The organism is Streptomyces sp. NPDC002476, from assembly GCF_042889785.1.
Classification (GTDB): Bacteria; Actinomycetota; Actinomycetes; order Streptomycetales; family Streptomycetaceae; genus Streptomyces.
Genome location: NZ_JBIARH010000021.1, coordinates 1 through 57671, shown reverse-complemented (window position 1 = coordinate 57671; position 57671 = coordinate 1). Strand labels below are relative to the sequence as shown.

Annotated in this window: 49 protein-coding genes and 1 pseudogene (1 of these 50 running past the window's edge); 36 read left to right on the top strand and 14 right to left on the bottom strand. The window is 71.9% G+C overall.

The window, feature by feature from the left end; genetic code table 11:
• The 5 genes from ACFYXM_RS23130 to ACFYXM_RS23110 all read left to right on the top strand — a co-directional run.
• On the top strand, positions 1–386 hold the 3' portion of the coding sequence (locus ACFYXM_RS23130) for a tryptophan halogenase family protein (RefSeq protein WP_389291941.1). The gene continues 1240 nt to the left of window position 1, outside the view; 386 of the gene's 1626 nt are visible here — the last part of the coding sequence; its start codon lies off the left edge, out of view; its stop codon occupies positions 384–386.
• 80 nt (positions 387–466) lie between these two features.
• Positions 467–961, top strand: a complete 495-nt coding sequence (locus ACFYXM_RS23125) for a flavin reductase family protein (protein WP_389291939.1) — start codon at positions 467–469, stop codon at positions 959–961.
• Entirely contained in the window at positions 958–2754 is a 1797-nt protein-coding gene (locus ACFYXM_RS23120) for a non-ribosomal peptide synthetase (protein ID WP_389291937.1), read from the top strand. The genes ACFYXM_RS23125 and ACFYXM_RS23120 overlap by 4 nt, the downstream gene beginning before the upstream one ends.
• Positions 2754–3533 (top strand): thioesterase II family protein, encoded by a 780-nt coding sequence (locus ACFYXM_RS23115; protein ID WP_389291936.1) that lies wholly within the window; start codon positions 2754–2756, stop codon positions 3531–3533. Before ACFYXM_RS23120 ends, ACFYXM_RS23115 begins: the two co-directional genes overlap by 1 nt.
• A 1-nt stretch (position 3534) precedes the next feature.
• Positions 3535–4725 (top strand): cytochrome P450, encoded by a 1191-nt coding sequence (locus ACFYXM_RS23110; protein ID WP_389291934.1) that lies wholly within the window; start codon positions 3535–3537, stop codon positions 4723–4725.
• Between the two features lie 46 nt (positions 4726–4771).
• Here ACFYXM_RS23110 and ACFYXM_RS23105 read toward each other — a convergent pair whose 3' ends face one another.
• Together ACFYXM_RS23105 and ACFYXM_RS23100 are read right to left on the bottom strand one after the other, a co-directional pair.
• Positions 4772–5374 carry an LmbU family transcriptional regulator gene (locus ACFYXM_RS23105; RefSeq protein WP_389291932.1) on the bottom strand — a complete coding sequence of 201 codons (603 nt, stop codon included), beginning with the start codon at positions 5372–5374 and terminating at the stop codon, positions 4772–4774.
• 48 nt (positions 5375–5422) lie between these two features.
• Positions 5423–6232, bottom strand: coding sequence for a BTAD domain-containing putative transcriptional regulator (locus tag ACFYXM_RS23100; RefSeq protein ID WP_389291930.1), 810 nt, complete (start codon positions 6230–6232; stop codon positions 5423–5425).
• Between the two features lie 618 nt (positions 6233–6850).
• On the opposite strand from ACFYXM_RS23100, the gene ACFYXM_RS23095 reads away from it, so the two are divergent.
• The 9 genes from ACFYXM_RS23095 to ACFYXM_RS23055 all read left to right on the top strand — a co-directional run bounded on the left by ACFYXM_RS23095 (position 6851) and on the right by ACFYXM_RS23055 (position 20037).
• Entirely contained in the window at positions 6851–7174 is a 324-nt protein-coding gene (locus ACFYXM_RS23095; RefSeq protein WP_389291929.1) for a hypothetical protein, read from the top strand.
• A 77-nt stretch (positions 7175–7251) separates the two neighbouring features.
• Positions 7252–8907 carry an NAD-dependent malic enzyme gene (locus ACFYXM_RS23090; protein ID WP_389291927.1) on the top strand — a complete coding sequence of 552 codons (1656 nt, stop codon included), beginning with the start codon at positions 7252–7254 and terminating at the stop codon, positions 8905–8907.
• Positions 8904–10364 (top strand): class II fumarate hydratase, encoded by a 1461-nt coding sequence (gene fumC / locus ACFYXM_RS23085; protein WP_389291925.1) that lies wholly within the window; start codon positions 8904–8906, stop codon positions 10362–10364. Before ACFYXM_RS23090 ends, fumC begins: the two co-directional genes overlap by 4 nt.
• A gap of 264 nt (positions 10365–10628) precedes the next feature.
• On the top strand, positions 10629–12143 hold the full coding sequence (locus ACFYXM_RS23080; RefSeq protein WP_389291924.1) for an MFS transporter: 1515 nt from the start codon (positions 10629–10631) through the stop codon (positions 12141–12143).
• Positions 12144–12159: 16 nt separating this feature from the next.
• Positions 12160–13221, top strand: coding sequence for a glutathione S-transferase family protein (locus ACFYXM_RS23075; RefSeq protein ID WP_389291922.1), 1062 nt, complete (start codon positions 12160–12162; stop codon positions 13219–13221).
• Between the two features lie 127 nt (positions 13222–13348).
• Positions 13349–15571: an NADP-dependent isocitrate dehydrogenase gene (locus tag ACFYXM_RS23070; RefSeq protein WP_389291920.1), complete on the top strand. Its 2223-nt coding sequence runs from the start codon at positions 13349–13351 to the stop codon at positions 15569–15571.
• A 216-nt stretch (positions 15572–15787) separates the two neighbouring features.
• Complete coding sequence (locus tag ACFYXM_RS23065; RefSeq protein WP_389291918.1) at positions 15788–16525, top strand: glucose 1-dehydrogenase; 738 nt, start codon at positions 15788–15790, stop codon at positions 16523–16525.
• Positions 16526–16781: 256 nt separating this feature from the next.
• Positions 16782–18506, top strand: a complete 1725-nt coding sequence (gene ctaD, locus ACFYXM_RS23060; RefSeq protein WP_389291916.1) for a cytochrome c oxidase subunit I — start codon at positions 16782–16784, stop codon at positions 18504–18506.
• A gap of 169 nt (positions 18507–18675) precedes the next feature.
• Positions 18676–20037, top strand: a complete 1362-nt coding sequence (locus ACFYXM_RS23055) for an NAD(P)/FAD-dependent oxidoreductase (RefSeq protein WP_389291914.1) — start codon at positions 18676–18678, stop codon at positions 20035–20037.
• A gap of 81 nt (positions 20038–20118) precedes the next feature.
• On the opposite strand, the gene rho is transcribed toward ACFYXM_RS23055, so the two are convergent.
• Positions 20119–21261 carry a transcription termination factor Rho gene (rho, locus tag ACFYXM_RS23050; protein ID WP_389291913.1) on the bottom strand — a complete coding sequence of 381 codons (1143 nt, stop codon included), beginning with the start codon at positions 21259–21261 and terminating at the stop codon, positions 20119–20121.
• A 440-nt stretch (positions 21262–21701) separates the two neighbouring features.
• Between rho and ACFYXM_RS23045 the strand changes: the two genes are divergently transcribed.
• From ACFYXM_RS23045 to ACFYXM_RS23020, 6 genes are all read left to right on the top strand, one after another.
• A complete protein-coding gene (locus ACFYXM_RS23045; protein ID WP_389291912.1) occupies positions 21702–22097 on the top strand; it encodes a molybdopterin-binding protein in 396 nt (131 codons plus the stop codon).
• A gap of 49 nt (positions 22098–22146) precedes the next feature.
• Complete coding sequence (gene modA / locus ACFYXM_RS23040; RefSeq protein ID WP_389291910.1) at positions 22147–22938, top strand: molybdate ABC transporter substrate-binding protein; 792 nt, start codon at positions 22147–22149, stop codon at positions 22936–22938.
• 96 nt (positions 22939–23034) lie between these two features.
• Positions 23035–25005: an ABC transporter permease gene (locus tag ACFYXM_RS23035; RefSeq protein ID WP_389291908.1), complete on the top strand. Its 1971-nt coding sequence runs from the start codon at positions 23035–23037 to the stop codon at positions 25003–25005.
• A gap of 163 nt (positions 25006–25168) precedes the next feature.
• Complete coding sequence (locus ACFYXM_RS23030; protein ID WP_389291906.1) at positions 25169–25966, top strand: tyrosine-protein phosphatase; 798 nt, start codon at positions 25169–25171, stop codon at positions 25964–25966.
• A gap of 265 nt (positions 25967–26231) precedes the next feature.
• Positions 26232–26636: a DUF1992 domain-containing protein gene (locus ACFYXM_RS23025; RefSeq protein ID WP_389291905.1), complete on the top strand. Its 405-nt coding sequence runs from the start codon at positions 26232–26234 to the stop codon at positions 26634–26636.
• 87 nt (positions 26637–26723) lie between these two features.
• A complete protein-coding gene (locus ACFYXM_RS23020; protein ID WP_389291903.1) occupies positions 26724–27209 on the top strand; it encodes a GNAT family N-acetyltransferase in 486 nt (161 codons plus the stop codon).
• A 327-nt stretch (positions 27210–27536) separates the two neighbouring features.
• Here ACFYXM_RS23020 and ACFYXM_RS23015 read toward each other — a convergent pair whose 3' ends face one another.
• A complete protein-coding gene (locus tag ACFYXM_RS23015) occupies positions 27537–27926 on the bottom strand; it encodes a VOC family protein (RefSeq protein ID WP_389291901.1) in 390 nt (129 codons plus the stop codon).
• Positions 27927–28158: 232 nt separating this feature from the next.
• Here ACFYXM_RS23015 and ACFYXM_RS23010 point away from each other — a divergent pair, with 232 nt between their 5' ends.
• Positions 28159–28671, top strand: coding sequence for a DUF6328 family protein (locus tag ACFYXM_RS23010; protein ID WP_389291899.1), 513 nt, complete (start codon positions 28159–28161; stop codon positions 28669–28671).
• A gap of 24 nt (positions 28672–28695) precedes the next feature.
• Here the strand turns inward: ACFYXM_RS23010 and ACFYXM_RS23005 are convergent, their stop codons facing one another.
• Both ACFYXM_RS23005 and ACFYXM_RS23000 read right to left on the bottom strand, forming a co-directional pair.
• A complete protein-coding gene (locus ACFYXM_RS23005) occupies positions 28696–29511 on the bottom strand; it encodes a VOC family protein (RefSeq protein WP_389291897.1) in 816 nt (271 codons plus the stop codon).
• Between the two features lie 161 nt (positions 29512–29672).
• Entirely contained in the window at positions 29673–30005 is a 333-nt protein-coding gene (locus ACFYXM_RS23000; protein ID WP_389291895.1) for a DUF6479 family protein, read from the bottom strand.
• Between the two features lie 272 nt (positions 30006–30277).
• On the opposite strand from ACFYXM_RS23000, the gene ACFYXM_RS22995 reads away from it, so the two are divergent.
• From ACFYXM_RS22995 to ACFYXM_RS22965, 7 genes are all read left to right on the top strand, one after another.
• Positions 30278–30694 (top strand): hypothetical protein, encoded by a 417-nt coding sequence (locus ACFYXM_RS22995; RefSeq protein ID WP_389291893.1) that lies wholly within the window; start codon positions 30278–30280, stop codon positions 30692–30694.
• A gap of 262 nt (positions 30695–30956) precedes the next feature.
• Complete coding sequence (locus tag ACFYXM_RS22990) at positions 30957–31532, top strand: 2Fe-2S iron-sulfur cluster-binding protein (protein WP_389291891.1); 576 nt, start codon at positions 30957–30959, stop codon at positions 31530–31532.
• Complete coding sequence (locus tag ACFYXM_RS22985; RefSeq protein WP_389291890.1) at positions 31529–32515, top strand: FAD binding domain-containing protein; 987 nt, start codon at positions 31529–31531, stop codon at positions 32513–32515. Before ACFYXM_RS22990 ends, ACFYXM_RS22985 begins: the two co-directional genes overlap by 4 nt.
• A gap of 49 nt (positions 32516–32564) precedes the next feature.
• A complete protein-coding gene (locus ACFYXM_RS22980) occupies positions 32565–34664 on the top strand; it encodes a xanthine dehydrogenase family protein molybdopterin-binding subunit (protein WP_389291888.1) in 2100 nt (699 codons plus the stop codon).
• 173 nt (positions 34665–34837) lie between these two features.
• Positions 34838–35347 carry an ATP-binding protein gene (locus tag ACFYXM_RS22975; RefSeq protein WP_389291886.1) on the top strand — a complete coding sequence of 170 codons (510 nt, stop codon included), beginning with the start codon at positions 34838–34840 and terminating at the stop codon, positions 35345–35347.
• Positions 35348–35507: 160 nt separating this feature from the next.
• Positions 35508–36932, top strand: coding sequence for an NADP-dependent succinic semialdehyde dehydrogenase (locus ACFYXM_RS22970; RefSeq protein WP_389291884.1), 1425 nt, complete (start codon positions 35508–35510; stop codon positions 36930–36932).
• Positions 36933–37017: 85 nt separating this feature from the next.
• Positions 37018–39405 carry a phosphoketolase gene (locus ACFYXM_RS22965; protein WP_389291882.1) on the top strand — a complete coding sequence of 796 codons (2388 nt, stop codon included), beginning with the start codon at positions 37018–37020 and terminating at the stop codon, positions 39403–39405.
• 136 nt (positions 39406–39541) lie between these two features.
• On the opposite strand, the gene ACFYXM_RS22960 is transcribed toward ACFYXM_RS22965, so the two are convergent.
• Positions 39542–39865, bottom strand: a complete 324-nt coding sequence (locus tag ACFYXM_RS22960) for a plasmid stabilization protein (protein ID WP_389291881.1) — start codon at positions 39863–39865, stop codon at positions 39542–39544.
• 258 nt (positions 39866–40123) lie between these two features.
• Complete coding sequence (locus tag ACFYXM_RS22955; protein WP_389291879.1) at positions 40124–40945, bottom strand: endonuclease I family protein; 822 nt, start codon at positions 40943–40945, stop codon at positions 40124–40126.
• 261 nt (positions 40946–41206) lie between these two features.
• On the opposite strand from ACFYXM_RS22955, the gene ACFYXM_RS22950 reads away from it, so the two are divergent.
• The 5 genes and pseudogenes from ACFYXM_RS22950 (at position 41207) to ACFYXM_RS22930 (ending at position 47580) form a co-directional block, all read left to right on the top strand.
• Positions 41207–41407 (top strand): hypothetical protein, encoded by a 201-nt coding sequence (locus ACFYXM_RS22950; protein WP_389291877.1) that lies wholly within the window; start codon positions 41207–41209, stop codon positions 41405–41407.
• A gap of 90 nt (positions 41408–41497) precedes the next feature.
• Entirely contained in the window at positions 41498–42655 is a 1158-nt protein-coding gene (locus ACFYXM_RS22945) for a methyltransferase (RefSeq protein ID WP_389291876.1), read from the top strand.
• A gap of 133 nt (positions 42656–42788) precedes the next feature.
• Positions 42789–43967 (top strand): acyl-CoA dehydrogenase family protein, encoded by a 1179-nt coding sequence (locus tag ACFYXM_RS22940; RefSeq protein ID WP_389291874.1) that lies wholly within the window; start codon positions 42789–42791, stop codon positions 43965–43967.
• Positions 43968–44870: 903 nt separating this feature from the next.
• A pseudogene (locus ACFYXM_RS22935) lies at positions 44871–45053 on the top strand (helix-turn-helix domain-containing protein); the annotation flags it as partial.
• Complete coding sequence (locus tag ACFYXM_RS22930) at positions 45040–47580, top strand: IS630 family transposase (RefSeq protein ID WP_389291872.1); 2541 nt, start codon at positions 45040–45042, stop codon at positions 47578–47580. The pseudogene ACFYXM_RS22935 and the gene ACFYXM_RS22930, both read left to right, overlap by 14 nt.
• Positions 47581–47680: 100 nt before the next feature.
• On the opposite strand, the gene ACFYXM_RS22925 is transcribed toward ACFYXM_RS22930, so the two are convergent.
• The 4 genes from ACFYXM_RS22925 to ACFYXM_RS22910 all read right to left on the bottom strand — a co-directional run bounded on the left by ACFYXM_RS22925 (position 47681) and on the right by ACFYXM_RS22910 (position 50714).
• Positions 47681–48397, bottom strand: coding sequence for a response regulator (locus tag ACFYXM_RS22925; protein ID WP_389291871.1), 717 nt, complete (start codon positions 48395–48397; stop codon positions 47681–47683).
• Between the two features lie 178 nt (positions 48398–48575).
• Positions 48576–49325: a helix-turn-helix domain-containing protein gene (locus ACFYXM_RS22920; protein ID WP_389291869.1), complete on the bottom strand. Its 750-nt coding sequence runs from the start codon at positions 49323–49325 to the stop codon at positions 48576–48578.
• Positions 49326–49328: 3 nt separating this feature from the next.
• Entirely contained in the window at positions 49329–49463 is a 135-nt protein-coding gene (locus tag ACFYXM_RS22915; protein ID WP_389291867.1) for a hypothetical protein, read from the bottom strand.
• Positions 49464–50060: 597 nt separating this feature from the next.
• Complete coding sequence (locus tag ACFYXM_RS22910; RefSeq protein WP_389291866.1) at positions 50061–50714, bottom strand: CBS domain-containing protein; 654 nt, start codon at positions 50712–50714, stop codon at positions 50061–50063.
• A gap of 677 nt (positions 50715–51391) precedes the next feature.
• Here ACFYXM_RS22910 and ACFYXM_RS22905 point away from each other — a divergent pair.
• Together ACFYXM_RS22905 and ACFYXM_RS22900 are read left to right on the top strand one after the other, a co-directional pair.
• Positions 51392–52903: an ATP-binding protein gene (locus ACFYXM_RS22905; RefSeq protein WP_389291864.1), complete on the top strand. Its 1512-nt coding sequence runs from the start codon at positions 51392–51394 to the stop codon at positions 52901–52903.
• Positions 52904–53396: 493 nt separating this feature from the next.
• Positions 53397–53849: an Hsp20/alpha crystallin family protein gene (locus ACFYXM_RS22900; RefSeq protein ID WP_389291862.1), complete on the top strand. Its 453-nt coding sequence runs from the start codon at positions 53397–53399 to the stop codon at positions 53847–53849.
• Between the two features lie 236 nt (positions 53850–54085).
• Here ACFYXM_RS22900 and ACFYXM_RS22895 read toward each other — a convergent pair whose 3' ends face one another.
• Positions 54086–54961 carry a universal stress protein gene (locus ACFYXM_RS22895; RefSeq protein ID WP_389291861.1) on the bottom strand — a complete coding sequence of 292 codons (876 nt, stop codon included), beginning with the start codon at positions 54959–54961 and terminating at the stop codon, positions 54086–54088.
• Between the two features lie 672 nt (positions 54962–55633).
• Between ACFYXM_RS22895 and ACFYXM_RS22890 the strand changes: the two genes are divergently transcribed.
• Positions 55634–56536, top strand: a complete 903-nt coding sequence (locus ACFYXM_RS22890) for a universal stress protein (RefSeq protein WP_389291859.1) — start codon at positions 55634–55636, stop codon at positions 56534–56536.
• 306 nt (positions 56537–56842) lie between these two features.
• Here ACFYXM_RS22890 and ACFYXM_RS22885 read toward each other — a convergent pair whose 3' ends face one another.
• Complete coding sequence (locus ACFYXM_RS22885; protein ID WP_389291857.1) at positions 56843–57466, bottom strand: CBS domain-containing protein; 624 nt, start codon at positions 57464–57466, stop codon at positions 56843–56845.
• Positions 57467–57671 lie beyond the last annotated feature (205 nt).

Here is a 57671-nt window from a genome sequence, read left to right as displayed (position 1 = left end):
TCCAGGCCCACTTCTACTTCTCGCCCCGCACGGACACACCGTTCTGGCAGGCCAACAAGGAACTCCGGCTCGCCGAGGGCATCCAGGCGAAGGTCGCCGCCTACCGGTCCGGTCTGCCGGTCAACCCGCCGATCACCGACGAGAGCAACTACTACGGCAACTTCGAGGCCGAGTTCCGCAACTTCTGGACGAACGGCAGCTACTACTGCATCTTCGCCGGGATGGGCCTCGTGCCCGACCGTCCCCTGCCCGCGCTCTCCTACAAGCCGGACTCGATCGAAGCCGCGGGTCCCCTGTTCGAGGCGGTGAAACGGCAGCAGAGGGAGCTGGCCGAGAAACTGCCGTCCAACTACGACTACCTCCGACGGCTCCACGGCAAGCCATGACCGGGGTGGACACGTCCGGGGCCGCCGGACTGCGACCGGGATCCGTGCGGGGGGCGTCGCGGGAGGAGTACCGGGACCTGATGTGTTCCTTCCCGACCGGGGTCACCGTCATCACCTCCCTCGACGCGGCCGGCCGGCCGTGCGGGATGACCTGTACGTCGATGACCAGCGTGACGCTGCGGCCGCCCACCCTGCTCGTCTGCCTGCGCGTCGGCAGCGCCACGCTCGAAGCGGTACGGAGCCGGGGCGCGTTCGCGGTCAACCTGCTGCACCACCGGGCACGGCGCACCGCGGAACTCTTCTCCTCGCCGGTCGCCGACCGGTTCGAGCGGGTGCTGTGGAAGCGCTCCGGGACCGGACTGCCCTGGCTGACCGGGGACGCGTTCGCGCTGGCGGACTGCCGGGTGACCGAGGACCGGGAGATGGGCGACCACGCGATGGTCCTCGGCCGCGTCCAGCAGGTGACGCGGGCCGTCGACACCCCTCTGCTGTACGGGCTCAGGCGGTTCTCCACCTGGGACCCCGCAGGACACGACCCGGCGCAAGCCGCCCGTCAGGCCGAGGAGAACCGATGACCGGCACGGTACGCACACCGCACGAGGACAAGGAGAGGACGGGGACGGGGGCCCTCTTCGAGGCCGTCGAACGCTGGGCCGCGCGGACGCCCGGGGCGTGCGCCGTCTCGGCCCCGGACGGGACCCTCACCTTCGCGGAACTGACCGAACGGACCCGGGCCCTGGCCGGGGCGCTGGCCGCGGAGGGCGTCGGGCCGGGCGTCCCCGTCGGGCTGTGCCTGGGCAGGTCCCGGCTCTCCGTACCCGGCCTGCTCGCGGTGTGGCTGCTGGGGGCGACCGCCGTGCCGCTCGACGAACGGCACCCCGCCGAGCGGCTCAGCTTCGTGCTGCGCGACTCGGGGACGCGCCTGCTGCTCGGGGACCGGCTGCCGGCCGGGGCCGCCCCGAGCCGGGCGCGCCGGATCCCGCCCGACGGTCCGGCCGCCCGGACGGCGGGCGGGTACCCGGACCGCCCGGCCGCCCCGCACCCCGAGGAATGCGCCTACGTCGTCCACACCTCGGGCACCACCGGCTGGCCCAAGGGCGTCGAGGTGACCTACCGCGGTCTCGGCGCCTTCCTGTCCGCCCTGGGGGAGCTGCGTCTTCCCCCGGGCGGCATGGGGATCAACGCGGTGTCGCCCGCCTTCGACGGCTGGCTCTGGTGCACTCTGCTCTACCTCCTGCACGGGCAGGGCGTCGGGATCATCGACCTGGAGGCGGAGGACGAAGCGGGCCCCGACCTGGCGGCACGCGTCGCCGCGGCGGCCCCGCGCACGGTCTGCCTCACCCCCTCGCTCCTGACGGCCTGCGCCGACGACATCAGCACGGCCGAGGTGCTGGTGGTCGCCGGTGAGCCGTTCCCGCGCGCGCTCGCCGAACGGCTCGGCGACCGGCACCGGCTCCTCAACGTGTACGGACCCACCGAGGCCACCATCGCGGCCACCTGGGCCGACAGCGCACGCGGCGACGACGTGCTGACCATCGGCGCGGCCCTGCCCGGGTACGCGGTGTACGTCGTGGACGAGGACTACCGCCCCGTCCCGGACGGCACGGCCGGTGAGCTGTGCGTGGGCGGACCCGCCGTCGCCCGCGGCTACCGCAACCGGCCCGGGCTGACGGCCGAACGGTTCGTGCCCGACCCGTTCGCCGCACCCGGTTCCCGGATGTACCGCACCGGGGACCTCGTCCGGACCGGCCCCGGCGGACGGCTCGACTACCTGGGCCGCGGCGACGGACAGGTGAAGGTCCGCGGCTTCCGGATCGAGCTGCGCGAGGTCGAGGAGGCGGCCGAGGGCTTGCCGGGGGTGGCGGCGGCCGCGGCCTTCGTCACCGTCGACGGGGACGTGCTCGGGCTGGCCGTGGTGGCCGCGGCCGGGGCCGCTGCCGAGAAGTGCGTCGCCCAGGTGCGCGAGCGCTGCGCCCGTCAGCTCCCGGACTTCATGGTCCCGGCCCTGGTGGACCTGGTCGACGCGCTGCCCACCTCGCCGTCGGGGAAGGTGGACCGGGCCGCGCTGGCCGAGACGGCCGGGTCCGCCGCGGTGCCGGCCGGGCGGTCGCCGCGGACCCCGAGGGAACGCCAGATATGCGAGGTCTGGAGCACCCTGCTGCCCCGGCCCGTGACCGACGCCGAGGCCGACTTCTTCGAGATGGGCGGTCACTCGCTGCTGGCCGCCCGCGCGGTCGCCGCACTGCGCAGGGCCACCGGGATCCGCCTCACCGTACGGCATCTGCTCGCCAACCCCACGGCGGCGGACCTGGCACGGGAAGTGGACCGGCTTGCCGGACAGGCCGTGCGGACGGCGGGTGACGACTGATGGGCGGCACCTGGGTGGTCCCCTGGCAGCCCCCGGAACGGGGCCGGACGGCACTGCTCTGCCTGGCACCGGCCGGGGCCGGATGCGGACAGTTCCGGCCCTGGCAGTCCGCGCTCGGCCCCGAGGTGTCGGTCATGGGCGTGCAACTGCCGGGCAGGGAACGCCGGTGGGCCGAACCACCGGCCGGCTCGGTCGACGAGGTCGTCGCCGCGGTGGTGGACGAACTGTCCGGCCTGGTCCCGGCGGCCTGCCCGCTCATGGTGTTCGGCCACAGCTTCGGCGGACTCCTGGGCTACGAGATCACCCGCAGGCTGGGCGAGGTCCGCGGACGCTGGCCCGCCACCCTGGTCGTGGCCGCCTGCCGGCCGCCGCAGATGTGGGTCGGCGCGGGCCGGGGCCTGGTGGACGACGACGAGGAACTGGTGCGGCTGCTCGACGTACGGGGTCTGGGGGACGACGAACTCGACGAGGACAGCCGGGAGCTGATGCTGGAGGTGCTGCGCGAGGACGCCCGTCTCTCGATGACCTACACCGACGCCGGAGCCCCGCGCGTCCACGCGTCGGTCGAGGCATGGGGCGGTGAGGGGGACGGGACCGTCACCGCGGATCACCTGGCCGGCTGGCGCCACCGGACGGCGGCGGACTTCCGCCGCCGCCAGTTCCCCGGCGGCCACTACTTCACGGCGGAACGGGCCGGACTCGTCGTACCCGCGTTGCGGGAGCTGGCCGCGCACGGCGTGGCCGGGGTACGGCGGCTGCGGCGGACGAGCGGAGGCTGATGTGAAGGTCGACCTGCTGGACCCCTCGCTCTTCGAACGGGGCGAATTCTGGCCGGTTCTGGCGTGGCTCCGGGCGAACGATCCGGTGCACCGCCACGCCGAGCCCGACGGGCCCGGGTTCTGGGTCGTCAGCCGGTACGAGGACATCGTCGGCGTGTACGGCGACCAGGAGAACTTCAGTTCGCGGTACGGCATGCGGCTCGACAGCGATGCCGAGGCGGTGTCGGCGGTCGCGCAGCGCATGCTGATCGTCTCGGACCCTCCCGACCACACCCACCTCAAGCGCGTCCTCGGGAAGATGTTCGCCCAGGCGGAGCTGGAGAGGATCGGGCATCTGGTGCGGCGTGTGGTGCACGACGTGCTGACCGAGGCGGTCGAGGCAGGCGAGCTCGACTTCCTCGACGCGGCCAGGAAGATCCCGAACCATGTGGTGTGTTCGCTGATGGACATCCCGCGCGCCGACTGGGAATGGGTCGGCGACATCACCACGGAGGCGTTCGAGGGTGCCGACGAGGAGACCCGCCAGGCGGCGCACGGCGAGATCTTCCTGTACTTCACCGAACTGCTGGCCGACCGCCGGAAGAACCCGGGGACCGACTTCGTCAGCCGCGTCGCGCACGACCGCAGGGCGACGGGCGTGACGGGGGAGGAGAGGCCGCTCACCGACGAGGAGATCGTGTTCAACTGCAACGGGGTGCTGGCGGGCGCGAACGAGACCACACGCTACTCGTCGGCGGGCGGCGTGCTCGCGCTGATCGAGAACCCCGACCAGTGGACGGTGTTGCGCGCGGGGGGCCCCGCCGCGGTCCCGGCGGCCGTCGAGGAGGTCCTGCGGTGGACCGTGCCCGGGGTACACGCGATGCGCACGGCGTTGCGGCCCACCACGATCGGCGGTGTCAGGATCGGCGTCGGCGACCGGGTGACGCTGTGGAACGTGTCGGCCAACCGCGACGAGACCGTGTTCCCGCGCGCCGACCGCTTCGACGTGACCCGCTCGCCCAACCGGCACATCAGCTTCGGCGCGGGCCGCCACCTGTGCCTGGGCGCGCGGCTGGCCCGGATGGAGCTGAACGCGTTCCTCACCGGACTGACCGCCCTCGTCGACCGGATGGAACTGCTCGGCGAGCCGAGGTACAACGCGTCCAACTTCACCTGGGGCATCTCCTCCCTGCCCCTGAGACTGGTCCCGTGACGCACGTCCGGGGCGGCCGACGGCCGCCCCGGACGTGTCCGACGCGCTACTGCATCACGGAGAGGTCCCCGCTGCCCTCGACCTGCGCCGCCTCGTCGAGCGTGAGGGCGATCCACTCCAGGAGGTCGCACTGGCGCCGGTTGGCGGCGCCCTGCCAGAGCCGCTGCCTCTCGGGCGCCACGGTCATCTGGATGCCGACCGGCGCGGCCCCCCGGTGCGCGGCCGGCAGCGCACGCGCGCTCCGTATCGCGCTCCGCAGCTGATTGCGGGACCAGTGCTGCTCCTCCGCCCTGCCGAGCCAGAAGTCCTGCTCGTTCTCGGGCAGTGCGACGACTTCGGCGTGGTGCTGAAAACTCAGCCCGGCACGCCGCCGGCCGGGGCGGATATTGCGGGCGACCCACGCGTAATTGCGCAGGGTCTGGTAATCCAGGGATGTTTCCCGGACGGCCCGCCTGTAACGGTCGGGAAAGGCCTCCTGCCCGTACACGAGCCAGTCGCCCAGCCACCAGGCCGACGAATCGGTGATGAGGAAGATCTGCTGGCCCAGGCGCTTCCACTCCTCGAGCGGCATGCGCGCGGGCAGAATCAGCGATGTACGTCTCGTCGTGGCAGCGTGGGAGATGTTGAGCCGTTGCGGTTCTTGCCGCACGCGCAGAGCCCCCGTTCGTGAGGAGTCACATGGTCACCGCGGTCGCGTTCAAGTATCGGCAGTGCTTCTGGACGCGCTCTGGACGTTCTCTACATGTCCGGCGTGGGCCGCGCAGACGACGTCCGGCGGGGCGAGTTCGCCGCGGAGGATCTGCTGGTAGCAGCGATGCAGCCGGGATCCGGGCTCGACGCCGAGCTCCTCGCGCAGCGTGCGGCGGACCCGCAGGAACACGTCGAGCGCCTCGGCCTGGCGCGCGCAGCCGTACAGAGCGGCCATCAGGAGTTCGCTCAGGTGCTCGCGCAGCGGGTTCTCGCCCACCAGAATGCGGAGTTCCGCGACGGCGTCCTCGTTGCGGCCCATCATCAGCAGGATCTCTATCCGGAGTTCGGCGGCCGCGACCCGGTGCTCCTCCAGGCTGGCGCGCCAGATCTGCGGGACGGGCCCGGGAGCCCCGCCGACCGCGTTGCCCCGCCACAGGCGCTGCGCCTCGGCGAGCGCCCGCAGCGCCTGGTCGAGCCTGCCGTCGGCCCGCAGCTGCTGCGCCTGTTCCACGCGCCGGGCGAACAGGCTGGCGTCGAGCACGCCGTCCCCCAGGCACAGCCGGTAGGTGGACGGGGCCCCCGAGACGAGGAGGCTGCCGCCGCCGCGCGGCCGGCGCCCCGGTTCCAGGGTCTGCCGGAGCGCCGCCACGTATTTATGGACGCTGCTGTCGGCGGTGCGCGGCGCGTCGTTCCCCCAGACGGCCTCGACCAGTTCCTCGCGTTCGACGGCCATCCCGGCTTTCATGACGAGAACAGTGAACAGCGCCTTTTGCTTCGGCGGCCCTAAAGGGAGTTCACGCCAATTTCGCCACGCCATCACTGGGCCGAGAACTCCCACATGGAGTTTTGTGGCGTCGGCATCCGATTTCGGCGGTATCACGATCCGGCCCCCGGGCATCTAGGCAGACCTTTTGTGATCCCCGAATATCCGACGAGGTCGATGGCCTGTCCCATGTATCCCCCTGATCGTTTTTGGCTACGACTACGGGGGATCGTGCCAGATCGGGCCTGAGTCAGGCAATGCGCTCGTTACAAACGTTCCTTTTTGATTTTGGCCTGAAGTCGAGGCTGCGGCAGGACGCGGCGCGGCGGATCCTCGTCGCAGGCGTCGGCGACCACGCCGAGCACGGCACCGGTGTCCCGTTGCGGTGGTCTGCTCGGTGGCGCCCCGATCGACTTCGCTCTCCGTCCAGGTCAGGTGCCGATCCGCGACACCGAGGTTCCCCGCGGTTCCTCTTCGCCGCGGGCGCAGTGTCCCACCGTTACAGTCCCCGCGCCCATGAACTCCGTGTGCCCGACCAACGAGGAGACACATCGCCGTCGGTACTGATTGTCAACTCGTGCCACGCTCTTCCACTGCCGGGCGGAGCCGGTTGCGAGCCGGTTGCGAGTCGGTAAGAAGCGGGAGACGCTGGGGGTGTCGGGAGCCCCGGCGGTGACGGAACCCAAAGGCCTCCGAGGCAGCGGCTACCGGGATCCTGAAGATCGCGTGGGTCGGCCGAACGAGGGGAAGCAGTACAGCATATCGAATTTCTTCACTGAAGAAGGTTCTCATGACCGGCGCGGCTCTGGATTCGGCTTCGAAGCTGCGATGCGCCCGGCTCAAAAGGGATTCGATGTGATTGCTGCCGTCGAAATCTACGCCCAGGTGCAGACGCTGAAATGGCAGGCGACCGCGTCCAAGCACGCGGTCGAGGCGATCGCCGAGACATGTCGGAACGCGTACACGAGGGAGCCGGAGACGCTGGTTTCGAGTTGACGGCGTCTCGCCACGCCGTACCACGCTCAGGCGAAGGCGCTCACGCATAACGCCCGCAACCCGCCGGAGGGGTACCCATGCCTGTCAAACCGACCGCGCTGCAGGATCGTTATCGAAACCGTGGCACCGCGTACACGCTGGAGGAGCGGGCGAAGCTCGGAATCACCGGACGGCTGCCGGCCGCCGTCGAGACCTTGGACGAGCAGGCCGCCCGCGCCCATGCGCAGCTTGAAGGCCAACCTTCCGACCTGCACAAGTACATCTACCTCAACGAGATCCACGACCGCAACCAGGTGCTTTATTTCAAGCTGTTGGCAGACCACCTCGACGAACTCCTGCCGATCGTGTACGACCCGACCGTGGGTGATGCGATCGAACAATGGTCCGTCGACTATCGCGACTCCCGAGCCGTATACCTGTCGATCGACCGCCCGGGTGACGTAAGGGCCTCATTCGAGTCGCTCGGACTTGGCGTGGACGACGTCGATCTGATCGTTGTCTCCGACGCCCAAGAGATCCTGGGTATCGGGGACTGGGGTGTCAACGGGACTGACATCTCCATCGGCAAGCTCGCCGTCTACACGGCAGCGGCCGGCATCGATCCGAACCGGGTGATCGCCGTGAACCTCGATGTCGGGACGGACAACGAGCAGCTGCTCAACAGCCCCTTGTACCTGGGAAATCGGCACGCGCGAGTGACTGGCAAGAGGTACGACGAGTTCATCGCTCTGTACCTTCGAACCGCTTCCGAAATGTTTTCCCATGCACTTCTGCATTTCGAGGACTTCGGACCGTCCAATGCCCGCCGGATCCTTGTGGAGAACGCCGACAAGTATCGGATCTTCAACGACGACATGCAGGGAACGGGCGCGATTGTGATGGCGTCGGTGTTCTCAGCGCTCAAGGTGACCGGGGGACGCTGGGCCGACCAGCGGCTCGTGGTTTTCGGAGCGGGCACTGCCGGCACCGGGATGGCCGATCAGATCCACGCGGCCATGCTGCGCGACGGCGCGACGCCGGAACAGGCGAAGAGCAACATCTGGCTCGTGGACATCCACGGCCTCGTGACGGACGACATGCAAGACCTGCCCGACTACCAGAGGGTGTACGCGCGGCCGAAGTCCGAGACCAGGACATGGGCTGACGGCGGGGCGGATCTTCTCGCCACGATCAAGCACGTGAAACCCACCATTCTCATCGGCACTTCGACCGCCCACAACGCGTTCTCCGAAGAGGTGGTGCGTGCCCTGGCAGAGGGTGTCGAACGCCCTGTCCTCCTGCCTCTGTCCAACCCGACGAGCCGTATCGAGGTCATGCCCTCCGACGCCGTGGCCTGGTCGGACGGCCGGGCGCTGATCGCCACAGGTATCCCGGCCGCTCCGGTGGATTACAACGGGATCTCGTACGAGATCGGAGAAGCCAACAACGCGCTTCTGTATCCGGGGCTGGGCCTTGGAGCGATCGTTTCCGGCGCCCGCCACGTGACGGACGACATGCTCCTTGCCGCGGCAGAAGCTGTCGCCAGTCAGGTCGACGTCTCGAGGCCCGGTGCGTCCCTGCTGCCTCCCGTGGCGAACCTGAGGGCGTCGTCGGCAACGGTCGCGGTCGCGGTCGCCCGCGCCGCCGCAGAGGACGGGGTCGCGACGAAGTCTCACGACAACCTCATTCAGGCAGTCCATGACGCCATGTGGCAGCCGGTCTATCCCACGGGCGGTGGGGAGGAGCTGAAATGAGCACTGGCAGCGAGCCGGCCCCGGAGATGAAAGACGTTCCGATCGGGATTCATGGCAGCGGCAACCGTGCAGAATTCGACAGCATGGGCTCGATCGAGGTGCCGGCGGAACGGTACTGGGGAGCGCAGACACAGCGGTCCCTGATTCACTTCTCCATCGGTGGCGACCGGATGCCGAAGGCGGTCTACCACGCCTACGGGTACGTGAAGAAAGCCGCGGCCCTCGTCAACGCCGCTTCCGGCCGTCTGCCCGAGTGGAAGAAGCGGGCAATCGTACGCGCCGCGGAGGAAGCCATCGCGGGGAAGCTCGATGACCACTTTCCCCTCTTTGTGTGGCAGACGGGATCCGGCACGCAGAGCAATATGAACGTCAACGAGGTGATCGCCAACCGGGCATCGCAGTTGCTTGGCGGCACGCTCGGCACCCAGAAACCGGTAGGACCGAACGACGACGTCAACATGGGGCAGTCCAGCAACGACAGCTTCCCCACCGCGATGCACATCGCCTCAGTGCAGGAGATCGACGACCGCCTCCTGCCGGAGGCCCGGAAGCTTGCCGGTTCCATCGAGGGCAAGGCCGAGGAGTGGGACGGGATCGTCAAGATCGGCCGCACCCACCTCGAGGACGCAGTGCCACTCACCGTCGGGCAGGAGTGGTCGGGTTACGCAGCACAACTGCGCGCGTGCATCGAGGAGATCGAGCACAGCCGTGAGGGTCTACTCGCACTGGCTCTGGGGGGGACCGCCGTGGGAACGGGCCTGAACGCGCCGAAGAATTTCAGTCGCGACGTTGCCATACGGATCGCCGAGTTGACGGGTAAGCCGTTCGTGACGGCCGAGAACAAGTTCATGGCGCAGGGATCATTGGATCCCATGGTGCGGGCGCATTCTGCGCTGCGGGGTCTGGCCGTTGCCTTGATGAAGATCGCCAACGACATGCGTTGGCTGGCGTCCGGCCCACGAACCGGCTTCGCGGAGCTACGGCTGCCCCAGAACGAACCCGGTTCCTCGATCATGCCCGGGAAGGTCAATCCGACCCAGTGCGAGGCCATCGTGATGATCGCCATTCAAGTACTCGGCGACGATTCCGCGATAGCCTTCGCCGGCAGTCAGGGAAATTTCGAACTGAACGCCATGCGTCCTGTGATCATCAACAACTTCCTGCACTCCGCGGTCATCCTTGCCGATGGTATGGAAAAGTTCCGGAAATTCTCCATCGACGGCACGGAGCTCAACCGCGTGAAAATCGCGAAATACGTGGACGAGAGTCTGATGCTGGTCACGGCGCTGAGCCCGACCATCGGCTACCAGAATGCCGCGCACATCGCCGAATCTGCCCTGGTCAACGACCAGACCCTGAAAGAAGCGGCCCTCGCGAGCGGCGTCGTCGACGAAAAGACATTCGATTCCATTGTCGACCCCCTCTCCATGGTCGGACGGGGCACTGCCGGAGCCTGATCGTTACGGCGCTGCAGGGCCGGTGGTGGGCCCGACCCTGGGCGTCGAGTTCTCGCCGTTGTACGCGGCACCGCCCACGACGCACGCCAACGCGGCGGGCGCGTGACGACGGCCGCGACACCCCACCGCGCCGCCGGGACGCCCGCACGACCGCGCCGCCGTACACGTCCGGTAGGTGCGCGCCCCTCCGCCCCGCGACGCACCGCGTCCGACGCCGCGCGCTGATCCACCACGGATCACGGGACAGCGCTTAGGGTGCGAGCCATGGCAGAGAGCGCTGCTCACCGGGGTGCCGCGGGGCGGGGCACGCGCTGCGCCCAGACCTCCGGGACCCCCGACCCGCGCCGCTGGCGGGCGCTGGCGGTGTGCCTGATCGCGGGGTTCATGACCCTGCTGGACGTGTCCATCGTCAATGTCGCCCTGCCGTCGATCCGGTCCGGGCTGCGCACCCCGGAGTCCGACCTCCAGTGGGTTCTCTCCGGCTACGCGCTCGCCTTCGGACTGTTCCTGATCCCCGCCGGACGCCTCGGTGACGCGCGGGGGCGCCGAACCGTGTTCATGGCCGGTCTGGCCCTGTTCACGCTCGCCTCGGCGGCCTGCGGCGCCGCCCAGTCCAGCCGCTGGCTGGTGGTCGCCCGTCTGGTCCAGGGCCTCGCCGGCGGCATGATCTCGCCACAGATCTCCGCGCTGATCCAGCAGATGTTCTCCGGCCAGGAGCGCGGCCGGGCCTTCGGCATGTTCGGCACGGTGGTGGGCGTCTCCACCGCCGTCGGCCCGCTGGCGGGCGGGCTGCTGATCCAGGCGGCCGGCGCCCACGAGGGCTGGCGCTGGGTGTTCTACGTCAACCTGCCGCTCGGCGCGCTCTGCCTGCTGCTCGCCAGGCGCCTGCTCCCGGACACCCCGACGGCGGGCCCGGTGCGCCTGCGCGACCTCGACCCGCTCGGGGTCCTGCTGCTCGGCACCGGCGTACTGGCCCTGCTGCTGCCCTTCGTCCAGGCCCAGCAGTGGCCGGGGGACCGCAAGTGGCTGCTGCTGGTGCCGGCCGTGGCGCTGCTCGCGGCCTTCGTCGGGTGGGAGTCCCGGTGCGCCACACGGGCCACGCGGCCGGTCATCGACCTGTCGCTCTTCCGGGTCCGCTCGTACTGGCTCGGCTGTCTGCTGGCCCTGGTGTACTTCGGCGGATTCACCTCGATCTTCTTCGTCACCACGCTCTACCTGCAGAACGGACTGCACTACAGCGCCCTGCAGGCGGGGCTCGCCATCACGCCGTTCGCGCTGGGCTCGGCCGTCGCGGCGAGCCCGGGCGGCCGGCTCGTCCACCGATTCGGACGCCCCCTCGTGGTCGCCGGGCTCACCGCGGTGGTCGTCGGACTGGCGGGCGCCGCGCTCGCCGTGCACCTGGTGCCGGGGCGGGGCGCGGGATGGGCGATGGCCGCCCCGCTGCTCCTGGCCGGTCTGGGCAGCGGTCTGGTCGTCGCCCCCAACCAGACGCTGACCCTCTCCGAGGTGCCGGTGGCCATGGCGGGCAGCGCGGGCGGCGCCCTCCAGACCGGGCAGCGGGTCGGATCGGCGGTCGGGATCGCCGCGGTCGGCTCGGTGTTCTTCGCCCAGCTGGGCGAGGCCGGCTGGGCCACCGCGTACGACCACGGCCTGGTCGTGGCGGTCGCCTACGTCGTGGTCGCCCTGCTCGTCGGTCTGGCGGACGTGCGCGGAGAACGCCGCGGACGGGGCCGCACCCCTCGAACCGTCACCCGCACCCACGCAGACAGAACGCCATGAACGCAGGGAGAACGCGTTGAGCGACAACAGGACGAAGGGCCCCGAGGGCACCGGGGACACCGGCCCGGCGGTCGTCGGGAACGAGGCGTACGGGCACAAGCCTTTCAAACGGTCCCGGAGCCACTTCGCCGACCGCATCGCCGCCGACGGCCGGGACGACTGGCCCGTCGAGGCCGGCCGCTACCGGCTCGTCGTCAGCCGTGCCTGCCCGTGGGCGAGCCGCGCACTGATCTCCCGGCGGCTCCTCGGTCTGGAGCGGGTCCTGTCGCTGGCCGTCGTCGACCCCCTCCAGGATGACCGCAGCTGGCGCTTCACGCTGGACGAGGGCGGCCGGGACCCGGTGCTCGGCATCGCGTACCTGAGCGAGGCGTACCGGGCACGGGAGCCCGGCTACTCCGGCGGGGTCAGCGTGCCCGCGATCGTCGACGTGCCCAGCGGCCGGCTCGTCACGAACGACTTCCAGCAGATCACCCTGGACCTCGCGACCGAGTGGACCACACTGCACCGCCCGGGCGCCCCCGACCTGTACCCCGAGGGCCTGCGCGAGGAGATCGACGAGGTCATGGAGGGCATCTACCGCGACGTGAACAACGGCGTCTACCGCGCCGGGTTCGCGTCCGGACAGTCCGAGTACGAGGACGCCTACCGGGACGTCTTCCGCCGCCTCGACCTGGTCTCCGAGCGCCTCGCGGACCGGCGCTACCTCGTCGGCGACTTCATCACGGAGGCGGACATCAGGCTGTTCACCACCCTGGTCCGCTTCGACGCCGTCTACCACGGCCACTTCAAGTGCAACCGGTCGAAGCTGGCCGAGGACCCGGTGCTGTGGGCGTACGCCAGGGACCTGTACCAGACGCCCGGCTTCGGCGACACCGTCGACTTCGACCACATCAAGCAGCACTACCACCGGGTGCACACCGGCATCAACCCCACCGGCATCGTGCCCGCCGGACCCGATCTGTCGGGCTGGCTGACCCCGCACCACCGCGGACAGCTGGGCGGGAGCCCGTTCGGGTACGGCACCGCGCCGGGTCCCGTACCGGCCGGTGAGGAGGTCCCGGCCGCGGGGCGCCCCTGACCGGGAGCCCGCGCACGGGACGGGGGACGGGTCCTGCCGGAGCGGGGGGCAGGGCCCTGTCGAGTCGGCTGCCGTCACGAGATATCTTGATGTCAAGCAATGTTGCAGACGTGGAGCGGAGCAGAGGGTGACTGACTCGACCATCATCTATACACACACCGACGAGGCCCCGGCCCTGGCGACGTATTCGTTCCTGCCCATCGTCCAGGCGTACGCCTCGACGGCCGGGGTCGACGTCGAGAGCCGGGACATCTCCCTGGCCGGGCGCATCATCGCCTCCTTCCCCGAGCGTCTGAAGGAGGAGCAGCGCATCGCCGACGCGCTCGCCGAGCTGGGCGCGCTGGCCAAGAAGCCCGAGGCCAACATCATCAAGCTGCCGAACATCTCGGCCTCGATCCCGCAGCTGAAGGCCGCCGTCGCCGAGCTCCAGGCGCAGGGCTACGCGCTCCCGGACTACCCGGACGACCCGCAGACCGACGAGGACAAGGACGTCCGCGCCCGCTACGACAAGGTCAAGGGCAGCGCGGTGAACCCCGTGCTGCGCGAGGGCAACTCCGACCGCCGTGCCCCCGCCTCGGTGAAGAACTACGCCAAGGCGCACCCGCACCGCATGGGCGCCTGGTCGTCCGACTCGAAGACGAACGTCGCCACCATGGGCGTCGACGACTTCCGCTCCACCGAGAAGTCCACCGTCATCACGGAGGACGGCGCCCTGCGCATCGAGCTCGTGGGCGACGACGGCAGCACGACGGTGCTGCGCGAGTCGGTTCCGGTGCTCGCGGGCGAGGTCGTCGACGCGGCGGTCATGCGCGTCGCAGCCCTGCGCGAGTTCCTCGCCGCGCAGGTCGCCCGGGCCAAGGAGGAGGGCGTGCTCTTCTCCGTCCACCTCAAGGCCACCATGATGAAGGTCTCCGACCCGATCATCTTCGGCCACGTGGTCCGCGCCTTCTTCCCGAACACCTTCGCCAAGTACGGCCAGGCGCTCGTCGCCGCCGGGCTCTCCCCGAACGACGGCCTGGGCGCCATCCTGAACGGCCTGGACTCCGTGCCGCACCTCGGCGCCGAGATCAAGGCGTCCTTCGAGGCCGAGCTCGCCGAGGGTCCCGCCCTGGCCATGGTCGACTCGGACAAGGGCATCACCAACCTCCACGTGCCGAGCGACGTCATCGTCGACGCCTCCATGCCGGCCATGATCCGCACCTCCGGCCACATGTGGGGCCCGGACGGCCAGGAGGCCGACACCCTCGCGGTGCTCCCCGACAGCAGCTACGCGGGCGTCTACCAGGTCGTCATCGACGACTGCCGCGCCCACGGCGCCTTCGACCCGTCGACCATGGGCTCGGTGCCCAACGTCGGCCTGATGGCGCAGAAGGCCGAGGAGTACGGCAGCCACGACAAGACCTTCGAGATCCCCACCACCGGCACGGTGCGGGTCGTCGACGGCAAGGGCGACGTCGTGCTGGAGCAGGCGGTCGGCGCGGGCGACATCTTCCGCATGTGCCAGGCCAAGGACCTGCCGATCCAGGACTGGGTCAAGCTCGCCGTCACCCGGGCCCGCGCCACCGGTGCCCCTGCCGTGTTCTGGCTCGACGAGGACCGCGCCCACGACGCGCAGCTGATCGCCAAGGTCAGGAAGTACCTCGCCGACCACGACACCGACGGTCTGCGGATCGAGATCATGTCGCCCGAGAAGGCGACCGCGTTCTCGCTGGAGCGCATCCGCCGCGGCGAGGACACCATCTCCGTCACCGGCAACGTGCTGCGCGACTACCTGACGGACCTGTTCCCGATCCTGGAGCTGGGCACGAGCGCGAAGATGCTCTCCGTCGTCCCGCTCATGAACGGCGGCGGCCTCTTCGAGACCGGCGCCGGCGGTTCCGCGCCGAAGCACGTCCAGCAGCTCGTCAAGGAGAACTACCTGCGCTGGGACAGCCTGGGCGAGTTCTTCGCGCTCGCGGCCAGCTTCGAGCACCTGGCGACGACCACCGGTAACACCCGCGCGCAGGTCCTCGCGGACACCCTCGACCGCGCGACCGGCACCTTCCTCAACGAGGACAAGTCGCCGAGCCGCAGGCTCGGCGGCATCGACAACCGCGGCAGCCACTTCTACCTGGCCCTGTACTGGGCCCAGGAGCTGGCGCGGCAGACCGACGACGCGCACCTCGCGCAGGCGTTCTCCGGTCTGGCGAAGACGCTGGCCGAGCAGGAGCGGACCATCGTCGACGAGCTGATCGCGGTGCAGGGTTCGCCGGCCGACATCGGCGGCTACTACCAGCCCGACCCGGCCAAGGCGTCGGCCGTGATGCGCCCCTCGGCGACGTTCACGCAGGCCATCGCCTCCCTCGGCTGACGGAGCAGCGGCGGTCGGGGCGCCCCTTCCCGGCGCCCCGCCCCTCCCGCCCCGGCCGGCATCACGCCCGGCCGGGGCGGTTCCGTGTCCGGCCGCGGTGCCGCGCCCACCGCGACGTGCCCGGCCGGACGTTCTTCGCGCAACCGCGCACGGCCGGGCCGCTCCCCCGATAGGTTCGGGTACCCGGGACCGACCGGGCCCGGAGAAGGAGGGACCGTGCTGACAGGCAGGAACGCGGTGGTCACCGGAGGATCGCGGGGCATCGGCCGCGCGATCGTCGAGCGGCTGTGCCGCGACGGCGCACACGTCGTCTTCAACTACGCCACCAGCGACGACGCGGCCGCCGACGTCGTCCGCACCGTGCGGGACGGCGGCGGCACGGTCCACGCCGTCCGGGCCGATCTCGCCGACCCCGACGGACCCGGGAAGCTGATGGAGACGGCGGAGGAGAAGCTGGGCACCCTGGACGTCCTGGTGAACAATGCCGCCCTGTGCCCCGCCCCGTCCTTCATCGCCGACACCGACCCGGACGTGTTCGACCATGCGATGGCCGTCAACACCAGAGCGGTCTTCATGACGATCCGTCACGCCGCCCGGAGGATGCGAGACGGCGGCCGGATCGTGAACATCTCCACCGCGAACACCGTGCGCCCGGGCCCCGGCATCGCCGCGTACGCCGCGAGCAAGGGCGCCGTCGAACAACTCACCGCCGTGGCGGCCCACGAGCTCGGGGCACGGGGCATCACGGTCAACACCGTCTCGCCCGGCGCCACCGACACCGTGATGCTGCGCACCGCCAACCGGCCGGAGGCCCTCGAGACGGTGGTCGCCATGACCCCGCTCGGCCGGCTGGGCGCACCCGCGGACGTGGCCGACGTGGTCGCCTTCCTGGCCGGCCCCGACGCCCGGTGGGTCACGGGTCAGAACCTGCGTGCGACGGGCGGGCTGGCCTGAACCGTCGTCCATGACGCCCGGGCCGGCCGCCGGTCCGGGCGTCCGCCGTGCGCACCGGCGTGTCCGCGGCCGCCCTGACGGGTGAAAGTCGTGCCATGGCGGGTGCCGGGCCACCCCCGGCGGCCCCGTGGCTGGTTTGCTGCATCCGGGATCCGGTGTGACGCACGTGGGAGCGGTCCGGCGGCCGGCCCGGTGGAGAAGGCGCCCCGGCCGGGCGCGCGGTCCACCCGCGAACGACGACCGAAGGAGGGGCCCAGTGACGACGACGGGCACATCGGGGGCGGCCGACGAGGAGGGGGCGTACGCGGACGAGCTTCCGGTCCGGGCGAAGGAGCCCGGGAACGTCGTCATCAGATGGCTGACCACCACCGACCACAAGACGATCGGCACGCTCTACCTCGTCACATCGTTCGCGTTCTTCCTCGTCGGCGGGGTGCTGGCCCTGGTCATGCGCGCCGAACTGGCCCGGCCGGGCATCCAGATCCTCTCGCCCGAGCAGTTCAACCAGGCGTTCACGATCCACGGCACGATCATGCTGCTGATGTTCGCGACCCCGCTGTTCGCCGGATTCACGAACTGGATCATGCCGTTGCAGATCGGCGCCCCCGACGTGGCGTTCCCGCGGCTGAACATGTTCGCCTACTGGGCGTACCTCTTCGGCTCGCTGATCGTGGTCGGCGGCTTCCTCACCCCGCAGGGCGCGGCCGACTTCGGCTGGTTCGCCTACTCCCCGCTCTCCGACGCGGTCCGTTCGCCAGGAGTCGGCGCCGACATGTGGATCATGGGCCTGGCGCTCTCCGGGTTCGGTACGATCCTCGGCTCGGTCAACTTCATCACCACGATCATCTGCATGCGCGCACCCGGCATGACGATGTTCCGCATGCCGATCTTCGTGTGGAACGTCCTGCTGACGGCGGTGCTGGTCCTGCTGGCCTTTCCGGTCCTCGCAGCGTCCCTGCTGGTGCTGGAGGCGGACCGGAAGTTCGGCGCGCACGTCTTCGACGCGGCCAATGGCGGGGCACTGCTCTGGCAGCACCTCTTCTGGTTCTTCGGCCATCCGGAGGTGTACATCATCGCCCTGCCGTTCTTCGGGATCGTCACCGAGATCATCCCGGTGTTCAGCCGCAAACCGATCTTCGGCTACATCGGCCTGATCAGCGCCACCATCGCCATCGCCGGGCTGTCGGCGACCGTGTGGGCGCACCACATGTTCGTGACCGGCGGTGTGCTGCTGCCGTTCTTCTCGTTCATGACGTTCCTCATCGCGGTACCCACCGGGGTGAAGTTCTTCAACTGGATCGGCACGATGTGGAAGGGGTCGTTGTCCTTCGAGACCCCGATGCTCTGGTCCGTCGGATTCCTGGTCACCTTCCTCTTCGGTGGTCTGACCGGTGTGATCCTGGCGTCGCCCCCGCTGGACTTCCACGTCTCGGACACCTACTTCGTCGTCGCGCACTTCCACTACGTCGTGTTCGGCACCGTGGTCTTCGCGATGTTCGCCGGATTCCACTTCTGGTGGCCGAAGTTCACCGGCAAGATGCTGGACGAGCGGCTGGGCAGGATCACGTTCTGGACGCTGTTCGTGGGCTTCCACGGCACGTTCCTGGTGCAGCACTGGCTCGGTGCCGAGGGCATGCCGCGTCGCTACGCGGACTACCTCGCCGCCGACGGCTTCACCGTGCTGAACACGGTCTCGACCATCGCCTCGTTCCTGCTCGGCCTGTCGATGCTGCCGTTTTTCCACAACGTATGGAAGACCGCCAGGTACGGCAGGAACGTGGGTGTCGACGACCCGTGGGGCTACGGCCGTTCCCTGGAGTGGGCGACCTCCTGCCCGCCACCCCGGCACAACTTCCACACGATGCCGCGGATCCGCTCCGAGTCCCCGGCCTTCGACCTGCACCACCCCTCGCTCCGCGCCCTCGACGAAGCCCTGAACCTTCCAGGGACGCTCCCGATGCCTCCGGGGGACCGGTCGTGAACGCGGCCCCGGCACGGTGAGCGGCCCGGCCCGGCGGAGCGACCGCATCGGCCCCACGTCGTCCCCGACAGGCGAATTCGCACGCGGCTCGTGAAGATGGGAGAGGACGGGCGCGTGCGACGGGGCCGGCGAACGGACGACCGCGCATGCCCGAGGAGGGACGAACACTGTGGCACGACCCAGGATTCTCGTTGTCGGCGCCGGATTCGCCGGCGTGGAGTGCGTGCGCCGCCTGGAGCGCAGACTCATCCCGGGGGAGGCGGAGATCGTGCTCGTCACTCCGTTCTCGTACCAGCTCTACCTCCCCCTCCTGCCCCATGTGGCGGCCGGTGTGCTCACTCCGCAGTCCGTCGCGGTGTCGCTGCGCCGCAGCCGCAAGCACCGCACCCGGATCATCCCCGGAGGCGGCATCGGCGTGGACCCCAAGGCGAAGATCTGCGTCATCCGCAAGATCACCGACGAGATCGTCTACGAGCCCTACGACTACATCGTCCTGTGTCCCGGAAGCATCACCCGCACCTTCGACATCCCCGGCCTCCTCGATCACGCCCGGGGCATGAAGTCGCTCGCCGAGGCCGCGTACGTCCGGGACCATGTGATCGCCCAGCTCGATCTCGCGGACGCCAGCCTCGACGAGGACGAGCGGGCCTCGCGCCTCCAGTTCGTGGTGGTCGGCGGCGGATACGCGGGCACCGAGACGGCGGCCTGCCTCCAGCGCCTGACCACCAACGCGGTCAGGTACTACCCCCGGCTCGACCCGGGACTCATCAAGTGGCACCTCATCGACATCGCCCCGAAGCTCATGCCCGAACTGGGGGACAAGCTCGGCCGCAGCGCCCTGGAGATGCTGCGCGCACGCGGTATAGAGGTCTCGCTCGGCGTCTCGATCGCCGAGGCCGGTCCCGAGCACGTGACCTTCACCGACGGCCGGGTCGTGCCCTGCCGGACGCTGATCTGGACGGCGGGGGTCGCCGCGAGCCCGTTGGTGTCCACCTTCGGGGCGGAGACGGTGCGCGGCCGGCTGGCGGTGACCCCCGAGATGCGCCTGCCGGGCTTCGACGGCGTCTTCGCGCTCGGCGACGCCGCGGCCGTACCGGACCTGAGCAAGGGCGACGGGGCGGTGTGCCCGCCCACCGCCCAGCACGCCTCGCGCCAGGGCCGCACGCTCGCCGACAACCTCATCGCCACGCTGCGGCACCAGCCGCTGAAGCCGTACGTGCACCGGGACCTCGGCCTGGTCGTGGACCTCGGCGGCAAGGACGCGGTCTCCAAGCCTCTCGGCGTCGAACTGCACGGCGTCACCGCGCAGGCCGTCGCACGCGGTTACCACTGGGCGGCGCTGCGGACCAATGTCGCCAAGGTGCGTGTGATGACGAACTGGATGCTGAACGCCGTCGCGGGCGACGACTTCGTCCGCACCGGCTTCCAGTCCCGCAACCCGGCCAGGCTGCGCGACTTCGAGTACACGAACGCGTACCTGACACCGGCTCAGGTGCGTGAGTACACCGCCTCGTTGCACACCGCCACCTGAACCCCTCGCGCGACGCCTCCGTTCGAGGGTCCGGCCGGTCGCACCACCGGCCGGACCGGTGTGCCGGAAGGGGAACGGGGCTCAGGCATCCGGAACGGTGAGGTGGATGGTGCGGAGGAACGCGGCGTTGTCGGGGGTGCGCCGCAGCCGGTCGAGCAGCGTTTCGAGCGCCGCCCGCGGGTCCTTCCTGGTGAGCAGTGCGCGCCGAAGCCGGCGCATGGCCCGCAACTCCACGTCCGGCACGAGGAGTTCCTCACGGCGGGTGCCGGACGCCTGGAGGTCGACGGCCGGATGGACGCGCCGGTCGGCCAGCGCCCGGTCCAGCCGGAGTTCCATGTTGCCGGTGCCCTTCAGCTCCTCGAAGAAGTAGTCGTCGGCGCGCGAGCCGGTCTCCACCAGCGCGGTGGCCAGAATGGTGAGGGAACCGCCCTCCTCGGTGAGGCGGGCCGCACCGAAGAGCCGCTTGGGGCCGAGCGGGGCAGCAGCGTCGACGCCGCCGCTGAGAGTGCGTCCGCCCGCCGCGGACGCATTGTTGTGGGCGCGGCACAGCCGGGTCAGGGAGTCCAGCAGGACGACGACGTCCTCGCCCCGCTCGACCAGGCGTTTGGCGCGCTCGATCGCGAGGTCGGCGAGCGCGATGTGTTCCCGCGAGGGCCGGTCGAAGGTCGAGGCGAGCACCTCGCCCCGCACGGACCTGCGCGTGTCCGTCACTTCTTCGGGGCGTTCGTCGATCAGTACCACCATCAGACGGCATTCGGGATGGTTCGTGGCGACGGCCTCGGCCAACTGCCGCAGCAGCACCGTCTTGCCGGCCCTGGGCGGCGCCACCACGAGACCGCGCTGCCCCTTGCCGACGGGTGAGACGAGATCGACGAGCCGGGTCGCCGGACCGCCCGAGGGCGTCTCCAGGCGCAGCCGCCGCCGCGGGTGGATCGGTGTGAGATCACGGAAGTGGGGCCGCTCCCGCAGCGCTTCGGGGGAGCGGCCGTCGACGCACACCACGTCGGACAGGACGCGGGGCCGGTCGCAGACGCCCTCCACCAGGTCGCCCCGGCGCAGGGCGTGACGGCGGATCAGGTCGGCGGGGACCTGTACGTCGCCGGGGGAGGAACGGTCGGCCCGGGTGCGCAGAGTGCCGCGACCCTGGTGCGTGATGTCCAGGATGCCGATGGCCCCGCTGGGCAACTCCCCTTGGGAGAGGGGGAGTTCGAGGGTGCTCGTCATGTGGGTGGTCCTTTCGCGGGCAGGACGGATGAAAGGGCCCGGACGACATCGGGGGCGGACGGGATCACGCCCCGGTCGACGGGCGGAGAAGTCCGGTACGGGGAAACCCGAACCGGGCTGGAGAAAATGGTGCGGGAGAGCTGGACCGCCGACCGGAGAGGGGCGGGAGCGGCAGCCTGAAGAAGAGGGGGTCGGCACAGGGGGCCTCTGAATAAGGCATGACACATGCGCCGAACGCACCGTACCACGGCATGTGCGGTCGGTGCCACGCCATGCACGGCCCGTCACCGGTCGCCGGTCGGCGCCCCGGCCGTCGGCGCGGTTGCCCGCTGCCTGGTCGCCCCGCCCTCTCGCCGCCTCGCTTGGGCCGACTGACATCTGCGCCGTGAATCAGCCGTACGGATTGTAGATGCGAGGTAAATGCGAATATCTTGGCGCACATGCAGTCCTACACGATCGGGCAGGCGGCGCGCCTGCTGGGGGTGAGTCCCGACACGGCCCGCCGCTGGGCGGACGCCGGAAGGGTCGCGACCCACCGCGACGAGAACGGCCGACGGCTCATCGCGGGCCGCGATCTGGCCGTGCTCGCCGTCGAGACCGGCCAGAGCGGCGGGGGCGACGACGAGCCCTCGTACACGACGGCGCGCAACGCCTTCCCCGGCATCGTCACCGCGGTGAAACTCGGCGACGTCGCCGCCCAGGTCGAGATCCAGGCCGGTCCGCACCGGCTGGTGTCCCTGCTCACCCGCGAAGCCGTCGAGGAACTCGGACTGGAGGTCGGCATGCGGGCCACCGCCCGCGTGAAGTCCACCAATGTGCACATCGACCGTGTCTGACCGCGCCTCGTCCGCGACGCGCACGACTCCCGAGGAGCCCGGCCCCATCATGACGATCCCCTTCACCCGGCGCCGCGCCGCCGCCGCGCTCGTGACCGCGGCGCTGCTGGTCCCGCTCGCCGCCTGCGGCGCCGACGACGAGAAGGACGCCGCCGGTACGCCGGCGAAGGCCCCCGGCGCCCGGCTGACGGTCCTCGCCGCGGCGTCGCTCACCGACGTGTTCAAGACCGCGGGCGCCGCGTACGAGAAGGCGCACCCCGGTACGAAGGTGACGTTCTCCTTCGCCGGATCCCAGGAACTCGCCGCCCAGGTGCGGCAGGGCGCCCCCGCCGACGCCCTGGTCACCGCCGACACCAAGACGATGGAAGGGCTGAAGTCCGACACCGGCACCCCCGCCGTCATCGCGAAGAACCGCCTCGTCATCGCCACGGCGGAGGGCAACCCGGAGAAGATCACCGGACTGAAGGACCTGACCAGGAAGGACCTCAAGGTGGTCCTGGCCGCTCCCGAGGTCCCGGTCGGCCGCTACGGCAAGCAGGTCCTCGACGCCCAGAAACTCCACGTCCGGCCGGTCTCCCAGGAACCCAACGTCCGTGCCGTGCTCAGCAAGGTCGAACTCGGCGAGGCGGACGCGGGCATCGTCTACAAGACGGACGCCGAGTCGGCCGCCGACACGGTCGACGCCGTCGATATCCCCGACGCGCAGAACGCCGTCGCCTCCTACCCGGCCGCCACGCTGCGCCAGTCCGCGCACGCCGACGCCGCCGCGGCGTTCGTGAAGTGGCTCGGCGGACCGGAGGCGCAGAAGATCCTCGGGGCCGCGGGCTTCCAGCAGCCGTAGCCCGTACGGAACGCCGTTCGCACCCGCGGGAGCGCGCCCGCCCCCGAGTCGGGGGACCGGGCGGCGTCCGTGCCGACATCGCCCCGGGAACCCTCGATGAGAGCCCTCCGCAGCCGCCTTTCCGGCGCGCGCACCCCCGTCGCCCTGGCGCTGCCCGCGCTGCTCGCCGTCGCGTTCCTGATGGTCCCGCTGATCGGCATCCTGGCCCGCACCTCCTGGGCCGATCTCGGCACCCATCTCACCTCCCCGGGCGTCACCCAGGCACTCGGGCTGTCCCTGCTCGTCTCGTTCTGGGCCCTGGGCCTGTCGCTGCTGCTCGGGGTGCCGCTGGCCTGGCTGCTGGCCCGGGTGGACTTCCCCGGCAAAGGGTTCGTGCGCTCGCTGGTCCTGCTGCCGATGGTGCTGCCGCCCACGGTCGGAGGCGTGGCGCTCCTCCTCGGCTTCGGCCGCCGGGGTGTGCTGGGGCCCTGGCTGGAGGACACGTTCGGTGTCACCCTGCCGTTCCACACCTCGGGCGCGGTGGTCGCGGCGACCTTCGTCGCCATGCCGTTCCTCGTCATCAGCCTCGAAGGGGCACTGGCCGGTCTGCGGCCCGCGTACGAGGAGACCGCCGCCTCCCTGGGGGCCTCACCGATCCGGGTGTTCCTGACCGTCACGCTCCCGATGGTCGCCCCCGGGCTCGCCGCCGGGGCCGCGCTCACCTGGGCGCGGGCGCTGGGCGAGTTCGGCGCGACCATCACGTTCGCGGGCAACCTGCCCGGCACCACGCAGACCCTGCCCCTCCAGGTGTACCTGCTGCTCCAGGACTCCCCGGAGGCCGCCACCTCCGTCTCGCTCCTGCTCCTCGCCATCGCCATGGCCGTCCTCGTCGCCCTGCGCGGGCGCTGGACCGGAACGCCCCGCGACCGCCGGCGTGCCCCGGCGCCCGTGCCGGACGACGTGAGCGGTGCGGAGGCACCGGGCACCTCGCCCGGCGCCCCGGGTCTACGGGAGGACCCGGCCCCGGCCCCGCCCCGGGCCCCGCGGGAGGACTGCCCGTTGCACGCCGACGTCACCGGCTTCAACCGGCTCACCCTCGACGCCGGTCCCGGCACGACGATCGCCGTCGTCGGGCCCAACGGCGCGGGCAAGACGACGCTGCTGCGCGCGCTCCTCGGCCTGACCCGCCGCTCGCGGGCCGTGCTGCGCCTCGGAGCCGCCGACGTCACCGCGCAGCCGCCGCACCGCCGTGAGGTCGCCTGGGTGCCGCAGGACGGCGCCCTCTTCCCGCACCTGTCCGCGCTGTCGAACACGGCGTATGGGCTCCGCGCCCGCGGCGTCCCCCGGGGCGACGCCCGCCGCGAGGCCCAGCAGTGGCTCGACCGCCTGGGCGTCGGCCGGCTCGCCCACCGCAGACCCGCCCAGCTCTCCGGAGGACAGGCCCAGCGCGTGGCACTGGCCCGCGCCCTGGCCGCCCGCCCCCGGCTGCTGCTGCTCGACGAACCGCTCGCGGCGCTCGACCAGACCACCCGGGCCCATGTCCGTCACACCCTGCGCACCCATCTCGCCGGGTTCGGCGGCGTCTGTCTGATCGTCACCCACGACCCCGTCGAGGCGGTGTCGCTCGCCGACCGGGTGCTCGTGCTCGAGGAGGGCCGCACCCTCCAGGACGCGCCCCCGGCCGAGGTGACCCGGCATCCGCGTTCGCCCTGGGTCGCCCGGATGCTCGGCCGCAACGCCTGGCCGGGGACCGCGGCGGCCGACGGCACGCTCGGCCTCGCGGGCGGCGGCCGACTGGTCGTCGCGGACCCGCTCCCCGAGGGGACGGCGGCCCTCGCTGTCATCGCGCCGGAGGCGGTGTCCGTGCACCGCGTCAGGCCCGGGGGAAGCCCCCGGAACGTCTGGCCCGGAACAGTGCGCGAGCTCACCGCCACGGGGAGCCGGATCCGGCTGGTGGTCGATTCGGGCGAGGTGCCCGACCTCGTCGCGGAGATCACCCCCGAGGCGGCGAGCGAGCTGGGGCTGGGCGAGGGGACGTCCGTGTGGACCGTCGTCAAGGCGACCGAGGTCACCGTCGTCCCCCTGTGAGGCGTCCACCGCACGGGCAGCCGGCCTCCGCCGTTCCCCGATCGGCGCCCCTGCGGCGTTTTCCTTTGTCGAATCCCCCGACCGCGTGCGACGTTGGAAACGGTCATATATGACTATTTGTGACGCACGTTCCAACGGGAGCCGGGTGAAGGGGAAGTCCATCGTGGAGACCGCCAGAGCCGTCCCGGCGTCCACCGTCGTGAATCTGCGGGACCTGGGCGGGATCGCCGTGGGGCCCGACCGGTTCGTCCGGTCCGGTGCCGTGCTGCGCTCCGGCGGGCTCGGCGCACTCGACGTCGAACGCGACACGGCGGTCGCCGCGTTCGGTATCCGCACCGTGGTCGACCTGCGGACCGCCGACGAGCGCGCGGCGGCCCCCGACCGGCTGCCGCCCGGCGCGCGGCTGTTCGTCGCCGATGTGCTCGGTGACAACCCCGGTCTCGCGCCCGCCCGTCTGCGTGCCCTGCTCGCCGACCCGGCGGCGGCCGACCGGCTGCTGGGGGACGGGAAGGCGGAGGAGGTGTTCGCCGGATCCTATCGGCGGATGGTGCTCTCGCCCTGCGCGTCCGCCGCCTACCGGGCCTTCGTGGAGACGGCGGCCGACGACCGCGCCCGCCCGGTGCTCTTCCACTGCACGACGGGCAAGGACCGCACCGGCTGGGCCGCCGCGCTGCTCCTCATGCTGCTCGGCGCGTCGCGCGAGGCGGCGCGGGCCGAGTTCCTCGCCGTGAACCGCGTCGCATGGGGGACCTGCGCGGCCTATGTGCGGGGCTTCCTCGACGCCGGGGGCGACCCGGAGATCGCTTCCGCGATCGTCGAGGTCCGCCCCCGCTACCTCGACGTGGCGCTCGATGCCATGGACGAGCGCTGGGGCGGACTCGACGGCTATGTGCGCGACGGCCTGAGGATTCCGGGGGCCGCGGTGGAGCGGCTGCGGGACGGGCTGGTCGTCCCCGCCTGAGCGGGCCGCGGATACCCGGTGGCGAGGGTCGGGCGCCCGCATCGACTTCATATCCCCGGGTCATTGCGCCTATCGCCCCGTCATCGACCTCCAGTCCTGCCTCGCGCCTACGGGCACCTGGTGCCCCTGCGCTCGGGCGACCTGACCCATCCGCACGTCCATCCGAACGAGGGCGGGCCGGGTCTCGAGGTCTCCGGCGGAGGTGCGCCGGTGCCGTGGGTATCGTGAGAGGTGCCGGACCGCATCGCCTCCGGAAGGGGTCGCCTTGACCGAACGCAAGCCCCCGGGCGTGAGCTTCGAGTCCTGGGTCGACAGGCAGATCCGCGAATCCGAACAGCGCGACGACATCTCGCGGTTGCCGGGATTCGGGAGGCCGATCGACGGCCTCGCGGCTCCCTACGACGAGGACTGGTGGATCAAGCGGAAGCTGCGGCGGGAGGGGGTGTCGGTGCTCCCGCCCGCGCTGGCGCTGCGCAAGGAGGCGGAGGACGTGCGGGAAGCCGTCTCCCGGGCGCGGACGGAGGCAGAGGTGCGACGCCTGCTGACCGAGGTCGACGAGAAGATCCGGGCGGCCGTCCGCAGGCCGCCGCCCGGGCCCCTGCTCGAACTCGAACCGTTCGACGTCGAGGCCATGGTCGAGGAGTGGCGCGCGGCGCACCGTTCTTCCTGAGCCCGTCGTCCGTGCGCAGGGCGGGGCGCGGCGACGGCGGAGGGGACGGGTGCGCATGGGCGCGAACCGGTATGTAATGATCTACATATGAATTCAGGTATTACGCGTCCGCATGGCGGAACGCGGGAAGGTGTGCGCGTCAGGCGCGCGACCGCGCGGGACGCCCGGCGGCTCACCCGAATAGTGAGGACCTCCCGCGCCTACGAGGGGCCCTACGCCGCCATGGTCGCCGGATACCGGGTCGGGGCCGATTACATCGAGAACCACCGCGTCTTCGCGGCCGTCGACGCCGACGACCGGGTCCTCGGCTTCTACGCGCTGGTCCTCGACCCGCCGGAGCTCGACCTCCTGTTCGTCGCCGACGAGGCCCAGGGGCTCGGTATCGGGCGGCTGCTCATCGGGCATCTGCGCGAGGAGGCGCGGTGCACGGGCCTGACCGGCATCCACGTCGTCTCGCACCCGCCGGCCGAGGGCTTCTACCGGAGCATGGGCGCCCGGCGGACCGGCACCCGCGCGGCGGCTCCGCCCGCCGTGATGTGGGACCGGCCCGAACTGCTGCTGCCGGTCGCCTGATCCTCGGGGAGGGCGCCCTCCCCGGGCGCGGCACGCGGCGTCGGCCGTCGCCGACGCGCAAAGGCCCGGCCGGAGACACGTGACCCCCGACCGGGCTCCAGTGCCACTCCTGGCAACGTTTACCCCGTCGTGTCGCCCGGCGCTTCCCCGGGCTCTCAGCTTCGTTCGAGCAGGGGCCCCGTCCGAGGGCTTCCGGCCGCCTTGCGATCGTACGCACCGGACAACGCGCCTTCCGGGCTCCCACTGCCGGTCGTGGCACTCGTCGCGTATCCGCCCCGCGCGTGTCGCGCACCGTGTGCGTCTCACGAGGGGGAGGCGTGGCGGACGTTACGAGGGGAAGCCACCGTACGGGCGCGTGATGAGCTCCATCGCGTGACCGGAGGGGTCGAGGAAGTAGACGCCCCGGCCGCCGTCGTTGTGGTTGATCTCGCCCGGACGTTCCCGGTGCGGATCGGCGTAGTAGGTGAGCCCGAGCTCCTTGATGCGGGCGTACGCCGTGTCGAACTCCGCCTCCGAGACGAGGAAGGCGTAGTGCTGCATGGTGATCGATTCCTCGGGGATGGTCGCGAAGTCCAGGGTGACCCCGTTCGCGGTGGCGAGCGGGATGAACGGGCCCCATTCCTCGCCGACTTCAAGGCCCAGTATGTCCGCCAGGAACTCGGCGGACTCGCGGTTGTCCCGGGCGTGGACGATGGTGTGATTCAACTCGACAGACACTGTGGAATGCCTCCAACGGGCATCTCACGGGCACCTCCACGCCTCACCCGGCCGGTGACCGACGCGCGATGCCGTGTGCGAAAGTCTAACGACCTGGGGAGCAATGGGAAGCCCGCTTCCTCTTGCTCCCCAGGTCGTCAGGGCTGTCCGGCCGTCGAGGCTCCACCGGGATCTTGGCGGAAAGACCTAAGGTGGGGTCCACGTACTCCACGCATCCGGACGGTGCTCCACGGTGACCTCGACTCCACCTCCCGCCGGCGGGGGCCCCGGCACGGGGCGCCACGAGACGCCCGACGAGCGGGCGGACCGGCAATGGTCCGAACTGCTCCAGGAGCTGCGGGTCGCCCAGACCGGTGTACAGATCCTGTTCGGCCTGCTGCTCGCCGTCGTCTTCCAGCCGCGTTTCGCGGAGCTGTCGGCCGCCGACCGCACCATCTACGTGGTCACGGTGATGCTGGGATCCGCCACCGCGGCCGCCCTGATCGGGCCCGTGTCGTACCACCGCATGCTCACGGGGCGACGGCTCAAGCCGCAGACGGTCACCCTGGCGGCCCGGCTGACCGTGCTCGGGCTGGGCCTGCTGTTCTGCACGATGTGCTCCGCGCTGCTGCTCGTCCTGAGGGTGGCTCTGCACGACGCGGTCGCGCTGTGGCTGGTCGGCGCGATGGCGTTGTGGTTCCTGATCTGCTGGCTCGTCGTCCCGGTCCGGTTGCTCGCCCGCTCCGCGTCCGAGCAGGAGAGATGACCGCTGGACGGAGCAACCCGGTCGTCACGCGGCGGGGCCCCGGGCGTCGGTGACCGTGAAGAGGCCGCCGTCCGGGTCCAGCAGGACCGCCTCGCCGCCCTGCCCCGGAGGGCGCCGCTCGACCAGGCTCCCGCCGTGCCGCCGTGCCGCCTCGACCGCCGCCCCCACGTCGGCTACGGGGAAGTGGACCTGCCAGTGCGGGCGGACCAGTGGATCGGGGGCGGCCTCCACCGCGCCCGAGCTGATCCGGGCCAGCCGGCGCCCGGCGCAGTCGACGACGACCTCCTCCTTCTCGTACGACACCTCGCAGCCCCCGGGGCGTCCGCTGGCCCAGTCGAGCACCTCGCCGTAGAAGATCGCCGCGTCGAAGGCGTTCCTGGTGTGCAGGCTCAGCCAGGCGTGCGAATGGCCGTCCGGGGCGGCCGGCGAGGTCGCGGGCTCCGTGCGCTCCCAGATGCCGAACACCGCGCCGTCGCGGTCCGCCGCCAGCGCGCCGCGTCCCTTTCCGAAGGCGAGCGGCCCCACCGCGACCGTGCCGCTGCGCTCACGGATGCGCGCCGCCGCCGCGTCGGCGTCGGGAACGGCGAAATAGGGGGTCCAGGCCACCGCCACGCGGTAGGCGGTCGCCACCGCGCCGATGCCGGCGACCGGTACGTCCCCCCGGCGCGCGACGGAGAACTCCTGCCCCAGCCGGCCCGGCCGGAAGGACCAGTCCAGCACGGCGGAGTAGAAGCGCTGCGCCGATTCCAGGTCGCGGGTCATGAGATTGACCCAGCAGGGCGCTGCGGACCCGGTCAGCGGCGCCGGCATCGACACCGCCCCGGGACGGCTTGCGGTCATGGTCCCACTGCCTTCATCGGTCGTTCGGGCGGCGCGTGCGCGCCGGCCCTCGGGGGCCACCTCAGCCTCTCCGCGGCCGGTCGCTCCCGCAACACGCGACGGCCGAGCACACCGCGTCCCGCACGGCGTCCGGCGGGGCGTCGGACGGGGCGGGGCGCGTGTCAGTCGCGTCGTTCGTCGGTGTCGCGCCGGATGGTCTCGTTCCCGTGGTCCCCGAGCTCGTAGGGGGACAGCCCCCTGCCGCCGGGCGGGAAGCTGTCGTCGCCGTGGACATCGCGCTGCTCGATGTGGGCGCGGTGGTCGGGCCGCGGCGGCTGCTCCTCGGGCCGGGGCGGCGGAAGCTCCTGGAGCCGGCGCCTCCTGCCCAGCCAGACCGCGCCGATCAGCACACCCACCAGCGCGATGCCGATGATGCCCATCACCGACCCGGTGGCGCCCCGCCCGTCGGCGAGGAGGAGGGCCAGTGAGCCGATGTCTCCGTTCGATACGTCCATGCCTCCCCGATACCCCGAGGAACGAGTGCCAGTCGGTCATGGCGATGAATTCATGTTTTAAGTGGATATAAACCTTAAAAGAGTTTCGGTTCCGAGGTGGCGGCCGGAAGGCCGGAAGGCCGGGTGGCCGGCGCGGGGTCGCCCCGGCCGGCGTCCGCGCCCGGCGGCCCGCTCGTGTCGCCGTCGTCCGGCCGCGGGGTGAGCCTGGAGAGGATCCCAGTCCTCGGGCCCCGGTGCGGGCCCGCGCAGCACGCGGAGCGGAGGAAACCACGGTGAACACCATCGAGGAGCGGGCCGACGAGGGCCTGCACGGCCGGGACGTCTCGGTTGTCATCAGTGGCTGCGACACCGGCGACGCGCGGATGGTCTTCGACGCGCTGCGGGCCGCCTTCACCACCGACAGGGCCTCCGTCGACGTGCCGAGGAAGCTCGCGGAGAAGCGCCCCACCGCGTGGACCGCGACCGTCGACGTCACCGAGGAACGGGTGGTCTCGGGACCGGCGCCGCTCGGCGCGCCCGTCTCGCTCGACGTGCAGGGCGGCTACTGGGCGGTCGAGCGGCTCCGGCGGAGCCTGGCGCACGCCTTCGACGTACGGGTCGTCGGAACCGTCTCCGGGGACCAGGAGGAGGAAGTGCGCCTCCGTCTGGAGAACCGGGGCGGCCGCGCGGCGGGCGGGGGAGCCCGCTAGTGCTGTGACCGGGAAGGTTCACCGGCTCGCGACGCCCGGCACGGCACCTCGCGGCGTTGTCGCATCACCCGCGTACGTCCAGTACGCGGACGATGCTCCGCCTTGCGATGCACCGCACCGGACGCCGCGAGCCACCCGGCAAACCTTCCCGGTCACAGCACTAGAGCGGCCGGACGGGGCCCGCTACGGAGCAATGAGTCGGGAAGCGTCACTCCATCTGCTATAAAACGGGCAAAAGGTCACCTCTGAAAGGTGCGGGCGCGTGGATCCCTCACACGGGCGGGACGGCGGCGCGGGGCAGCCGGGAGCGACGGGTGCGACCGTCGACCGGTCCACCCTGACGCTGTACGTCAACGGAACGGAGCGGACGCTGACGCTCGATCACCGCACCACGGTCCTGGACGCCCTGCGCGAGCACCTCGGCCTCACCGGCGCGAAGAAGGGCTGCGACCACGGACAGTGCGGGGCGTGCACCGTCATCGTCGACGGCCGCCGCGCCAACAGCTGCCTGCTGCTCGCCGTGGCGCAGGACGGCGCCCGTGTCACCACCGTCGAGGGACTCGCGGACGGCGAACGGCTCCACCCCCTCCAGGAAGCCTTCCTGGAACGGGACGCCCTGCAGTGCGGCTACTGCACACCCGGCCAGATCTGCTCCGCCGTCGGCATGCTCGGCGAGGCAGCGGACGGCTTCCCGTCCCACGCCACCGCGCGCACCGCCGCCCTGGCCGTTCCGGCCCCGCTGGACGCGGCCGAGATCCGCGAACGAATGAGCGGCAACCTGTGCCGCTGCGGCGCCTATCCCCACATCGTCGAGGCGATCGAGGACGTGGCGCCGTGAGACCGTTCGCCTACCTCCGTGCCCGCACCGCCGCCGAGGCGGTCCGCGAGCACGCCGCCCACCCCGGCGCCGGATTCCTCGGCGGCGGAACCAACCTCGTCGACCTGATGAAGCTGGGGGTGGAGACCCCCCGCCTGCTCATCGACATCAGCCGGCTGCCCCTGACCGAGGTGGCCGACACCGACGACGGCGGCCTGCGCATCGGCGCGACCGTGCGCAACAGCGACCTGGCCGCCCACCCCGCCGTGCGCGGCCGCTACCCGGCCCTGTCGCAGGCACTGCTGTCCGGTGCCTCCGGGCAGCTCCGCAACACCGCCACCACCGGTGGCAACCTGCTCCAGCGCACCCGCTGCCCGTACTTCCAGGACGTCTCCAAGCCCTGCAACAAGCGGGAACCGGGCACCGGCTGCCCCGCCCGTGAGGGCGCCCACCGCGATCTCGCCGTGCTCGGCCACTCCGAGCACTGCGTCGCCACCCACCCGTCCGACATGGCCGTCGCCCTGGCCGCCCTCGACGCCACCGTCCTCCTGCACGGGCCGGAGGGCGAACGGGTCCTGCCGGCCACGGACTTCCACCGGCTGCCCGGTGACACCCCGGACCGGGACACCGAGCTCCGGGCGGGTGAACTCGTCACCCATGTGATCCTGCCGCCCGTACCGGACGGCGCGGGCTCCGTCTACCGCAAGGCCCGCGACCGCGCCTCGTTCGCCTTCGCCCTGGCCTCCGTCGCCGCCGTGCTGAGCGTCCGCGACGGACGGATCGCCCACGCGGCACTGGCCTTCGGGGGCCTCGCCCACCGGCCCTGGCGGGCCCGCACCGCGGAACGGGTGTTGCGCGGCGCGCCCGCCACCGAGGAGACCTTCGCCCGGGCCGCGGACGCCGAACTCGCCGGGGCCCGCCCCCTGCGCGACAACGCGTTCAAGGTGGGCCTCGCCCACAGCCTGGCCGTCGACGCGCTGGGCGAACTCGCCGCCGACGGCTGACCGACCGAGGTCACGCCGACACACCGACCCGCAGACGTGAGGACCCGTCATGAGCCAGGCCCCGTCCCCACTGGGCAGCCCCGTCGTCCGCCGCGAGGGCAGGGACAAGGTCACGGGCGCCGCCCGCTACGCCGCCGAGCACACCCCGCCCGGCTGTCTGTACGGGTGGCCCGTCCCGGCCACGATCGCCCACGGCCGTGTCGCCGCCGTCGGCGCCGAGGAGGCGCTGGCCCTGCCCGGGGTGCACGCCGTCCTCACCCACGACAATGCCCCGGCGCTGAAGGAACCGGACGACCCGATCCTCGCCGTCCTCCAGGACGACCGGGTCCCGCACCGGGGCTGGTACGTGGCGCTCGTGGTCGCCGACACGCTCGAACAGGCCCGGGCCGGGGCCGAGGCGCTGCGGATCACCTACGCGACCGCCCCGCACGACGTCCTGCTGACGGCCGAGCACACCGGCCTCTACACCCCCGAGACCGTCAACGGCGGTTACCCCGCCGTGCGGGAGCGCGGCGACGCCGAACGCGCCTTCGCCACGGCGCCCGTGCAGATCGACGCCACCTACACCGTCGGCCCCCTGCACAACCACCCCATGGAGCCGCACGCCACCACCGCGCGATGGACCGACGACGGCCACCTGACCGTGTACGACTCCAGTCAGGGCTCCACCGCGGTCCGCGACAGCCTCGCCGCCGCGTTCGGGCTCCGCCCGCAGCAGATCACCGTGGTCGCCGAGCACGTCGGCGGGGGCTTCGGCTCGAAGGGCACCCCGCGCCCGCAGACCGTGCTGGCCGCGATGGCCGCGCGGCACACCGGACACCCCGTCAAGGTCGCCCTGCCCCGACGCCAGTTGGCCGCCGTCGTCGGCCACCGCGCGCCCACCGTGCAGCGGGTCCGGCTCGGCGCCGAGGACGACGGCACCCTCACCTCGATCGTCCACGAGGTCGTCACCCACACCTCCACCGTCAAGGAGTTCGTGGAGCAGGCGGCCGTTCCCACCCGGGTGATGTACGGATCCGGGCACAGCCGCACCACCCACCGCGTCGCAGCCCTGGACGTGCCGAGCCCGTCCTGGATGCGCGCTCCGGGCGAGGCGCCGGGCATGTACGCGCTGGAGTCCGCCATGGACGAACTCGCCTCGGCCCTCGGCATGGACCCGGTCGAACTCCGCCTGCGCAACGACCCGGTGGACGAGCCCGACTCGGGGCGTCCGTTCAGCAGCCGCGGCCTCGCCGCCTGCCTGGAGGAAGGGGCCGCACGCTTCGGCTGGCGCGACCGCGACCCGCGTCCCGCCGTCCGCGAGGAGGGGCCGCTGCTCATCGGCACGGGCGTGGCGTCCGCCACCTATCCCGTGTACGTCATGCCCTCCGCCGCCTCCGCGCACGCGGCACCCGACGGCTCGTACCACGTCCGCGTCAACGCCACCGACATCGGAACCGGAGCCCGTACCGTGCTCGCGCAGATCGCGGCCGCCGCGCTCGGCACCCCGGTGACGAACGTACGGATCGACATCGGCAGCAGCGACCTGCCCGACGCCTCCCTGGCCGGGGGCTCCTCGGGCACCGCCTCGTGGGGCTGGGCCGTGCACAAGGCGTCCACCGCCCTCCTGCGGCTGCTCCACGAGCGCACGGGCCCCCTTCCCCCCGGGGGGCTGACGGCCCACGCCGACACCGGGCGGGACGTCTCCGAGGAATCCCCCTACGCACGGCGGGCGTTCGGCGCGCACTTCGCGGAGGTCGCCGTCGACTCGCGCACCGGCGAGACGCGGGTGCGCCGGATGCTCGGCGTCTTCGCCGTCGGACGCGTCCTCAACCCCCGTACCGCGCGCTCCCAGTTCATCGGCGGAATGACGATGGGCATCGGCATGGCCCTGACCGAGGCGAGCGCCCTGGACCCCGTCTTCGGCGACTTCACCGAGACCGACCTGGCCTCCTACCACGTGCCGGTCAGCGCCGACGTGCCGTGGATCGAGGCACAGTGGATCGACGAGGACGACCCCCACCTCAACCCGATGGGCAGCAAGGGCATCGGCGAGATCGGCATCGTGGGCGCGGCGGCGGCCGTCGGCAACGCGGTCAGGCACGCCACCGGTGTCCGGTTGCGGACTCTGCCGCTCACCCCGGACACGCTGCTGCCGTACCTGCTCTGATCCGGAAGGGCCCCGCCGCGCGGCCGGGGCGCCGTCCCCGTGTTGCGCGGGCCGCTCCAACGGGCCACTCTGTGGAGTGACCCAGAAGTGACATCAGCTCACTCTTCGTGTTCGGGGGGTCATTGGTTTCGATGAGGCGAAGTCAGTGGGCCCCGATGTGAGGAGCCTCGACGATGACCGTTCAGATCGACCGGCACTATCTGGTCGAATTCCAGGTTTCGGCAGAGCGTGTATCACAGGTGCGGCGCATCGTCGCCGCGCACCTCCGCCACTGGAGTCTCGAACTCCATGTCCGTCCGGTGTGCCGGGGCGTGGAGGAACTGCTCACCAATGTCCACCGGCATGTCGGCGACCACGACCGATGCGCCGTCGAACTGCGCTGGTCGGGGCGGCATCTCACGGTCTCCGTCGCCGACGGCAGCACCGAGATGCCGCGGCTGCTCGACGGCGGCGGTGGTGGTCTCGGCCGGGTCATGGCGCTCAGCGACAGCTGGGGCACCTGTCGCACCGACGAGGGCAAGGTCGTGTGGTTCACCCGGTACGCGAAGGAGCCGCGCACCGCCGGGACCATGCCGACCGCGCCGCTGCCCGGAGGGCGTGAGTTCCGCCGCCCACCGGTCGCCGTCGTGGACACGCCCGCCGACGTCACCACGACGGCCGACGCCGCCCCCGCCCTCGTCTGAGCCGGCCCCGGGACCCGTACCATCGGCTCGGCCGGGACGCGCCCCGGCGCGGACGGCGCGCCCAGGCGCGCAGGCTCCGCGCCGGTCCGGGAAGGTCCCGCGTTGCGGTACGGCGCATGGCGAGGCACGGTCGAAGTACCGAGGCAAGGAGACCAGAGCCATGCCCATCGCGACGGTCAACCCCGCGAACGGCCGGACGCTCCGAACGTTCGAGGCGCTGGGAGCGGCGGAGGTCGAGCAGAGGCTCGCCACCGCCCACGCCGCGTTCGGCCACTGGCGCACCACCGATTTCGAGGAGCGGGCCCAACTGCTCGGCCTGGCCGCCGACCTCCTCGACAAGGACCAGCAGGACATCGCGCGCACCATGACCACCGAGATGGGCAAACCCCTTGCGGCGGCCCGTGCGGAGGCCGCCAAATGCGCCAAGGCGATGCGTTGGTACGCGCTGCGCGCCGAGGAGCTCCTCGCGGACGAGCACCCCGCTCCGGCCGACGTGGCGGACTCCGGTGCCGCCAGGGCCTTCGTCCGCCACCGCCCGCTGGGCGTCGTGCTCGCCGTGATGCCGTGGAACTTCCCGCTCTGGCAGGTCGTGCGGTTCGCCGCTCCCGCGCTGATGGCCGGGAACGTCGGCCTGCTCAAGCACGCGTCCAACGTCCCGCAGACGGCCCTGTACCTGGAGGGCCTGTTCCGCCGGGCCGGATACCCGGAAGGGTGCTTCCAGACGCTGCTCGTGGGTTCCGGCGCGGTCGAGTCGGTCCTGCGCGACCCCCGGGTCGCCGCCGCCACCCTCACCGGCAGCGAACCGGCCGGGCGCTCGGTCGCGTCGATCGCCGGCGACGAGGTGAAGCACACCGTGCTGGAACTGGGCGGCAGCGACCCGTACCTCGTCCTGCCGTCGGCGGACATCGCCGCGGCGGCACGCACCGCCGTCACCGCCCGGACGCAGAACAACGGCCAGTCCTGCATCGCGGCCAAGCGATTCATCGTGCACGCCGGGGCCTACGAGGAGTTCGCCGAGCGGTTCACCGCGGGCATGCGCGCCCTGACGGTCGGCGATCCGATGCGGGAGTCCACCGACATCGGTCCCCTGGCCAGCGAACGGGGCCGCGCCGACCTGGAGGAGCTGGTGGACGACGCGGTACGGCAGGGCGCGGAAGTGCTGTGCGGCGGCGGCCGGCCCGAGGGACTCGGCCCCGAGCTGGAGAACGGCTGGTTCTACGCTCCCACCGTCCTCACCGGCGTCACCCCCGCCATGCGCATCCACCGCGAGGAGACCTTCGGACCCGTCGCCACGCTCTACCGCGTGGAGTCGCTGGACGAGGCCGTGGCGCTCGCGAACGACAGCCCCTTCGGCCTCAGCTCCAACGTGTGGACCCGCGACACCGCCGAGGCCCGCCGCTGCGTGCGCGACCTGGAGGCGGGCGGCGTCTACTTCAACGGCATGACGGCGTCCCACCCCGCACTGCCCTTCGGCGGGGTGAAGCGTTCCGGCTACGGGCGTGAGCTCGCCGGTCACGGCATCCGCGAGTTCTGCAACACGACCACGGTCTGGTACGGCCCGGAGTCCGCCGGGGCTTGTGCGTAGGCCGCGCTCCGGAGCCGTGATCCGGTGCCGTGTTCTGTCCCGCGCGGGGCCCGGGGGACGACCGGACAGCGCTTAGGAGAAGCAGATGAGTCACGCCGCCCACCCAGCAGCGACACCCGGACCCTCCGACGAGGAGATCGCCGCACTCGACGCACACTGGCGGGCCGCCAACTACCTGGCCGTCGGCCAGATCTACCTCATGGCCAATCCGCTCCTGACCGAGCCGCTCACCCGCGATCACATCAAGCCGCGTCTGCTCGGCCACTGGGGCACCTCGCCGGGACTCAACCTGGTCCACACGCATCTCAACCGGATGATCAAGTCCCGCGGCGTCCAGGGCCTGGGCGTCTGGGGACCCGGCCACGGCGGTCCGGCCGTGCTCGCCAACTCCTGGCTGGAGGGCACCTATTCGGAGAGGTACCCCGACATCGGCCGGGACGCCCCCGGGATGGGGCGGCTGTTCAAGCAGTTCTCCTTCCCCGGCGGGGTGCCCAGCCACGTGGCACCGCAGACCCCCGGCTCCATCCACGAGGGCGGCGAACTCGGCTACGCCCTCACCCACGCCTACGGTGCCGCGTTCGACCACCCGGACCTTCTCGTCACCTGCGTCGTCGGGGACGGCGAGGCCGAGACCGGGCCGCTGGCCGCGTCCTGGCACTCCAACAAGTTCCTCGACCCGGTGCACGACGGAGCCGTGCTCCCGGTCCTCCACCTCAACGGCTACAAGATCGCCAACCCGACGGTCCTCGCCCGCCTCCCCGAGACCGAGCTCGACGCCCTGCTGCGCGGATACGGGCAGGACCCCCTCTACGTCGGCGGCGACGACCCGCTCACCGTCCACCGGGCGATGGCCGCCGCCATGGACCGGGCCGTCGACCGCATCCGGGAGATCCAGGAGGCCGCCCGCACCGGCGCCTGCGCCGAACGGCCCCACTGGCCGATGATCGTGCTGCGCACCCCCAAGGGCTGGACCGGCCCGGCCGAGGTCGACGGCGTGCCCGTCGAGGGCACCTGGCGCTCCCACCAGGTGCCGCTCGCCGGTGTCCGGGACAACCCCGGCCATCTGCGGCAACTGGAGGAGTGGATGCGCTCCTACCGGCCGGAAGAACTTTTCGACGCGTCGGGCCGCCCCACCCCGCAGGTGCTCGACTGCGTGCCCGACGGCGACGCCCGCCTCGGAGCGACCCCGTACGCCAACGGCGGGCTGCTGCTGCGGGAGCTGCCCCTCCCGCCGCTGGAGGAGCACGCCGTCGCCGTCGACAAGCCCGGCACCGTGCTGCACGAGCCGACCCGGGTGCTCGGCGGACTCCTGGAGGCCGTGATGGCCGCGACCGCCGCCCGCCGCGACTTCCGCGTGGTGGGCCCCGACGAGACGGCCTCGAACCGGCTCGACGCCCTCTACGGAGCCACCGGCAAGGCATGGCAGGAGCGCATCCTGCCGACGGACGAACACCTCGCGCACGACGGCCGCGTCATGGAGGTGCTCTCGGAGCACCTGTGCCAGGGCTGGCTGGAGGGGTATCTCCTCACCGGGCGGCACGGGCTGTTCTCCTGCTACGAGGCGTTCGCCCACATCGTCGACTCGATGGTCAACCAGCACATCAAATGGCTCAGGACCGCCCGCAGGCTGACCTGGCGCAGCCCCATCGCCTCCCTCAACTACCTGCTCACCTCGCACGTCTGGCGTCAGGACCACAACGGGTTCTCCCACCAGGACCCCGGCTTCGTCGACCACGTCCTCAACAAGAGCCCCGAGGTCGTCCGGGTCTACCTGCCGCCGGACACCAACACGTTGCTCTCCGTCGCCGACCACGTGCTGCGCAGCCGCGACTACGTCAACGTGGTCGTGGCCGGCAAGCAGCCGAGCCACGACTGGCTCACCCTGGACCAGGCCCGCGCGCACTGTGCCCGGGGAGCCGGGGTCTGGGAGTGGGCGGGCACCGAGGACGGCTCCCGCGAACCGGACGTGGTGCTCGCCTGCGCCGGAGACGTCCCCACCCTGGAGACGCTGGCCGCCGCCGATCTGCTCCGGCGTCACCTGCCGGAACTGGCCATACGCGTGGTCAACGTGGTCGACATGGCACGGCTGCTGCCCCGCGACGCGCATCCGCACGGCATGCCGGACGCGGAGTACGACGCGGTGTTCACCCGGGACACCCCCGTGATCTTCGCGTACCACGGCTACCCGTGGCTCATCCACCGGCTGGCCTACCGGCGGGCCGGTCACGCGCATCTCCATGTGCGGGGCTACAAGGAGGAGGGCACCACCACGACACCGTTCGACATGGTGGTCCGCAACGACCTGGACCGCTACCGGCTGGTGATGGACGTGATCGACCGGGTGCCCGGCCTGGGCGTGCGGGCCGTGGCGGTGCGCCAGGCGATGGCCGACGCCCGTACCCGTCACCACGCCTGGATCCGGGAGCACGGTGTGGACCTGCCCGAGGTGGCCGAATGGACCTGGGGCGGCTGACGCGCCCGGGGTCGTCGACGAGCGTCCGCGCACGACGCGCATGCGCCGTCGACACGCGCGTCTTGACGACGCGCATGTGCCGGTGAGGCGGACGCGAGGGGGCCGGGCCGCGCGGCCCGGCCCCGACGACCTGCGCTCAGCGACCGAGAGCCCGGGCCAGTTCGTCCTTCGTCATGTTCGAACGCCCGTGGATGTTCTTCTTCTTCGCCTCTTCGTAGAGCTGGTCGCGGGTGGGGCCTGCCGCACCGCTGTGGGAGCGCAGACCGCCGCGCCGGGACGACGACAGGTCCTCGATGGACGTCCGGCTCGCGGTCCTCGACTCGCCGGCGCGGGCGCGTGCCTTGTTGACCGTACGGGCCGCGATCTCCTCCGCCCGTTCCTCGCCGACCCCGCGCTCCTGCGCGCTCTCCTTGATGTGCTCGTACTGCCGTTCCCGTTTGGCGTTCGATCCGCGTGGCATGGTGCGCTCACTCCTCTCGGGGGATTCGCCCCCGGGGCCTTTCGCGGGGCTTCTCCCGTGCCCGTCGGGGACCGTCCCAGTCTCCCAGCGGCCCCGGCCACCCGCATGCCTGTGAGCGTCGGCCGCCCGCGCGCCCGTGCCGAACGGCCGTCTCCGTGCGGGGAGCGCGCGGACCGGTCGCCTCCCCGGCCGCGGACGGGGCGCGGCCGCCGACGGGCTGCCCGGTGGCTCGTCGGCGGTCACGCGTCCGGCGGGCGCCTACCAGATGGACCCGACCCACTCGGGGTGGTCGATGAACGGGTTCCGGTTGTGCTGGTACTGGTCGAATATGACGTCGTTGCGCCGCTTCTCGAAGGCGTCCGGCGGATCCTCCTGGCTCCACGCCTTGAGTACGGAGAGGCGGCCCAAGTACGGGGCCGAGCCGTTGGACACCCGCTCGTTGGGTTCGAGGTCGGCGAAGCCGTCGCCGCCCTCGTAGCGCACCGCCATGTAGAGGATCATGCGGGCCACGTCGCCCTTGACCGCGTCGCGCGGCTCGAAGGAGTCGCTGTCGGTGTAGCTGCCCGGGGCCCCGCTGACCGGGCTGCCGCCGTTGTCGAAGTCCTTGTTGCCGCGGATGGAGTTGACCTGGACGTCCTCCGGGCGCAGGTGGTGGATGTCGGTACCGGGGCCGGTGGCGGTGCCGAAGTTGCCGTGGGACTTGGCCCAGACGTGCTCGCGGTTCCACTGCCCGACCGAGCCGCCGCTGCTGTTCTTGGATATCGAGCGGCCGGAGTAGACGAGGACCACGTTGGAGGAATTGGCGGGGTCCTGGTCCGTGTTCTTCAGCGCGTCCCAGACCTGGCTGTAGGAGATCTTGGTCTGCTTGCTGATGATCGTGTGCAGCGCGTTCCTGAGCGCGGTGCCGGACTTGCCCATCGCGTCCTGGTAGTACGTGTCGTCCAGGCTCTGGAGCGGTGCGGCGGCGGGGGCGGTCCGGGCGGTGGCCGCGGGCGCGGCGGCCGCGGTGCCGGCGAGCACCGCGAACGCGGCGAAGGTCGCCAGCAGCGGGCGTCGGCGGCGAAGGTGAAGACGGGACATGTGGGGGTGTCCTCTCCGGAAGGACGGGCGCCGCGACACCGGTCACGAGGTGGGACGGCGCCGCGGCGGACGTGTGGCGGGTTGGTCAGCGGGAGCCTTCCACACGCACCGTGACCATGGTGTGAACGCTGTGTAACTATCATGTGCAGGTCAAGTGACGCTTCCTGTGCGGGTCGGGCGAGGTGGTGGAGGGGGTGCCCGGGCATGGGATGCGCCGGACCGGGCGCGGCGCGAGAATGTCGTAAAGGACGAGGAGGCGGCATGAGCGACGAGCCCGAATCCGTATCCCTGGCCGGGGGAGTGACCCCCGACAGCCTCTTGCACACGGGTGGGAGCGATGAACCGACCCCGGAGGACCTGGTGCTCGCCTCCGGGCGGGACCTGACTCCGGAGAACCTCCGATGGGCCGAGCGCAGGCTCGCCCAGGAGGGCCGTTCGGCGATCGACAAGGTCCTGCCCTAGCGAAGGGCCGCTCCGGCGCGGCAGCACCCGGGAGCCGGCGGCGGGGAGCGTGCGAGGCGCTGCCCGCGGCTCGGCTAGCCTGGGTGCACGATGAACCGTTTGACGACGTCAGAGGCCGGATACGAGCTGGCCCGCTTCCCCGAGGACCCGCGCGATCCGTTCCGTGCCTGGGACGCCGCCGACGAGTATCTGCTGCGGCGGCTGGAGGGCGCCGACGGGACGGAGCCGATCGGCCTGTCGGGCACCGTGGTCGTGGTGGGCGACCGCTGGGGCGCCCTGGGCACCGCCCTGGCGGCGCACCGTCCCGTGCTGATCACCGACTCCTGTCTGTCCCAGCGCGCGACCCGCGCCAATCTGGAACGCAACGGCATCGGAGCGGACGCCGTGCGCCTGCTGTCCACCAGGGACACGCCGCCCGACCGCGTCGACGTCCTGCTGGTGCGCGTCCCCAAGAGCCTCGCTCTCCTGGAGGACCAGCTGCACCGGCTCGCCCCGGCCATCCACGCCGGCACCGTCGTCATCGGAACGGGCATGGCCAAGGAGATCCACACCTCCACGCTCGCGCTCTTCGAGCGGATCATCGGCCCGACCCGCACCTCCCTGGCGGTCAGGAAGGCCCGGCTCGTCTTCTGCACGCCCGATCCGGTGAAGGCGCGTACGCCCAGTCCCTGGCCGCTCCGCTACGCCCTGCCCGAGGGCATCGGCCCGGCCTCCGGCCGGACGGTCACCAACCACGCCGGGGTCTTCTGCGCCGACCGCCTCGACATCGGCACCCGCTTCTTCCTGGGGCACCTCCCCGCGCGCAGCGGCCCGGACCGGGTCGTCGATCTCGGCTGCGGCAACGGCGTCGTCGGGCTGTCCGCCGCGCTCGCCAACCCCGCGGCCAGGGTCACGTTCATCGACGAGTCGTACCAGGCGGTCGCCTCCGCCGAGGAGACCTTCCGGGCCAACGCCGGACCCGGCGCCGAGGCCGACTTCGTGGTCGGCGACGGACTCACGGACGTGCCGCCCGGCAGCGTGGACCTGGTGCTCAACAACCCGCCGTTCCACTCCCACCAGGCCACCACCGACGCGACGGCCCGCGCCATGTTCCGGGGAGCGCACGCCGCGCTGCGCCCGGGCGGCGAGCTGTGGGTCGTGGGCAACCGGCACCTCGGCCACCACATCCGGCTGCGCCGCATCTTCGGCGACTGCGCCACCGTCGCTGGCAACCCGAAGTTCGTCGTCCTGCGCGCCGTCAAGCGCTGACCCCCCGTCGGGCGCGCGCCGTCGAGCGCCGCCCCCCTCGGGTCCGCCCCGGCCCTTCCAGATTCTTGCAACACGTTCTACTGTGTGCGCCGCCGCACACGAGCGACGCGACCGCGAGACTCCTGGAGGGGCCGTGCACCTCGCATACACGCCTGAACAGCAGCAGTTGCGCGCCGAACTGCGTGCGTACTTCGCCGAACTGGTCCCCGAGAACGCCTTTGTCCGCCACACCGACCCCGCGGCGCAGAAGAAGTTCTACCGCGAGACGATCCGGCGCCTGGGAGCCGACGGCCGCCTCGGCGCCGGCTGGCCCGTGGAGTACGGCGGCAGCGGCCTGAGCCCGAGGGAACAGTTCATCTTCTTCGACGAGGCGGCCCAGGCGGGCGTGCCGCTGCCGTTGATGGCCCTCAACACCGTCGGCCCCACCATCATGCAGTTCGGCACCGACGAGCAGAAGCGCTACTTCCTGCCGAAGATCCTCTCCGGCGAGATCGACTTCGCCATCGGCTACAGCGAACCCGACGCGGGCACCGACCTCGCCGCGCTCAGGACACGGGCCGTGCGCGACGGCGACACGTACGTCGTCAACGGGCAGAAGATCTGGACCACCAACGGCGACACCGCGGACTGGGTCTGGCTCGCCGTCCGCACCGACCCGGACGCGCCCCCGCACCGGGGCATCACCATGCTGCTCGTCCCGACCACCGACCCCGGCTACTCCTGCACGCTGATCAACACTCTCGCCTCCCACGACACCACCGCGAGCTACTACGAGAACGTGCGCGTCCCGGTCTCCCACCGCGTCGGCGAGGAGAACAAGGGCTGGCGGCTGATCACCAATCAGCTCAACCACGAACGCGTCACCCTCGCCGCCCACGGCACCATGGCCGTCCGCGCCCTCCACGACGTCCAGCGCTGGGCCACGGACACCCGGATCGCCGACGGCCGCCGCGTCGTCGACCTCGGCTGGGTCCGCGCCCTCCTCGCCCGCACCCACGCCAGGCTCGACGCCATGAGGCTGCTCAACTGGCGGATGGTGTCCGCCGTCCAGGACGGAACCCTCACCCCGCAGGACGCCTCCGCCGTCAAGGTCTACGGCTCCGAGGCCCGCCGCGACGCCTACGCCTGGCTGATGGAGGTGGTCGGATCGGCGGCCCCCCTCAAGGAGGGCTCGGCGGGCGCCGTGCTGCACGGCGAACTCGAACGCGGCTACCGGTCGGCCGTCGTCTTCACCTTCGGCGGCGGCAACAACGAGATCCAGCGGGAGATCATCTCGTGGATCGGGCTGGGGATGCCGCGCGTACGACGGTGAGCCCGTTGCGACCACAGATTTTAGTTGTCACAAACCAGGACTAAGGGCTGTCCCGTAATCCGTCGCGCGCCCGCCAGGGATTACGGGACAGCCCTTAGTTGGCACTGAAGCTTCCCCTCGATCGTGGACCCCCGGAGACTGGGATCTTGAGGTTCCAGAGGAAGTAGCACCGGGTGAGAAGCAAGTACACGAAGCGGTACACCGAGGAGTTCAAGCGGGACGCAATCTCGCTCGTCGATTCCTCGGGCAAGACGGTCACCGCCGTCCCGGGAGCTCGGCGTCAGCTCGGAGTCCCTGCGCGGCTGGTACCGCCGGGCCAAGACGGACCGGGGCGAGAGCGAGTCCGGTGAACTGACCAGTGCCGAACGCGAGAAACTCAAGCGGCTGCGCAAGGAGGTCCGCGAACAGCAGCAGACGATCGAGATCCTGAAAAAAGCGACGGCCTTCGTGTGTCCTGAACGGAAAGGGGCTGCCGGTGTAGGTCGGTAGCAACTGGATGGTGCTGCACAGGTGATGAGGGTTTGGTCCCTCGGAGTCGCCCCCGCGGAGGGAGGCTCCAAACCGTCTCCTGCTGCGCTGGCTGAAGACCGTCGTGGTGAGCGTCGGAGGGAAAGGCGTCCTTGGAAGGGCGTCAGGTGGGGATCGGGAAGGCGAGCGCGAGCGAACCACTGCTGATGCGTCGAAATGCTTGGACGACATCGAAACCGGGGCTTGAAGGCTCGCCGGGATGAGCCTGGCGGGTGTCCGCTTCCTGGTCAGGCGGTGTCCGGCGTGAAGGTGGCGCGAGCCCGGTCTGCGGGATCTGTGCGGAACAGGAGAAGGCGTACGTCCATGCCGGGCGTGCGCCGGCGGACCGGCTCGTATTGATCCGAAATGCTTTGGGTTCATGCTCGTTGACGGTGTGTGAGTGATCTGGTGGGGGATGCGCGGACCTGGTCGCCGGATGCGCAGGAGGCTGTGTGGTTGCTGGCGGTGTCCGCGCTGGTGGAGGGGCGGGGCCGGGCAGAGGTCGCGGCCCTGTTCAAGGTGTCGGTCAGGGCCGTGGACAACTGGTGGACGAGGTGGCGGACCGGTGGCCGGGACGCGCTGCTGTTCCGTCCGCGTGGCCGCCGGGTGGGCGAGCATCAGGCACTGTCCGAGGCCGAGCAGGCCGCCGTCCGACGGGCCGTCCTCGATCACGCCCCCCTCCGGCCTGGGACTTTCCGGTCAGCTGTGGACACGGGCCCTGGCAGGCGAGCTGATCTTCAAGCTGTACCGGATCCGGTTCACCGAGCCAGGGGTGGGCAAGTACCTCAAGCGATGGGGGCTGACGTTCCAGCGTCCGGACGAGCGGGCCGTCGAGCAGGACGCGGAAGCGGTCCGCGTCCGGCACGAGGAGACCTGGCCGGCGATCCGGGCCAGAGCGAAGGCGGAGAGGGGTGAGGTCCTCTTCGCCGGTCAGGTCGGGGTCCGCTCGGACCAGGTCACCGGCCGCACCTGGGGTGCCAGAGGCACGACGCCGGTCGTCCGCCGCACCGGGAACCGGTTCTCCGTGAACGCGATGTCCGCGATCAGCACGAAGGGCCGGATGCACTTCATGGTCTTCACCGAGTCGTTCGACGCGAAGACCATGTGCCGCTTCCTGGACCGGCTCGTCGGGCATTTCGACCGCAAGGTCCACCTGATCGTCGACCGGCACTCGGCCCACCGCTCGAAGACCGTCCGGACCTGGCTCGCCGACCACAAGGACGGGATCGAGCTGCACTTCCTGCCGTCGTACTCACCCGAGCCGAACCCCGTACGGGGGGAAGTCGCGGGAACGGGGCGGTTCCGCGTACCGGATGCCGATCGGCGTACGGAGATTAACGTGGAGGTGTGGCCGGCCCCGTACGCGTGGGGGCAGGACGGAGGCACCGTGGGCGACACCGGGACTGAAAGACGCGGTGGGGAACGCCGTCGGCTGAGCACGCTGCCCGAGGATCTCCAGGGTCGCCTCGACGCCGTGAAGCGCGGCCCCGCCGAGGTGGCCCTGCTGCTGGAGGCCGTCATGTCGGTCGGGCGGGAGCTCGACCTGTCGCAGGTGCTGCGCCGCATCGTCGAGGCCGCCGTCGTCGTGGTCGACGCCGAGTACGGGGCCCTGGGGGTGGTCGGGGAGGGGACCCGGCTCACCCAGTTCCTGACCGTGGGCGTCACGGACGAGGAGCGCGAGGCCATCGGCCCGCTGCCCGAGGGGTACGGCATCCTCGGCGAGCTGATCCGCCACCCCCGGCCGCTGCGGCTCGCGGAGCTCTCCGGACATTCCGCGTCCTACGGACTGCCGCCGCACCACCCCCCGATGCGCTCGTTCCTGGGAGTGCCCGTCAGGATCCGCGACGAGGTGTTCGGCAACCTCTACCTCACCGAGAAGCGTGGCGGGCGCGAATTCGACGCGGAGGACGAGACCGTTCTGTCGACGCTCGCGGTGGCGGCGGGGGTCGCCATCGAGAACGCCCGCGAGTACGCGCGCACACGCGATCGCCAACGCTGGCAGGAGGCCGGCAACGAGATCGTCGCGGGACTGCTGGGCGGCGCCGACGACGCGGACGTCCGGCGCATGATCGTCGACCGCTCCTCCCGCATTCTCGCCGCCGATCTCGGCATCCTGGCGCTCCCCTCCGGGAGGCACTCCGTCCGTGTGGCCCTGGCGGCCGGTCCGGACGCCGAGCGGTACCGCGGTCTGACCCTGTCGTGCGAGGGATCGTTCACCGGGGCCGCGCTCGACGCCGGCGAGCCCATCACCAGCCCCGACATCGCGCACGACCCGAGGAACACCGACGGCTTTCCGCGGCGGACGGGGCTCGGCCCCGCGGTCGCCGTCCCCATGGCCACGGGCAGGCGGACGTGCGGGGTGCTGCTGTTGGCCCGGGCACGCGGCAGCCCCGTCTTCACGGAGACGGAGACCGCGCCCCTGCTGGCGTTCGCCGGACAGGCGGCCCTGGCCATGGAGCTCACCGGGCGGCGCGAGTCCGCCGAGCAGATCGCCCTGCTGGAGGAACGCGACCGCATCGCCCGCGACCTGCACGACCTGGCCATCCAACGACTGTTCGCCACCGGCATGACCCTGCAGAGCGTGGTACGCCTCGTGGAGCAGCCGCAGGCGAGCGAACGGCTGCTGCGCGCGGTGGACGACCTGGACGAGACCATCAAGATCATCCGGTCGACCATCTTCGGCCTCCGCGCCCGTGACCCCGGCCGGACCGGTCAGGGACTGCGCGTCAGGACGGCGAGGGCGGTCGAGCAGTCCGCCCGCACCCTCGGGTTCCAGCCGTCCCTGCGCATGGCCGGGCTGATCGACACGGACGTTCCGGCCGATGTCGCCGAGCAGGTGATCACGGTCCTCGGCGAGGCCCTGACCAATGTCGCGCGCCACGCGCGGGCCGCGGCGGTGGATGTCTCACTGACGGTGGGCAACGGGCGGCTGAAGCTCGTCGTGTCCGACGACGGGGTCGGGATGCCCGGGCACGGGGTCTCCCGGAGCGGGCTCGACAACCTCGCGCGGCGTGCGGAGAAGCTGGGCGGCGAGATGGACGTGGGACTGTCGGGGCGGGGCGACGGCACCCGGCTGTGCTGGTGGGTACCGCTGCGACAGCCCTGATGCCCGCCGTGCCGTACCCGCTCCGACGGCCTCCCCGCGGGCGTCCCCGTCCCGATGGCTCGTCCCTCCCGAGGGCCCCGGGAGCGTCCCGGGACCGCGGTCATCGTCGGCGGTGCCCCGCACCACCGGCGGTCGGGGCGGAGTCCGCGCTGTGCGCCGCGATCACGGCCGCCTGAATACGCCGCTCGACCCCGAGCTTGGCCAGCAGACGCGAGATGTGGTTCTTGACCGTCTTCTCGGACAGATAGAGGCGCTTGCCGATCTGGCTGTTGGTCAGTCCCTCGCCAATCAGGGCGAGGACGTCCTTCTCCCGCGGCGAAAGCCCCGACAGCGCGTCGTCCTGTACGGATTCGGCGCCGAACTCCTCGTCGCGCAGGCTGTTCATCAGCCGGGCCGTGGTCGCCGGATCGAGGGTGGAGCGCCCGGCGGCCAGGGTGCGGACGGCGGCGACGAGGTCGGAGCCCTTGATCTCCTTGAGCACGTAACCGGCCGCGCCGGCCATGATGGCGTCGAGCAGCGCTTCGTCGTCGTCGAACGAGGTGAGCATCAGACAGGCCAGTTCCGGCATCCGGGAGCGCAGTTCACGGCAGACCGTGATGCCGTCGCCGTCCGGCAGCCGCACGTCGAGAATCGCGACATCGGGACGGAGTGCCGGGCCGCGGGCCAGCGCCTGATCGGCTGTGCCCGCGTCGCCGACGACCTCGATGTCCGGCTCCGCGTCCAGCAGGTCCTGCACCCCGCGCCTGACGACCTCGTGGTCGTCGAGCAGGAACACACGGATCGGCCTGTCTGGCGAGAACCCGGACTCCGTGCTCATGGCGCCCTCCTCGTCGTCGACGGGCGGTACGGACCCGCTGCCCGCGGGCGGTGCGGATCCGACCTCACCCATCGTGGTCCGCGCCGCGAGCGGCACACCAGGGCCGAACGGGCCCCGCGGCGGCCGGACGGCCCGCGCCGCACCCCGCGATGGCGGCGGGCCTTCCGCGCGGCGGGGTTCAGGCCCGTGCACCGTCCCGGCTCCGTCCGTCCGTCCGGTGGCCGCCACCCGGGGCGGCATGGCTGTCGAGGACACGGATGCGCCGCCCGGTGACGCGCGTGGGGGTGATCGTCAGCCACACATTGCGCGAGCCGCCGGCCCAGGGCGTGGTGTAGGCGTGCTCGTCCAGCCGCCGGGCGGCCTCCCGATCGTCGACGGCCGCCGCCGTGCCGACGACGAGGACGCTCCATCCCTGGCTCAGCGCCTCGTCGACGTGGTCCACCTCGAAGGCGACCGTCCGGCCCGCGACGGCGGTCAGGAGCGAGCCGCGGGCGCTCCGGTAGGCGATGTGCTCGCCGTCCACGACGTAGTTGACCGGGAGGATGGTGGGCCCGTCGTCCGTCATCGTGCCGACCCGGCCCACGCCGTGCGTGGACAGCAGCAGATGACACTCCTGAGGGTCGAGCTCCAGCAGTTGCGTGTGATATCCGGCGTGGCCCAGGCCGGGAGGCAGATCGGTGGTGCACCCGGTCAGCTCGGCCACCGTGCTCTCCAGTGCCTCGGCCAGCCGCAGCAGGAAGCCGATGCCGGGTGTCGCCTGGTGCTCCTCGACGTACTGGAGGTAGCCCGGCGCGGCACCGGCCCGCTCGGCGACCTGCTCCCGGCTGAGCCCGAGCTGTTCGCGCCGCATCGCCACCCGGCGGCCCAGCTCTCCCGAAGGGGCCCGTTCCGGGCACTCGCCCGACGGGTGACTCTCTGCGCGCATCATGTCCTACACGTCCTTCGTGGATCCGTACCGGCCGTCGGGGATCCGCTCCGGCCCCTCGTGGGTGTTCCGGTCCGCCGACTGCCCCGCCGCCGTACCCCGCGTCCTTCCGCCGTTCCACATGTGCCTCGTCGGGTCCATGGTGCGCCACCCCGGAGCGCGGCGCATGGGCCGACCGGCCTGGTCTCGCGCCCGCACAGCCCGTGTCACGGCCCCGGCAGGAGGCACAGCATGACCCTACGGACCCAAGACGACCGCGTTCGAGCTGCGGAAATCCCCGGGTTCGGAGAGCCGTCCGAGCCGCGGGAACGTCGGGTCCGAGGAACGGCGAGCGCCGCGGAATCGCGAGGAGAGAGACCATGAGCAGCACTTCGCAGGACGTGGTCATGACAGGTTCGGCCGTGGTCGGCACCGACGCCGCGGTGCTCGTCGGCTCGCGCGGGCGCGGGGGATTCGCGCCCCTGCTGGTCGGGTCGGACTCGCTCGACCTGCTCGTCCACGCGTCGGTCCCGGTCGTCGTCGTGCCCGGTGAGGAACGCGAACGGGCGGGCGTCGTGCTGGTGGCGGCGCGGGACGAACGCGACAGCGAGACACTGCGCACCGTCGCCCGCCCGGCCGGGCGTGACGCACGCCGTGCTGCACCACACGCGCCGCTCGGTCCTGTTCGTCCCGCACCCCTCAACGGCGTGTCGCGCACGACGACGCGCCGCACCTTCAGGGGCGTCCGGGACTGCCGGCTCAGGCGCGTGCCGCGCCCTCGAGCCGGCAGTCCACGTCGACCACGCCTTCCACGGACTGCGCGAGGCGGGCCGCGACGGGAATCAGGGAGCTGTCATGGATGCGACCGGACAGGGTGACCACGCCCCGGGCGACCGCGACCTCCACCGACCGGTCCGCGCCGGGGAACAGCCGGTAGACGACCTCTCGGCGTACGTCGGCGGCGAGCGCCTCGTCGGGCCGGAGAAACACCTTGAGGAGGTCGGCACGGCTGACGACGCCCTCGAGGCCGCCGTCGGCGTCCACGACCGGAAGGCGTTTGACACGCCGGTCGGCCATGAGGCGGGCCGCCTGCGGAAGCGGCGCGTCGGGCCGCACCGTGACCGCGGGGCTCGACATCAGTTCACCGGCCCGGACCGAGCCCGCCTTGGCGGTGTCGCCGAGACGCCTCATCTGCTCGATCATGCCGATCCGGCGCGCGCGGAACTCCTCCTTCGCGAGCAGATCGGCTTCGGAGACGACGCCGACGACACGGGACGCGTCGTCGACGACCGGGACGGCGGTGACCTTCCACCGCTCCATGACCGTGACGATCTCCTTGAATTCCGTGTCGGGCGCGACCGTGACGACGGTCTTCGTCATCACGTCGGAGACGGTGTAGCCGGCAGAGGTCATGGCATTCCTCGGTGGATGGGCGGGACCGGCGGGCCTGCAGACCGACCGGGACCGGGGGACCCGACCGGACCGTCCGGGCGGACCCGGGGCAGACCCGGAGGCTCGCCGTTCACCGTCCGCCGGTCAGGAGGCAACGCTCTCATCCTCACGCCCCCGATGCCATGGGGGACAGGGGCCGACAGGACCGGGCGGGGGCCGACCGGCCCAGGCGCGGAGGCGAGGGCGGGCACACGCGCCGGAGCAGGCGGGCACCACGTCGTCGGACCGCCCGCCGGGCGCCCCCTCCCACGCGCCGTCGCGCACGTGACGCACGCGCCGGCGTCCGCCGGCTCGACGACGAGACCCGGCGCGCGACCGTCCACGGGCACCGGGACCTTTGGATCCGGCTCCTTCCCGGCCGGCTGGGCATCCGCGTGCCCCGATCACGGCTCGCGCCGCCGCTGTCGGTCCGACCGGCCGGGGAACGCCTGGTGACGGTGGGCGCGGGGGACCAGCACGGGTTCCGGCTGCCCTGCGGCGGCCCCTGACGTGCGGACGTCACCGGACCGGTGCGGTCAGCCGCGAGGGGACGGACGGCACGACGCGCGCCCGCCGTCCGCCCGTCCGAGAATGAAGGAGCGCCGTAGCCCCGGGACGATCCCGCGGCGGAGCCCGGGGCGGTTCCGGAGGTGCCTGGAGTGAACGCCGTACACGGACAGCAGCAGACCGCGGTCACCGGCCCGGGCCGCCCGCCCAGACCCGACCGGCTCTTCGACAGGGAGAACGAATGGGAGGCCCTGGTGTCCTTCGCCGGGGATCCCCATCCGGGGACGGACCTGGGCGTCGTCACGGGGCGCCCCCGCCAGGGCAAGACGCTCCTGCTGGAATCGGTGGCACGCGCCACGGGCGGGTTCTACTTCTGCGGCCAGCAGGCCACCGAGGCCGAGGCCCTGCGCAGGGTGGGCGAGGAGTACGCGCGTCACCGCGAGGCCGGGCGGCCCGGCCCCTGGCGCGGCTGGAAGGAGTGCCTCGACGCCCTGCTGGCCCTGGGCGACGACCGGCCCCTGCCCGTCGTCATCGACTCGTTCCCCGACCTCGTCGCGGCGAGCCCGGCCCTGCCGTCCGTCATCCAGAGCGCCCTCCGGCACTCCGACCGGCCGCCGCCGGGGAACCGTGCGCGCCTGCTGCTCGCCGGTGAGACCGCGCCGGTGATGACCCGGCTGTTCGCCTCGTCCGCCCCGCTGCGCGCCCTCACCCGCCTGATACTCGACATCCGGCCCCTGGACTTCCGGGAGGCCGCACGGCTGTGGGGGATCGACGACCCGAGGCTCGCCCTCCTCGTCCATACCGTGGTCGGAGGCACGCCCGCCTACCGGCACGACTACGTGAACGACGACGTCCCCGCCGGCCCGGACGACTTCGACGCCTGGGTCTGCCGCACCGTGCTGAATCCGCGCATGCCGCTGTTCCACGAGGCCCGCCACCTGCTCGACGAGGAGACCGGGCCCCGGGGCCGCGTCATCTGCCACTCCGTGCTCACCGCGCTGGCCATGGGCTGCACGACCCACGGCGGGGTGGCCGCCTACCTCGGGCAGCAGCTCGCCGACACCTCGCGCGCCCTCGCCCTCCTCCGCGACCACGGCCTGCTCCACTCGCAACCGGACGGACTGCAGCCGGGGATCACGCGCCACCACATCGCGGACCCGCTCCTGGCCTTCGAGCACGCCGTGGCACGCCCGCGCAGGGCCGCCCTCGAACAGAGCGATGCCGAAACCGTGTGGCAGGAGGCGCGGACCGACTTCGACACGCTGGTCGCCGGACGCCGGTTCGCCCAGGTCTGCCGGGACTGGGCCGCCTCGTACGCCGACTGGACCGCCCTCGGGGCCGACCGGGTCACCGCGGCCCACGGCTCCCTCAGCGACCCGTCGGCGACCGCCGGCCTCGACGCCGAGGTCGTGGTCCGCCGCAAGGACGGTCTCCTGAGCGGCCCCCTCCTGTCCCTGGGGATCGCGCGCTGGAACACCAGCATGGACATGCACCATCTGCAGCGACTGCGCCGTGTCCTGGAGCGCCTCGAATCCCGCGACGGGACCGGCCATGTCCGCCTGGCGCTCTACGGCGCCGCCGGGTTCAGCCCCGAGCTGCACGCGGCCCATGCACGGGGCGAGGTCATGCTCATCGACCTCGAACGCCTCTACCGGGGCGTCTGATCCCTCTCCGGTGCCGGGACCAGTACCGGCGACGGGATCGGGCCCCGGCCCCGTCCGGGGCTTCCGCTGGGCCGGACTCCCCTTCCGGACGGTCCCGGCCATGGGCCGATCGGCCCCTCCAAGCTGTGGCCCACTCGGCACTGCGGTGTACCCGCCCGCGGGGCGATCGTGGAAGTCGGACGGGACGCACGTCCCGGACCGCCTCCGGAGCGGCGGGAGCGCTTCCGTCACCCGGAGAAGCGATTCCGCCTCCCGAAGAGGTGAGAACCATGTGGCGCACACGGATCCGGATCCGGATCCGGCCGAGGAGCCCCCGCAGACCCCCCGAGCCGGATCTGCGCACGCCTTCCGGCCGCCCCATGCCCTACTGAGGGCCGGCAGCGGCCGACCCCGGCCGGGAACTCCTCGTGGAACGGGCCGCCGCGAGCGTCACGGACCACGGCGGACGGAGACGAGCGGCGGCGCAGCCGCCGCGGGAAAGGATGAGGACACCATGTCAGGAACTCACCCGGAGCGCAGGCACGGCCGCTTCCCCGACCTCACGGACTGGTTCGGGACGGAATTCCCCCGCTTCCCGTGGCGGTCCGCGCCCGATGTCCACACCATCCCGATCGAGATGAGCGGCAAGGAGGGGCAGTACACACTGCGCGCCGAACTGCCCGGGATGGACCCGGAGAAGGACATCCACATCACGGTCGAGGGCGACACCCTGACCGTCGGGGCCGAGCACACCGAGAGCAAGGAGGAGAAGAACCACTCCGAGTTCCGCTACGGCTCGTTCCACCGCACGGTCCGTCTCCCGGCCCGTATCCCGCCCGACGGGGTCGAGGCGGAGTACGAGGACGGCATCCTCACCATGCGCGTGACGCTGGAGTCCGGGGCGGGGCAGGCCGCACACCGTATCCCGGTGAAGAGGATCACGGCCGACGGCCACAAGGACGCCTGACGGAGGCGCGCGCGAGGGAGACGCCCGACGGAGACGGGTGGCCGAGGCGCGTGGCACCGACGCGTGGCACCGACGGGGCCCGCTCCGGCACCGGCCCTCCGGGCCCGGGCGCGCGGGCCGTGCCGCACCGCGCCTGTCGCGTACGGCGCGGCCCCACCGTCTGCCGTATGCATGCCATGGTCCGCACGGCGGGCGGGGCGTCCCCACGGCGGGCGGGGCGTCCCGAGGGCGGCGGCTCACGTGTGGGCGACGACGGCGACCGGGGCGGTGGAGTGGTGGAGCATCGCGTGGGCCACCGGACCGATGTGCCCCCCGATCCGGGACCGGCGGACGCGGCGGCCGACGACCACGAGAGCCGCCGCGGCGCCCGCTTCCAGCAACTGCTCGGCCGGGCGTCCGATCTCGGACCGTGCGTCGAGGGCGACTGCCGGACACCTGTCGCGCCAGGGCTTCAGCAGGTCGTCCAGCTCGTTCTTCATGGCCTCGGCCATCTGCGCGTGGCCTTCCGGGCTGTACGCGGCTCCGTACCCGGCCAGCGGGGGCGGCCTCCAGCTGTGCACCGCGACGAGCGCGCAACGCCGCAATGACGCCTCCTCGAACGCGAAGGCGAGCAGGGCGTCGCACGGATGGCCGGTGTCGACGCCCACGACCACGCCGCCCTCGGCGTGCCCTTCGCGCGGGCCCGGCTCCGCGTCCTCCGTGGCACGCACCAGGACGACCGGTCGCTCCAGGGCGTGGACGACCGCCATGCCGACGGAACCGAGCACGACACCCGCGAGTGTGCCCAGTCCCCGGGAGCCGAGGACCAGCATGTCCGCGTCCGCCGCGGCGCCGGCCAGTGCCGCCGCCGGGCGGCCGCCGAGCGATTCGGAGCCGATCCGCAGCCGCGGGTGCCGCGCCAGCAGTTCCTCGCGGGCCCCGCACAACAGCGGGTCGGCGTCCCCCTGCCGCGGACCCGGTCCGGCCGAGGGGACGCCGAGGACCGTGAACGTCTCCTCGACGTGAACGAGATGCAGGGGTACGCCGCGCAGGACCGCCTCCCGCGCGGCCCAACGGGACGCCGCGACGCTCTCCGCGGTTCCGTCGAAGCCGACGACGATGCGTGGGTTCATGACGTACCTCCCTCCGGCCCTGGCCGGGTCTGGCCGGGGCCGTGGCGGACGCGTACCGGGGGAATCCGTCCCCGTCTCCGGCCGGTGCGGACGGCCACCGCTGAGGCCGACATGACGTCGGCGGCAGCGAGCCGGACCCCGGCCGGAACGGTGGGCGCCGGACCACCGGCCACCGGACCGGCGTGCGCGGACACGGCTGTCGGGGGGAGGGGTCCGCGGAGCCCGGAACGGTTCCGCTTCCGGACGCTCCGTCGCCCGCCGGCCCGGCAGGTCGCTCCCGGACACGACGCCGGCCACACGGTTCTCCTCGCCGAGGACGGGCGGGAGGTGGCGGGCACGGCCGAGACGACCTCGTCGGTCATCAGGCCACCGCCTCCGATGGGTTTCATGGCGGCTCCTCCCGCTGCCTCGCGGGGACCCTGTCGAGACCCGCACGGACGAAGCGTCGCAGGTCTTCCACGAGCCACGATCCGCCGGGCCGCACTCGGGGGAGGAGGGCCGAACGGGGCGTGGCAGGGGCCGGTCGGCCCGGTTCGGGCGCACCGACGGGGCAGGATGGGACGAAAGGGATCATCGGCCCCCGGCCGGTCCTGAGCGGCCCTGTGCGCGCGGCGCCCGGAAGCGCCCGGCGCGGGGGCCGACCCACCGACGCCATACGGCCAGGAGGAAACCATGGAAGGCAGCAACGGCCGCCCCGAACTGGGCTCCGTCGTGGTCGGCGTCGACGGCTCCGAGCCGGCCCGCCGCGCGGTGCTCTGGGCGGCGGACGAGGCGGCACGCCGGGGCACCCTGCTCCACATCGTCCACGGCGCGGACACCGACACTCGGAGCCTCTACCTCTCGGCGGACAGCATCGAGGGGGTGCGCAGCGCGGGCTACGAACTGCTGCGGGACACGGCGGCCGTCGTCGCGGAACGGTTCCCCGGCCTGCGCGTCACCGCGGAGTTCAGCCGCAGCGCGCCCGTGCCCAGCCTGCAACGCACCGCGGGGCTCCGCGGCACCGTGGTGGTCGGCAGCCGGGGGCTGGGCGGCTTCGCGTACCTCATGCTCGGATCCGTCGGGCTGAGGACCGTCGCGGCGGCCACGACACCCGTCGTCGTGGTCAGGGGCGAGGCCGACGAGACAGTGACCGGTGTCGTCCTCGCCGCCGTCCGCGACGAGAACGACACCGAGTGCCTCCGGTACGCGGCGTGCGAGGCGGAGATCCGCGGGGCGGCGCTGCGCCTGCTCCACGTATGGAATGTGTTCGAGTCCGCCGGGACCGCCGCGCCCATGCTCGACGGCGTCGGCAGTGTCGTCGGCGAACACGCCCGCCATCTGACCGTCCTGACCGAACGGATCCGCGAGGAGTTCCCGGGACTGTCCGTGCGGGCGGACGCCGAGAAGAGCCTGTCCGTGGCCGCGGCGCTGGTGGAGGCATCGCGCCATGCGGACCTGCTGGTGATGGGCGGACGGCGGTCGCCCGGGTACATCGGCCCCACGCTCGGCCGCGCCACGCACAGCCTGGTGCACCACGCGCACTGCCCCGTACAGCTCATTCCGCGGCGCCGGGCCGGGCAGCGGGACGAGTCATGACGGGCCCCGGACACCGGCGGACCCGTCATCGACCACCGACGCCCGCCTGCGCCGAGGCGGCGCCGTGAGGGACGCCCCGGCGACCGGCGAGCGACTCGGACGGGGACCCCGCGGACCGGCCGGGGCCCGGTGCGGGACGACCGCGTTCCGGGAGCCCCGCAGCCCGCACGCGTGCGACGACCGCTCAGAGACCCGGAGACCCTGAGACCTGGAGACCCGGGTACCGGCGACGGTCGCGGGGCCTCGGGTCGACGGCGGCCCGGGACCCGGCGCATCGGGGCCCCGGGTTGACCGGGGACTCGGCGTTCAGACGGACTCCACGCGCACGTCCACGACGCCCTCGACGGCGCGGACGGCCCGGACCAGCAGCGGCAGCAGGGCACGGTTCGGGAAGGGCCCCCGAAGGGTCACGACCCCGTCCAGCACGTCGAACTCCACACGGTCCGGGACGGGCAGCCCGGCGAACACGGCGGACCGGATCTCCTCGTCCAGCTCCTCGTCGGGCCGCAGGAACACCTTCAGCAGGTCGCTGCGGCTCACGACGCCTTCCAGCATGCCGAGGCGGTTCACGACGGGCAGACGCTTGACCTGCCTGCGCGCCATGATCCGGGCGGCCTCGGCGAGCGTGGCGTCGGCGTGGACCGTGACAGCCGGGCTCGACATCAGCTCCTCGGCCAGCACCGCATCGGCCTTGGACGCCTCCTCGACCCCGCGGGGCGGCGCCGGGCCGTCCTCGCGGAACTCCTCCTTGGGCAGCAGGTCCGCCTCGGAGACGACGCCGACGACACGGCCCTCGCCCTCGAGCACCGGCACCGCGCTGACCTTCCACGCGTGCATCAGCTCGACGATCTCCTTGTACGAGGCATCACGGCCGATGGCCACGGCCGTATGGGTCATCACATCGCTGACGGTGTACCGGGACGCGGCCATGAGCTGCTCCTGGGGCGTGGTTCCGGATGGTGGTACGACGGGCGGGCGGGGCGCGGGTCCCGGGGACCGGAGGACCGTGCGACCGGCGCGGGGCGCGCCCCGCGACTCCCTTACGACCTGGGGAGCAATAGGGAGCGGGCTCCCGACGCCCTGCGACTCCGCCTCCCGCGTCGTCGTCGGTCACCGACGCCCCTTCCCCGAGCTC

Bases quoted from the DNA above. Each gene is read 5' to 3' on its own strand.
- fumC (WP_389291925.1), top strand. From the start codon at position 8,904: ATGAGCACTGGCAGCGAGCCGGCCCCGGAGATGAAAGACGTTCCGATC.
- ACFYXM_RS22965 (WP_389291882.1), top strand. From the start codon at position 37,018: ATGAGTCACGCCGCCCACCCAGCAGCGACACCCGGACCCTCCGACGAG.
- ACFYXM_RS23000 (WP_389291895.1), bottom strand. From the start codon at position 30,005: ATGGACGTATCGAACGGAGACATCGGCTCACTGGCCCTCCTCCTCGCC.
- ACFYXM_RS22900 (WP_389291862.1), top strand. From the start codon at position 53,397: ATGTCAGGAACTCACCCGGAGCGCAGGCACGGCCGCTTCCCCGACCTC.
- ACFYXM_RS22945 (WP_389291876.1), top strand. From the start codon at position 41,498: ATGAACCGTTTGACGACGTCAGAGGCCGGATACGAGCTGGCCCGCTTC.
- ACFYXM_RS22925 (WP_389291871.1), bottom strand. From the start codon at position 48,397: ATGAGCACGGAGTCCGGGTTCTCGCCAGACAGGCCGATCCGTGTGTTC.
- ACFYXM_RS23120 (WP_389291937.1), top strand. From the start codon at position 958: ATGACCGGCACGGTACGCACACCGCACGAGGACAAGGAGAGGACGGGG.
- ACFYXM_RS22885 (WP_389291857.1), bottom strand. From the start codon at position 57,466: ATGGCCGCGTCCCGGTACACCGTCAGCGATGTGATGACCCATACGGCC.
- ACFYXM_RS22910 (WP_389291866.1), bottom strand. From the start codon at position 50,714: ATGACCTCTGCCGGCTACACCGTCTCCGACGTGATGACGAAGACCGTC.
- ACFYXM_RS22955 (WP_389291879.1), bottom strand. From the start codon at position 40,945: ATGTCCCGTCTTCACCTTCGCCGCCGACGCCCGCTGCTGGCGACCTTC.
- ACFYXM_RS22890 (WP_389291859.1), top strand. From the start codon at position 55,634: ATGGAAGGCAGCAACGGCCGCCCCGAACTGGGCTCCGTCGTGGTCGGC.
- ACFYXM_RS23020 (WP_389291903.1), top strand. From the start codon at position 26,724: ATGAATTCAGGTATTACGCGTCCGCATGGCGGAACGCGGGAAGGTGTG.
- ACFYXM_RS23090 (WP_389291927.1), top strand. From the start codon at position 7,252: ATGCCTGTCAAACCGACCGCGCTGCAGGATCGTTATCGAAACCGTGGC.
- ACFYXM_RS22970 (WP_389291884.1), top strand. From the start codon at position 35,508: ATGCCCATCGCGACGGTCAACCCCGCGAACGGCCGGACGCTCCGAACG.
- ACFYXM_RS23125 (WP_389291939.1), top strand. From the start codon at position 467: ATGTGTTCCTTCCCGACCGGGGTCACCGTCATCACCTCCCTCGACGCG.
- ACFYXM_RS22975 (WP_389291886.1), top strand. From the start codon at position 34,838: ATGACCGTTCAGATCGACCGGCACTATCTGGTCGAATTCCAGGTTTCG.
- ACFYXM_RS22915 (WP_389291867.1), bottom strand. From the start codon at position 49,463: ATGGACCCGACGAGGCACATGTGGAACGGCGGAAGGACGCGGGGTACG.
- ACFYXM_RS23045 (WP_389291912.1), top strand. From the start codon at position 21,702: ATGCAGTCCTACACGATCGGGCAGGCGGCGCGCCTGCTGGGGGTGAGT.
- ACFYXM_RS22960 (WP_389291881.1), bottom strand. From the start codon at position 39,865: ATGCCACGCGGATCGAACGCCAAACGGGAACGGCAGTACGAGCACATC.
- ACFYXM_RS23100 (WP_389291930.1), bottom strand. From the start codon at position 6,232: ATGGCGTGGCGAAATTGGCGTGAACTCCCTTTAGGGCCGCCGAAGCAA.
- ACFYXM_RS22950 (WP_389291877.1), top strand. From the start codon at position 41,207: ATGAGCGACGAGCCCGAATCCGTATCCCTGGCCGGGGGAGTGACCCCC.
- rho (WP_389291913.1), bottom strand. From the start codon at position 21,261: ATGACGAGCACCCTCGAACTCCCCCTCTCCCAAGGGGAGTTGCCCAGC.
- ACFYXM_RS23115 (WP_389291936.1), top strand. From the start codon at position 2,754: ATGGGCGGCACCTGGGTGGTCCCCTGGCAGCCCCCGGAACGGGGCCGG.
- ACFYXM_RS22920 (WP_389291869.1), bottom strand. From the start codon at position 49,325: ATGATGCGCGCAGAGAGTCACCCGTCGGGCGAGTGCCCGGAACGGGCC.
- modA (WP_389291910.1), top strand. From the start codon at position 22,147: ATGACGATCCCCTTCACCCGGCGCCGCGCCGCCGCCGCGCTCGTGACC.
- ACFYXM_RS22895 (WP_389291861.1), bottom strand. From the start codon at position 54,961: ATGAACCCACGCATCGTCGTCGGCTTCGACGGAACCGCGGAGAGCGTC.
- ACFYXM_RS22980 (WP_389291888.1), top strand. From the start codon at position 32,565: ATGAGCCAGGCCCCGTCCCCACTGGGCAGCCCCGTCGTCCGCCGCGAG.
- ACFYXM_RS23035 (WP_389291908.1), top strand. From the start codon at position 23,035: ATGAGAGCCCTCCGCAGCCGCCTTTCCGGCGCGCGCACCCCCGTCGCC.
- ACFYXM_RS23080 (WP_389291924.1), top strand. From the start codon at position 10,629: ATGGCAGAGAGCGCTGCTCACCGGGGTGCCGCGGGGCGGGGCACGCGC.
- ACFYXM_RS23005 (WP_389291897.1), bottom strand. From the start codon at position 29,511: ATGACCGCAAGCCGTCCCGGGGCGGTGTCGATGCCGGCGCCGCTGACC.